This window comes from Streptomyces sp. SID486, assembly GCF_009865385.1.
GTDB lineage: Bacteria > Actinomycetota > Actinomycetes > Streptomycetales > Streptomycetaceae > Streptomyces.
Genome location: NZ_WWJT01000809.1, coordinates 1 through 57,671, shown reverse-complemented (window position 1 = coordinate 57,671; position 57,671 = coordinate 1). Strand labels below are relative to the sequence as shown.

The window sequence follows — 57,671 nt, the reverse complement described above, 5'->3', positions numbered from 1 at the left end:
CTCGCTCTCACTGCGACCGATCCCTTGACCTGCACGTTTCCGATCCACCGGCTGTGCAGAAGAAAAACTTTCCCAGTCGGGCCAAGATCGCTTCGAACGGTACCCGAAAGGACACGACCCAAGACGAGAAGTAAGGATCAATCAGCGGTTGCATCGCTTACCTGTGGACGATTAGATTGATGCTCATGACACAGGCACCCGAGATACCCGAGGCCACCCGCCGACGGCACGACCGAGAGATCGTTGCGCTGGCCGTCCCGGCCTTCGGTGCGCTGGTCGCCGAGCCTCTCTTCGTCATGGCCGACAGTGCGATCGTCGGCCATCTCGGCACAGCCCAGCTCGCCGGCCTCGGTGTCGCGTCGGCCCTCCTCACCACCGCCGTGAGCGTCTTCGTCTTCCTCGCCTATGCCACCACGGCCGCCGTGGCCCGCCGCGTCGGCGCCGGCGACCTTCGAGCGGCGATCCGCCAGGGTATGGACGGGATCTGGCTGGCGCTCCTGCTCGGCATCGCGGTCATCGCCGCCTTCCTCCCGCTCGCCCCCGCCATCGTGGACCTCTTCGGCGCCTCCACGACCGCGGCCCCCTACGCCACCACCTATCTGCGCATCTCAGCCCTGGGCATCCCGGCCATGCTCATCGTCCTGGCCGCGACCGGGGTGCTGCGCGGCCTGCAGGACACCAGGACCCCGCTCTTCGTCGCCGTCGGCGGTTTCGTCGCCAACGCGGGACTCAACGCGGGGCTCGTCTACGGCGCCGGACTCGGGATCGCCGGTTCGGCCTGGGGAACGGTCATCGCGCAGTGGGGCATGGCCGCCGTCTACCTCGTGGTGGTCGTGGGCGGGGCTCGTCGGCACGGCGCTTCGCTCCGGCCGGACGCCGCCGGTATCCGGGCCTCTGCCCAGGCCGGCGTTCCCCTCCTGGTCCGCACCCTGTCCCTGCGGGCCATTCTCATGATCGCGACGGCGGTCGCGGCACGTCTGGGTGACGCCGACATCGCCGCGCACCAGATCATCCTGTCCCTGTGGAGCCTGCTGGCCTTCGCGCTCGACGCGATCGCGATCGCAGGACAGGCCATCATCGGGCGCTACCTCGGCGCCGGCGATGTCCGCGGAGCACGGGATGCCTGCCGCCGGATGATCCAGTGGGGCATCGCGTCCGGTGTCGTGCTGGGCCTCCTCGTGGTGGTCGCACGACCACTCTTCCTGCCCCTCTTCACCGGCGACTCCACGGTCAAGGACACCGCACTGCCGGCCTTGCTGCTGGTGGCGCTCGCCCAACCCGTCTGCGGCATCGTGTATGTCCTGGACGGGGTCCTGATGGGCGCGGGCGACGGCCCGTACCTGGCCGGGGCCATGGTCGTCACCCTGGCGGTGTTCACCCCGGCGGCCCTGCTCGTCCCCGCGTTGGGAGGTGGCCTGACAGCGCTCTGGGCGGCGATGACGCTGATGATGGCGGTACGCATGCTGACGCTGTGGCTGCGCAGTCGCTCGGGCCGCTGGATCGTGACGGGCGCTACCCGCTGACCGCGCACTGCGCCTCACCGGCCGTGCGCACCCGCTCTTCCACCGGCCGTTTCACGTGAAACAGGCCGCACCGAACCATCCGGTCATGTGAAAGGGGCCGCACCCGTGAGGGTGCGGCCCCTTTCACCGGCTCAAGCGAGCACGGCGATCACGCGGCGATCAGCCCGCGACGACCTCGATGTTGACCTTGGCGGCAACCTCGGGGTGCAGACGCACGGACGTCTCGTGGGCGCCCAGGGTCTTGATCGGAGCGGCCAGCTCGATGCGGCGCTTGTCGACCTCGGGGCCACCGGAGGCCTTGATCGCGGAAGCGATGTCGGCCGGGGTCACGGAACCGAAGAGACGACCGGCGTCGCCGGAGCGAACGGCCAGACGGACCTTCACGCCCTCGAGCTGGGCCTTCACGACGTTGGCCTGCTCGATGGTCTGGATCTCGTGGATCTTGCGAGCACGACGGATCTGCTCGACGTCCTTCTCGCCACCCTTGGTCCAGCGGATAGCGAACTTCCGCGGGATCAGGTAGTTGCGAGCGTAACCGTCCTTGACGTCGACGACGTCGCCCGCGGCACCGAGGCCGGAGACCTCGTGGGTGAGGATGATCTTCATGTGTCGGTCACCCTTCCCTTATCGCGCGGTGGAGGTGTAGGGCAGCAGCGCCATCTCACGGCTGTTCTTGACGGCCGTGGCGACGTCACGCTGGTGCTGCGTGCAGTTGCCGGTCACGCGGCGGGCACGGATCTTGCCGCGGTCGGAAATGAACTTCCGCAGCATGTTCGTGTCCTTGTAGTCCACGTACGTGACCTTGTCCTTGCAGAAAGCGCAGACCTTCTTCTTAGGCTTGCGCACAGGCGGCTTCGCCATGGTGTTTCTCCTGTGTGATCAAGAAGTTGGGGTACGGCCCACCTTCGGCCCGAGGACCTAGAAGGGGGGCTCGTCCGAGTAGCCGCCGCCGCTGCTGCCGCCGGAGCCTCCGCCCCAGCCGCCGCCACCGCCCTGGTTGCCACCGGCGGGAGCACCGCCGGTCGCCCACGGGTCGTCGGCGGGAGCGCCGCCGCCCTGCTGACCGCCGCCGGGGCCACCGCCCCAGCCGCCGCCACCCTGGCCGCCACCGCCGCCGTAACCACCCTGGCCACCACGGCCGCCACCGGCGGTCTTGGTGACCTTCGCCGTGGCGTTGCGCAGGCTGGGGCCGACTTCGTCGACGTCCAGCTCGTAGACCGTGCGCTTGACGCCCTCACGGTCCTCGTAGGACCGCTGCTTCAGCCGGCCCTGCACGATGACGCGCATGCCTCGCTGGAGCGACTCGGCGACGTTCTCCGCCGCCTGACGCCAGACCGAGCAGGTCAGGAACAGGCTCTCGCCGTCCTTCCACTCGTTCGTCTGGCGGTCGAAGGTGCGGGGAGTGGACGCGACGCGGAACTTCGCGACCGCCGCACCGGACGGGGTGAAGCGCAGCTCGGGGTCGTCGACAAGATTGCCGATGACCGTGATGACGGTCTCGCCTGCCATGGGGGAACCTCTCGGCGGGTTTGCTGCTGGCTGCTTGGTGCTGCTACTCGGATCCCGAGATCAGCTGAGCGGAAGAGCTCAGTGGGTCTCGGGGCGGAGGACCTTGGTCCGGAGGACCGACTCGTTCAGGTTCATCTGGCGGTCGAGCTCCTTGACGACCGCAGGCTCGGCCTGCAGGTCGATGACCGAGTAGATGCCCTCGGGCTTCTTCTTGATCTCGTAGGCGAGACGACGACGGCCCCAGGTGTCGACCTTCTCAACCTTGCCGCCGCCGTCACGGACGACGGTCATGAAGTTCTCGATCAGCGGGGAGACAGCGCGCTCCTCGAGATCGGGGTCGAGGATGACCATCACTTCGTAGTGACGCATGTGGAACCCACCTCCTTTGGACTCAGCGGCCACGGTCGTTCCGTGGCAGGAGGGTCGTGATGCGTACGCAACGGTATCGGCCGCCACTGACAATCGGGGCCTCGAAGAGGCCCCGCAGTGTTACCTGGGCAGGCGTGGGCAGACACCAGTGCAGACGGTACAGACTACCCGCACACCCGCTTCCGGTTGAAATCCGGGCGGGGGGACCGTCACTCTGTATACGTCGGGTGTGTACGGCGCTACTATCCGCCGCCTTCCGCAGGAGGTGCCCATGGCACAGGCAATGCATCCCACCATCGCCGGTTCCCTCTTCGCCACGGACGGCAAGTCCCGTCCGCTTCAGGACGCCCTGATGGCGATCACGCTGGTTCTCGGCGTCCTGTCCTTCATCACGTCCTTCTTCCACAGCCTCCACCTGCTGACGTCGTGGACAGGTCTGGTCGGGCTGGCCGTCGGCGTCTACGGCCAGTGGATCTCGGTGACCACACGGGAGCGGTTCGGCCTGATCCTGGGCCTCGGTGCCGCCGGGGTCGGTTTCCTGATCGGCATGGCCCACGGCGGACTGTTCGGCGGCCTCGTCGGCTGACTCCGCCGGGCCCGACGCCCATACGCCCAGTCGGGGCGCCCGCCAGGCGCAGTAGGCTTCGCGCGAGAGCCGGAGCCCCTGTACCCATGGGGACACACCAGCCCGAGGAGCGCCCCGAATGAGCCTGACCCTGAGGACCATCAGTCGCGAGCAGCATCTGGCATACATCCAGAGCCTGCCGTCGGCGAGCCACATGCAGGTCCCGGCCTGGGCAGATGTGAAGGCGGAGTGGCGCTCGGAGAGCCTGGGCTGGTTCGACGACCGCACCGGCGAGCTCGTCGGCGCGGGCATGGTTCTCTACCGCCAGCTGCCCAAGATCAAGCGTTACCTCGCCTACCTGCCCGAAGGGCCGGTCATCAACTGGTACGCGCCGAACCTGGACGACTGGATCCAGCCGATGCTGGCGCACCTGAAGCAGCAGGGCGCCTTCTCCGTGAAGATGGGCCCCCCGGTCATCATCCGCCGCTGGAACGCGGACACGATCAAGAGAGGCATCCAGGACCCGGACGTCAAGCGGCTGCGTGACCTGGAGGCCGACTTCATCGAGCCCCGCGCCTTCGAGGTGGCCGACAAGCTGCGCCGCATGGGCTGGCAGCAGGGCGAGGACGGCGGCGCCGGCTTCGGCGACGTGCAGCCCCGCTACGTCTACCAGGTGCCGCTGGCGAACCGTTCCCTGGAAGAGGTCCACAAGAACTTCAACCAGCTGTGGCGGCGCAACATCAAGAAGGCCGAGAAGGCCGGCGTCGAGGTCGTCCAGGGCGGCTACCAGGACCTGGCCGAGTGGCAGCGGCTGTACGAGATCACGGCCGTGCGTGACCACTTCCGGCCCCGCCCGCTGTCGTACTTCCAGCGCATGTGGACGGCCCTCAACACCGAGGACCCCAACCGCATGCGGCTGTACTTCGCCCGGCACAACGGTGTGAACCTCTCCGCGGCGACGATGCTGATCGTCGGCGGCCACGTCTGGTACTCCTACGGCGCCTCCGACAACATCGGTCGCGAGGTCCGGCCGTCGAACGCGATGCAGTGGCGCATGCTGCGCGACGCCTACGCACTCGGCGCCACCGTCTACGACCTGCGCGGCATCTCCGACTCGCTGGACGAGACCGACCACCTCTTCGGCCTGATCCAGTTCAAGGTCGGCACCGGCGGCCAGGCCGCCGAGTACCTCGGCGAATGGGACTTCCCGCTGAACAAGCTGCTCCACAAGGCGCTCGACATCTACATGTCGCGCCGCTGAGCCGCGCGGACGTTTGATTCCATAGCCTTCACAGCTCACCCACCTCTGATCCACCGCAGCCAGGAGAAAGGTTCCAGGTCCGGCCATGGCGCTCACGCTCTACGTCGACACCGCGCGCTGGCGGGCGCACCACAAGCACGTGCAGGAGCAGTTCCCGGGACTCGTCCCTGTCTGCAAGGGCAACGGCTACGGCTTCGGACACGAACGGCTGTCGGACGAGGCCACGCGGCTCGGGTCCGACCTGCTCGCCGTCGGCACCACCTACGAAGCCGCGCGGATCAAGGACTGGTTCAGCGGTGACCTGCTGGTGCTGACCCCGTACCGGCGCGGCGAGGAGCCCGTCCCGCTGCCCGACCGGGTGGTGCGCTCGGTGTCGTCCATCGACGGCGTCTACGGCCTCGTGGGCGCCCGTGTCGTCATCGAGGTGATGTCCTCGATGAAGCGGCACGGCATCAGCGAGCAGGAACTGCCGCAGCTGCACCAGGCCATAGAGAACGTCCGGCTGGAGGGCTTCGCCATCCATCTGCCGCTGGACCGCACCGACGGTTCGGACGCCGTCGAGGAGGTCATCGGCTGGATGGAGCGGCTCCGCATGAACCGGCTGCCGCTGCACACCATGTTCGTCAGCCACCTCAAGGCCGACGAGCTCGCCCGGCTCCAGCAGCAGTTCCCGCAGACCCGCTTCCGTGCGCGCATCGGCACGCGGCTGTGGCTGGGGGACCACGACGCCACCGAGTACCGCGGTGCCGTCCTGGACGTCACGCGCGTGGCGAAGGGCGACCGGTTCGGCTACCGGCAGCAGAAGGCGGCCTCGGACGGCTTCCTGGTGGTCGTGGCGGGCGGTACGTCGCACGGGGTGGGCCTGGAGGCCCCCAAGGCCCTGCACGGCGTCATGCCGCGCGCCAAGGGCGTCGCACGGGCCGGTCTCGCCACCGTCAACCGGAACCTTTCTCCGTTCGTCTGGGGCGGCAAGCAGCGCTGGTTCGCCGAGCCGCCGCACATGCAGGTGTCGATCCTGTTCGTGCCCTCGGACGCCCCCGAGCCGAAGGTCGGTGACGAACTGGTGGCCCATCTGCGGCACACCACGACCCAGTTCGACCGCCTCGTGGACCGCTGAGCCCTTCCAGGACAGCGAGAAGGCCGTGCCCGGTGCTCCGGGCACGGCCTTCTGCGTGTCGGCCGGCCCCCCGGACCGACGAGCCGTACGGTCTGTTCGCTCAGACGGCCCGACGAGCCGTACGGCCTGTTCGCTCAGACGGCCCGAAAAGCCGTACGGCCTGTTCGCTCAGAGAGAACGCTGCTGGTGGGCCAGCGTTTCCGCGCGGCCCCACTCCACCTGCGGTCCCTCGAAGTGGGCCGCGTGCCGTGGCGGATGGGCCGTCGCACCGAGGACGAACGCGTCCGGGGCGCCGTCGAGCACACCGCCGGAGGGGTCGTCGTCACCGGAACGGCGCACCACGTCCCGGTCGGGCATGAGGATGTCCCGCACGACCACGGCACACAGGTACAGCGTGCCCACCAGGTGCACCACGATCGCCCACTGGTAGCCGTGCGTCGGCAGACCCTTGTGGGCGTCTCCGCTGGTCGTGTAGGCGAGGTACATCCAGATCCCCAGGAAGTACGCCACCTCGCACGCCTGCCAGATCAAGAAGTCCCGCCACTTGGGCCGGGCGAGGACCGCCAGCGGCACCAGCCACAGGACGTACTGCGGGGAGTAGACCTTGTTGGTGAGGACGAAGGCGGCCACCACCAGGAACGCCAGCTGGGCGAAGCGGGGCCGGCGCGGTGCGGTGAACGTCAGCGCGGCGATGCCGAGGAAGCACAGCACCACCAGGACGGTGGCGGCGTTGTTGACGAAGCCGGTGGTGGGCGGGTTGCTGGAGTTCTGCGCCCAGATCAGCCAGAAGGAACCGAAGTCGACCCCTCGCTCCTTGCTGAAGGTGTAGAACTTCGCCCAGCCCTCGCGGATGTGGAAGCCCGTCGCGTCGTGCGTGATCATCACCGGCAGGTTCACCACGAGCCAGGCACCCACCGCGCCGCCCAGGGCCTGGAAGAACTCGCGCCACTTGCCGGCCCGCCAGCACAGGACCAGCAGCGGTCCGAGCAGCAGGAACGGGTAGAGCTTGGCAGCCGTGGCGAGCCCCAGGAGGACACCGAAGGCGAGGGCCCGGCCCCGGGACCACATCAGCATCGCGGCGGCCGTCAGCGCCACGGCGAGCAGGTCCCAGTTGACGGTCGCGGTCAGCGCGAAGGCGGGGGCCAAAGCGACCAGCAGACCGTCCCAGGGGCGGCGGCGCTGGGTGCGCGCCACGCACACGGCGATGACGGCGGCGCACACCATCAGCAGCCCGGCATTGACGAACCAGTACCACTGCTCCTGATGCTGGATGGAGCCGCTGTGCGGCGTCAGCCAGGAGGCCACCTCCATGAACACTCCGGTGAGCACCGGGTATTCGAGGTAGTCCATGTCACCGGGCAGCTTGTCGAAGTAGGGCACGAGGTGATCGGCGAACCCGCGCCCCTGGTAGAGGTGCGGGATGTCCGAGTAGCAGGCGTGCGTGTACTGGCTGCTCGCACCGAAGAACCACGCGCCGTCGTAGCAGGGTGCCTTCTGGACCAGGCCGAGGGCGAACATGCCGATCGCCACGAGTGCCACGACCCGGACAGGGGTCCACCAGGAGGTCCCGGGCAGGGCGCGCCGCCCCAGGGGTCCGCCGATCAGCTCACTGCCGGCGGCGGCGACCTCGTCCTCCCTGGTCGGCTGCACCGGTTCTGCCGCGACGGGCCGCACGGGCTCGGGCTCGTGCCTACTCGCGGGCGTCATCTCTGCACTGGGCATGGGGCACATCCTGCCGTACCTGTCCCGGAAAACGCCGAGGGCCGCCGCACCTGGTCGGTGCGGCGGCCCATGTTTCACGTGAAACAGCTCTCGCGGACGAGAGGGGCGCCAGGCGGTCTGATCGCCGGGCTATCCGTTCTGGCCTGCGAAGAAGCCTCCATCAGTGCCGTTTCCGGTGCCAGTGCTGTTGCCGTTGCCGTTGCCTCGGCTGTTCCCGGTACCGGTCGTCTCCGTGCCCGTGGGCGTCGGAACCGTTCCTCCGTCGGTACCACCCGTGTCCGTGCCTCCGATGCCGCCACCGGTGTCGTTGCAGTCGTTGCCCCACCCGAAGGTGCAGGACTCGCTGACCGACGGAGACGGTGAGGGGCTCGTCTTGCTCGGTGTCGGGCTCGGCGTGTCACTCGGCGACGGGCTCGGCGTGAAGGTCACGCTCGGGGTCGGGGAGGGGGCACCGGCCTCGTGCTGGACCGTGCCGATATCGGTGGCCTTCGGGAAACCGAGATCGTTCTGGCCCTTGAGCGCGGCCAGCATGTACTCGGTCCACACCTGCGTCGGGATGTCACCACCGTGGATGGAGTCCGCGCCCGCCGTGCCGTTCATGGACAGCAGCTTGTGGTTCTTGGGGTTCTCGCGGAACATCGCCACCGAGGTGGACAGCTGCTGGGTGTAGCCGACGAACCAGGCCGACTTGTTCTCGTCGGTGGTACCGGTCTTGCCCGCCGCCGCACGGCCGAGGGCCCGGGCCTTCTTGCCCGTACCGTTCTGGATGACGTTCTCCAGGACGTCCGTGACGTTGTTGGCGATGTTCGGGTCCATCGCCTCCTTGGGCGTCGGCTTCGGCTTGACGAAGCTGGGCGCGTCGGCACCGTTGACCTTGACCGCGGTCACGGAGTACGGCTCCGTCTGCTGGCCGGAGGCGGCGAAGGTCGCGTAGGCGTCAGCCATGCGGATCGCGCTCGGCGTGGACGTACCGATGGCGAAGGACGGGTTGAGGTCCTGGGACATGCTCTGCTCGAGGATGCCGGCCTGCCGGGCCACGTCCCGGACGTGCGTCATGCCCACATCGACACCGAGCTGCACGAACGGCGTGTTGACGGACTGCTCCATCGCCTTGCGCAGGGAGATGTAGCCCCAGGGGTAGTCGCTCTCGTTCTCCTGGAAGAAGGTCGAGTTGTCCTTGTTGAGGTAGTACGTCCCGTCCGGCTTCTGGACCTTGAGGTGGTCGTTGCCGTTGTACTTGCTCAGCGGGGAGACGCCCTCGCCGTGGGAGTTGTACTTGCCGTACTCCATGGCGGCGGCGAGCACGAACGGCTTCCAGGTCGAACCCACGGGGACACCGGAGGTGTCGGCGTTGTTGGTGAAGTGCCCGTTCTCATAGCCGTCGCCACCGTAGAGAGCGACGATCGCACCGTCCCTGGGCTTGACCGACGCCGCTCCGAACTGGACGTACTTGTCCAGCTCGCGGTGCTTCGGGTCGAGCTTCTCCTTCTGGACGTTCTTCACGGCCTTGGCCAGGGCGTCGACGTCCTTCTTCTTGAAGGTCGTGTAGATCTGGTAGCCGCCGCGGTCGAACTGCGCTTCGGTGATGTCGGAGTGGGCGAGCACGTACTTCTTCGCCGTGTCGGCCAGGTAGCTGATCTGGCCGGTCATGCCCTTGGTCGCCTTGCGGTCGTCGGGCTTGGGGTACTTGGCGATGGCCTCCTGGTACTGGCCGTCGGAGAGGTGCTTGTCCTTGTGCATCTCGCCGAGGATCCAGGACCAGCGGTCCTTGGAGCGCTTCTCGTTGGCCTGCGGGCTCGCCGACTTGTCGAGGTCCTGGTTGCCCGCGGGGTCGTAGTACGTCGGACCCTTGAGCAGCGCCGCGAGGACGGCGCACTCGCTCGGCTTGAGATCGACCGCGTTCTTGCCGTAGTAGGTCTGCGCCGCGGCCTGGATGCCGTACGCGCCCCGGCCGAAGTACGAGGTGTTCAGGTAGCCCTGCATGATCTGGTCTTTGTCGAGCTTGGCACCCACCTTGATGGAGATGAACATCTCCTTGAACTTCCGGGTGACCGACTGCTCCTGGCTGAGGTACGTGTTCTTCACGTACTGCTGGGTGATCGTCGAGCCACCCTGCGTCTGGCCGCCGCGCGCCATGTTGACCATCGCGCGCGCGATGCCCATGGGGTCGACGCCCGAGTCCTTGTAGAAGGACTTGTTCTCGGCGGAGATCACCGCGAACTGCATCGCCTCGGGGATCTGGTCGATGCTGACGTTCTGCCGGTTGATGCCGGTGCCGGTGGCCACCATCTGCTTGCCGTCGGCCCAGTAGTAAACGTTGTTCTGGGACTTGGCCGCGTCGTTCTCGTTCGGGATCGCCACCATCGCGTAGCCGACGCCGACCATCACCACCAGGCTGCCGACGAAGCCGAGGAACAGCCCGCTGACCAGCTTCCAGGACGGCACCCAGCGCCGCCAGCCGTGCTTGCCGACCCGGGGGTAGTCGATGAACCTCTTCTTGCCCGGTGCCGTGGTCGCACGGCCCCTGCCGCGCCCCGGACCGGTCTGCTCGGTCGGTCCACCGCGCCGGCCGCCAGGACCTGTGTTGTCGGCCGTTCTGCGACGGCCGCCCTTCTGCGCTGCACGGCGGGCCTCGGCACGGCCGCCGTAGGGTCGCTCCTCACCTGCCGAGCCGGCAGGCTCCCCCCCGGGGGAAGGGGCCCCGTAGGAGTCGGCAGGAGACCCGGTGGCGCCTCGCGGTGCCGCACGGCGGCCGGAGGACGGGCCGGACTGGCCGCGTCGGGCCGCGGCACGTCCGCCTCCCTGCGGCTGCGGCGGTTTGCGACGGTGCTCGCTCATCGAACGATTACTCCTCGGGCAGGCGCACCCGTGCGCGCCTGGAACGGCGGCTGGTTTCCGGTCCCCCCGAAGTACGGATGTGGTCGGTTCCGCATTCACCCGTACTGCACCGGGGACGAGGACGCTCCCCAGGCGTCACGCGGTTCCCGGTGGTGTCCATGCCGCACAGACTACGCACCACCAAAACCCGCCGAGCCCCGAAGTTCACCCCAAAACAGGCAACTTGCCTCCTACGAATCGGTGATGTGATCCCGTTCACCACCGTCCCCCTTGTCGCTCGGGGTGGGTCGTTCTATCGTCGTGATGTATCGAACCGATACATCAGCGCGAGATAAAGTCGCTGACAGGCACTGCGAGACCTGCGGGACCGACCTGCGGGGCCGAGAGGAGGCGACGATGAGCCGGCGCTCCGGCATCCTCGAGTTCGCCGTACTCGGCCTGCTGCGGGAGTCCCCGATGCACGGCTATGAGCTGCGCAAGCGGCTGAACACGTCACTGGGTGTGTTCCGCGCGTTCAGCTACGGGACGCTGTACCCCTGCCTCAAGACGCTGGTCACCAACGGCTGGCTGATCGAGGAACCCGGACACACGCACGACGACGCAGTCGCCGCCCCACTCGCCGGACGCCGCGCCAAGATCGTTTACCGGCTGACGGCGGAAGGCAAGGAACACTTCGAGGAACTGCTCTCGCAGACCGGCCCCGACGCCTACGAGGACGAGCACTTCGCCGCACGGTTCGCCTTCTTCGGGCAGACCTCGCGCGATGTCCGCATGCGCGTCCTGGAGGGCCGGCGCAGCCGCCTGGAAGAGCGCCTGGAGAAGATGCGCGCCTCGCTGGGGCGCACCCGGGAACGCCTCGACGACTACACGCTCGAGCTCCAGCGCCACGGGATGGAGTCCGTGGAGCGCGAAGTGCGCTGGCTGAACGAGCTCATCGAGAGCGAGCGGGCCGGACGGGACCTGCGGGGTTCCGTGTCCGGAGAGTCCGCTCAGCAGGACACCACCACTGGATCGACGGGCGGCCTGCCCCGTCCCGGGGACACCCCCCGGACGGATACGTCCGACGACACCGCCACGTGAGACCCAATCAGGGCCTCACTCGTACACACAGGGAGCAACCGGAATGGGTTCGGTTCGCGTAGCCATCGTCGGCGTGGGCAACTGCGCGGCGTCGCTGGTGCAGGGAGTCGAGTACTACAAGGACGCCGACCCGGCGTCCAAGGTGCCCGGCCTGATGCACGTGCAGTTCGGTGACTACCACGTGCGCGACGTCGAGTTCGTCGCCGCGTTCGACGTCGACGCCAAGAAGGTCGGCCTCGACCTCGCGGACGCGATCGGCGCCTCCGAGAACAACACCATCAAGATCTGCGACGTGCCCAACACCGGTGTCACCGTCCAGCGCGGCCACACCCTCGACGGTCTCGGCAAGTACTACCGCCAGACCATCGAGGAGTCCGACGCCGAGCCGGTCGACATCGTCCAGATCCTGAAGGACAAGCAGGTCGACGTCCTGGTCTGCTACCTCCCCGTGGGCTCCGAGGACGCGGCGAAGTTCTACGCCCAGTGCGCCATCGACGCCAAGGTCGCCTTCGTCAACGCCCTCCCGGTCTTCATCGCCGGCACCAAGGAGTGGGCGGACAAGTTCACCGAGGCGGGCGTCCCGATCGTCGGTGACGACATCAAGTCCCAGGTCGGCGCCACCATCACGCACCGCGTCATGGCGAAGCTGTTCGAGGACCGTGGTGTGATCCTGGACCGCACGATGCAGCTGAACGTCGGCGGCAACATGGACTTCAAGAACATGCTCGAGCGCGAGCGCCTGGAGTCCAAGAAGATCTCCAAGACGCAGGCCGTCACCTCCCAGATCCCCGACCGGGACCTCGGCGAGAAGAACGTCCACATCGGCCCGTCCGACTACGTCGCCTGGCTGGACGACCGCAAGTGGGCCTACGTCCGCCTCGAGGGCCGTGCCTTCGGTGACGTCCCGCTGAACCTGGAGTACAAGCTCGAGGTCTGGGACTCCCCGAACTCCGCGGGTGTCATCATCGACGCCCTGCGCGCCGCGAAGATCGCCAAGGACCGCGGTATCGGCGGCCCGATCCTGTCGGCGTCCTCGTACTTCATGAAGTCCCCGCCGGTCCAGTACTTCGACGACGAGGCCCGCGAGAACGTCGAGAAGTTCATCAGCGGTGAGGTCGAGCGCTGAGGCGCTGAGCACGCTCGCACGAGAACGCTCCTGCCAGGGCTGTGAAGGTCCCCGGGTCCACCGACCCGGGGACCTTCCGCATATGTGAGGCTGTCGCCCATGCCCGTCGTACGTGACCTGCGCCTGCTGGTGCGCCTGCGGTACTTCCGGCGCCTGCTGTACGTCCGCCTCCTGTCCCAGGGCGCCGACGGCGTCTACCAGGTCGCGCTCGCCGCGTACGTCGTCTTCTCGCCGGAGAAGCAGACCTCGGCCACCGCGATCGCCTCGGCGATGGCGGTCCTGCTGCTCCCCTATTCGCTGGTCGGCCCCTTCGCCGGCGTCCTGCTCGACCGCTGGCGGCGCCGTCAGGTCTTCGTCTACGGCAACCTGCTGCGGGCCCTGCTGGCCGCGGCCACCGCGGCCCTGATGATCGGCCACGCCCCCGACTGGCTCTTCTACGCCTCCGCGCTGTGCGTCACGGCCGTCAACCGCTTCGTTCTCGCGGGGCTGTCGGCGGCCCTTCCCCGGGTCGTCGACACCGAGCGCCTGGTGGTGGCCAACTCGCTGTCGCCGACGGCCGGCACACTCGCCGCGACCGCCGGCGGCGGCCTGGCCTTCGGCGTACGGATCGTGGTGTCGGACTCCGACGCGGTCGTGGTGCTGCTCGGCGCCTTCCTCTACCTGTGCGCCGGACTCGGTTCCCTCCGCCTGCCTTCCGCCCTCCTCGGGCCCGACCGGCACCCGGACCGGCCCCGCCTCGGCACCACGCTCGCCGAGACGGCACGCGAGCTGCTCGCGGCCGTCCGGCATCTGGCGGCCCCCCGACGCCGGGAGGTGGCCCGGGCTCTGGCCGCGATGACGCTGATGCGCTTCTGCTACGGCGCCCTCCTCGTCCTGCTGCTCATGCTCTGCCGTTACACCCTGTCCGACACCCCGGACGGAGGAATGCGGCTGCTCGGCACGGCGCTGGCCCTGTCCGGGGCAGGATTCTTCGCGGCGGCCGCGGTGACGCCCTGGGCGGTCGGGCGGCTCGGGCCGGTTCGCTGGATCACGGCGTGCGCCGGCACCGCCACGGTGCTGGAACCCGCTCTGGGTCTTCCCTTCACCACCGGCCCCCTGATGGTGGCGGCCTTCGTGCTCGGCCTGATCACCCAGGGAGCGAAGATCGCCACGGACACGGTCGTCCAGACCTGCGTCGAGGACGCCTTCCGCGGCCGGATCTTCTCCGTGTACGACGTGCTGTTCAACGTCGCCTTCGTGGGAGCGGCAGGCGTGGCGGCGCTGATGCTTCCGCCCGATGGCCGCTCCACGATGCTGGTGGTCCTCGTCGCCGCCGTCTACGGGGCGATCACCCTGGCCTTGGTCCGCTCCGAACGCCGGTCAGCCGACGAGCACCTGTCAGACATCGCCGAAACGGAGTGAGGGGCGACGTTTCACGTGAAACATCGCCCCTCGGTGCCACTGGTCCCCGAGTGATGTTTCACGTGAAACATCGACCGGACGGGATCAGCCCTGCGCGGCCCACCACTCCTTGAGAGCGGCCACCGCCGCGCCGTGCTCCATCGGGCCGTTCTCCAGGCGTAGCTCCAGCATGTGCTTGTACGCCTTGCCGACGGCCGGCCCCGGGCCGACTCCCAGGATCTCCATGATCTGGTTGCCGTCGAGGTCGGGCCGGATGGCGTCCAGCTCCTCCTGGTCCTTCAGCTGGGCGATGCGCTCCTCCAGGCCGTCGTACGCCCGGGACAGCGCCACCGCCTTCCGCTTGTTGCGCGTCGTGCAGTCCGAGCGGGTCAGCTTGTGCAGGCGCTCCAGCAGCGGGCCAGCGTCACGGACGTACCGGCGGACCGCCGAGTCCGTCCACTCGCCGGTGCCGTAGCCGTGGAAGCGCAGGTGCAGCTCGACCAGCCGCGAGACGTCCTTCACCAGCTCGTTGGAGTACTTCAGGGCGGTCATGCGCTTCTTGGTCATCTTGGCGCCCACCACCTCGTGGTGATGGAAGGAGACCCGGCCGTCCGTCTCGAAGCGGCGCGTGCGCGGCTTGCCGATGTCGTGCAGCAGGGCGGCCAGCCGCAGGGTGAGGTCGGGACCGTCCTGCTCCAGCTCGATCGCCTGCTCCAGGACGATCAGCGTGTGCTCGTAGACGTCCTTGTGCCGGTGGTGCTCGTCACTCTCCAGACGCAGCGCCGGCAGCTCGGGCAGGACATGGCCGGCCAGCCCGGTGTCGACCAGCAGCGCCAGTCCCTTGCGGGGGTGCGCCGACAGGATCAGCTTGTTCAGCTCGTCACGGACCCGTTCCGCCGAGACGATCTCGATACGCGCGGCCATCTCGGTCATGGCGGTGACGACCTCGGGGGCGACCTCGAAGTCGAGCTGGGCGGCGAACCGGGCGGCTCGCATCATGCGCAGCGGATCGTCCGAGAAGGACTCCTCGGGAGTGCCCGGCGTCCGCAGGACACGCGCCGCGAGATCCTCCAGACCACCGTGCGGGTCGATGAACTCCTTCTCCGGCAGCGCCACGGCCATCGCGTTGACGGTGAAGTCGCGGCGGACCAGATCCTCCTCGATGGAGTCGCCGTACGACACCTCCGGCTTGCGCGAGGTGCGGTCGTACGCCTCCGACCGGTAGGTGGTGATCTCGATCTGGAAGTTCCAGTCCGCGCCTTCGACACGGGCGGACTTCTGCGCGCCGACCGTCCCGAAGGCGATGCCCACCTCCCAGACGGCGTCCGCCCACGGCCGGACGATCTTCAGTACGTCCTCGGGGCGGGCGTCGGTGGTGAAGTCCAGGTCGTTGCCGAGCCGGCCGAGCAGCGCGTCACGGACCGAACCGCCGACCAGGGCGAGCGAGAAGCCGGCTTCCTGGAATCGGCGGGCGAGGTCGTCGGCGACGGGGGCCACCCGCAGCAGCTCGGCGACCGCGCGCTGCTGCGCCTGGCTCAGGGCAGAGGGAGTGTCTTCGTTCGGGTTCGGCACAACAGAAGAGGGTACGTGCCCCGCGCGAGCTGGGGCGCCTGCGTCGTGGTCCGGACGCGGCCGCCACGCATGCGGCGCGGACAGCTGCCCGCATACTCCCGCAAGCACTGCTCTTGCGGCGTACGCCCGCGCTCCCCTCGATACTGGATATAGGGGACGGTCCGGCGGCTGCCCTTCGATCTTGTGAAGGAGACCGCGGCACTTCCGTTCAGCGCGCATCGTTACCATGCGTGGACGCACATTCCGACGACCACTGACGACGAGGGACGGGCGAGCGCGTGGCCGAGGCGGCTGACTTCCAGGGGACCAGTGCCTCACCTGCCCGCCGCTGGTTGCGGCGGGCCGGAGCACTTCTCGCGGGTACGCCCCTGCTGGCCGGTGTGCTTCAGCTGCCTGCCGCCGGCCCCGCGCAGGCCGCCGGGTCCGACACGGTCTCCGTCTCCGTCGACTCGCTCAGCCCCAGTGCCCCGACGGACGGCGACACTCTGACCGTGTCGGGCACCGTGACCAACAACGGCAGGCAGACCGTCACCGACGCCCACGTGGGCCTGCGCGTGGGCCCCTCACTGACCACCCGCTCGGCCATCGACTCCGTGACCCGGCACTCCGACGAGGCGCAGGGCGGCTCCGGCACCGAGGTCGGCGGGAAGTACGAAGAGGACTTCGACAAGCTGGCCCCGGGCGTCGCCGAGCACTTCAGCATCTCCGTCCCCACGGACAAGCTCGACCTGGGCGAGGACGGCGTCTACGAGCTGGATGTGGCCCTGTCCGGCCAGACCTCGGCCCAGCAGTGGGACCAGCTCCTGGGGATCCGGCGGACGCTCCTGCCCTGGCAGCCCTCGGACGCCGACACCAAGACGAAGACGACGTTCCTGTGGCCGCTGCTCTCCGCCGTCCACATGTCGGCCAAGACGGGCGCCGGCGACCTGCAGACGCCGGAGTTCCTCGACGACGGTCTGGCCAAGGAACTGGCACCCGGCGGCCGGCTGGCGCAGATGGTGGACCTGGGCAAGGACCTCGACATCACGTGGGTGATCGACCCGGACCTGCTGGCCTCGGTCGACGCGATGGCGGTCGGCAACTACCGGATCCAGGGTCCCGGCGGCACCAGCACGCCCGGCTCCCGGGAGAACCAGGCGATCGCCAAGCAGTGGCTGGCGTCCCTGCAGAAGGCGGTGGCCGGCAAGGAGGTCGTCGCCCTGCCCTTCGCCGACCCCGACCTGGCTTCCCTGGCACACAACGGCACCCGCGTCACCGGCTCGCTCAGCCATCTCAAGGACGCCACCGATGTCGCCGCGACCACCGTCAAGACCGTGCTCCACGTCACCCCGAGCACCGACTTCGCCTGGCCGGTCAACGGCGCCGTGGATCCCTCGATCATGAAGGTCGCGACCTCCGCCGGAGCCGACCGGGTGATCGCCCGCAGCGACAGCCTCCGGGAGACCGCCGGTCTGTCGTACACGCCGTCCGCCGCCCGCCCGGTCGGCGGAGGCACCACCGCGGTGGTCGCCGACAGCCGGCTGTCGACGGCGTTCGAAGGCGACCTGACGAAGGCGGGTGCGGCCACGCTCGCCGTGCAGCGGTTCCTCGCGCAGAGCCTCCAGCTGAACACGCAGACGGACAAGCAGCGCAGTATCGTCGTCGCCCCGCAGCGCATGCCCACGGCGAGCCAGGCCCAGGCCATGGCGGCAGCACTGACGGCCCTCCAGGGCGGCACCTGGACCCAGGCCCAGGACCTCACCGCGACGTCCAAGGACAAGCCCGACCCGGACGCCACCACGCGCATCCCCTCGGCGTCCGAGTACCCCTCCTCGCTGCGCCGGCAGGAGCTGCCGAGGACGGCCTTCGAACAGATCGCCCGCACCCAGAGCAAGCTCGACGGCTTCCGCGTGGTCCTCACCGACCAGTCCCGCGTGGTGACCCCCTTCGGCCGGGCGATAAACCGGGAGATGTCCGTCTCCTGGCGCGGCCGCGGCGGTGAGGCGGACCGCTACCGCGGTGCCGTGGAGGCATGGCTCGACGAGCTGGCCGACCAGGTCAAGCTGATCGACAAGTCCGAGACCAAGCTCTCGGGCCGCAGCGCCACGATCCCGGTGACGGTCCAGAACAACCTCGTCCAGCCCGTCGGCCACCTGGTGCTGCGCCTGGAGTCGACCATGCCGACCCGCCTGAAGATCGGTGGCAAGGCCTACGACGAACAGCCCGTGGAGATCTCCGGCGGCCACAGCCAGTCGGTGAAGTTCACCACCTCGGCCAACGCCAACGGCCGGGTCGCGGTCATCGCCCAGCTCTACACCGAGGACGGCGTACGGTACGGCGAACCCGTCACCTTCGACGTGAAGGTCACCGAGGTCACGCCCACGGTGATGCTGGTCATCGGCGGTGGCGTCCTGCTCCTCGTCCTCGCCGGTTTCCGGATGTACACCCAGCGCAAGCGCGCCGCCGCCCGGCAGGCCGGGGACGACGGCCCCGGCACCGCGGGCGAAGAACCGGACGAGCCCGGGAACCCCGAGGCGCCCGGGGGCCGTCTCCCGGAGGAGTCCGACTCCGCCACCGGGGCAGGCGACCCGGTGCAGCCGAGTGACCCTGCGCCGGACACCGCACCGGAAAGCGCCGACCCGTCCGGGACGGGTGAGAGAGTGGACCGTTGAGCGAAGTCGTGGCCGGTGGGCCCGGGACGATGAGGTGGGGTAAGCATGAACGCGCCGTATGACGGTGACAGCGGCCAGGGCGCGGCCGGCTCGGGCTACCCCGAGCCGCCGCCCGAGCCCGGCCAGGTGCCGCCACAGCACGCGGCGGACATGTATCTCCAGGACGCCTACGAACAGGACCCCTACCGGGCCCACGACCTGGCGGCCCAGGACCCGGTCGCCGAGGCGCTGTACGACCGCGCCGCGCACCCGCCGCCGCCCCCGGGGACGTACGACCCGCAGCAGCCGCCGTACGCGCCGCCCGCCCAGTCGCCCTATGCCCCCGACCCCCGTGTCTGGGCGCAGACCCCCGCGCCGGAGCCGGGCGGCGCCACCCAGTACCTGCCGTACGGCGAGGACCCGCGCGGGACCCAGTTCGTGGGCGTGGACGACCTGGTCACGCACTCCGGTGAGGAGTACCACGAGCCGGACGCCTTCGCGCATCTCTTCAAGGACCAGCAGCACAGCGGCGGCCATGCGCCCATGGACCCCCAGGGCGGTGCGCCCGGTGGGGTGCACGACGTCGCCGGTCAGTACCCCCGGCCGTACGGTCAGAGCCCGCAGCAGGGCCACCCCCATGCCGGCGGCTACCCCGGCGCGCCGTCCGCCGCCTACCCGTCCGGTCCGGCCGTCGCGGGCTACCAGGCGCAGTCCCCCGTGGCCGCCACGGACGCCCTCGGGGCCGTCGGGACCGTCGAGCCGGAGGTGACCGCGGGCGGCGACGCGCCCGCGAAGAAGGGCGGCCGGGCAGCCGGACTTCTGAAGTCCAGCGCCGTCATGGCGGCGGGCACGATGGTCTCCCGTCTCACCGGCTTCGTCCGCTCCGCACTGATCGCCGCCGCGCTGGGCCTCGGCTTCCTGGCCGACTCCTTCCAGGTGGCCTACCAGCTGCCGACGATGATCTACATCCTCACCGTCGGCGGCGGACTGAACTCCGTGTTCGTCCCGCAGCTCGTGCGCTCCATGAAGGAGGACGAGGACGGCGGAGAGGCCTTCGCGAACCGGTTGCTGACCCTCGTGATGGTCGCCCTCGCCGCGCTGACCGGGCTCGCGATGTTCGCCGCGCCGCTGCTTGTACGGCTGCTGGCCAACCCCGTCGCCAGCAACCCGGCGGCGAACGACGTCGCGGTCACCTTCACCCGCTACTTCCTGCCCTCCATCTTCTTCATGGGCATCCACGTGGTGATGGGTCAGATCCTCAACGCGCGCGGCAAGTTCGGCGCGATGATGTGGACGCCGGTCCTGAACAACATCGTCATCATCGTGACCCTCGGCATGTTCATCTGGGTCTACGGCACCTCCGCCAACTCCCACCTGGACGTCACCAACATCCCGCCGCAGGGCCAGCGGCTGCTCGGCGTCGGTGTGCTGCTCGGCCTGGTCGTCCAGGCGCTGGCGATGATCCCCTACCTGCGGGAGACCGGCTTCCGGATCCGGCTGCGCTTCGACTGGAGGGGCCACGGCCTGGGCAAGGCCGCGATGCTCGCCAAGTGGACGGTCCTGTTCGTCCTCGCCAACCAGGCGGGTGCCATGGTGGTGACTCAGCTGTCGACCGCCGCCGGCAAGGACTCCGGCGTCAAGGGGACCGGCTTCGCCGCCTACGCGAACGCCCAGCTGATCTGGGGCCTGCCCCAGGCCATCATCACCGTGTCCCTGATGGCCGCCCTGCTGCCGCGCATCTCGCGCTCGGCCGCCGAGGGCGACAGGGGCGCCATCCGCGACGACATCTCCCAGGGACTGCGCACCACCGCGGTGGCCATCGTGCCCATCGCGTTCGGGTTCGTGGCGCTCGGCATCCCGATGTGCACCCTGATCTTCGGCTCCGCCGGCACCGACGCGGCCACCAACATGGGATACATGCTGATGGCCTTCGGCCTCGGCCTGATCCCGTACTCCGTGCAGTACGTCGTCCTGCGCGCCTTCTACGCCTACGAGGACACCCGCACTCCCTTCTACAACACGGTCATCGTGGCCGCGGTCAACGCCGGCGCCGCGGCACTGTGCTACTTCCTGCTGCCGGCGCGCTGGGCGGTCGCCGGCATGGCCGCCGCCTACGGCCTCGCCTACGCCATCGGTGTGGGTGTCGCCTGGCGCCGGCTGCGCAAGCGGCTGGGCGGGGATCTGGACGGGGCGCGGGTGCTGCGTACGTACGCGCGTCTGGGCATCGCCTCCGTGCCGGCCGTCCTGCTCAGCGGTGCGGCCTGCTACGGCGTCGGGCACACGCTCGGCCAGGGCGTCGTCGGCTCCTTCGCCGCGCTGCTGGTGGGCGGTGCCCTCCTGTTCGGCGTCTTCTTCGTCGCCGCCCGCCGGATGCGCATCGAGGAACTGAACTCGCTCGTGGGAATGGTGCGCGGGCGTCTGGGCCGATGAGGCGGGGGTAGGCGCACAACCATCGTCCGCTGCCGTGTGTCGTGCATAGCGGCAGACTGTGGGCACAATTGGTTTCGGCGTCGGACAGCGTGCAACGGATGGGGAGGCAGGGACGACGGTGGCGGAACGGAGCACGGCTGCCGTCGACGTGGCAGACAACAGCGGTGAAGAGCCGCTGACCGCCAAGGCGGACCAGTCCACGGCCGACGGGGTGGCCAAGAACCCGGAGCGGGACACGGACAGCGACGAGGCACAGGGGAGCGGCGGAGCCGAAGGTCCCGGACGGAAGACCTCGCCACCGGAACTGCACAGCGGTCACAAGCTCGCCAGACGCTACCGGCTGGAGGAGTGCGTCACCCGTCTGGACGGATTCAGCAGCTGGCGTGCGGTCGACGAGAAACTCCGTCGCGCCGTCGGCGTCCATGTACTGCCCGCGGACCACGCCCGGGCCCGCTCCGTCCTCGCCGCCGCCCGTTCCTCCGCGCTGCTCGGCGATCCGCGCTTCGTCCAGGTCCTCGACGCCGTCGAGGAGAACGACCTCGTCTACGTCGTCCACGAGTGGCTGCCCGACGCGACCGAACTGTCCACGCTCCTGGCCGGCGGCCCCCTGGAGCCGCACGACGCCTACCAGATGGTCAGTCAGATCGCCTCGGCCATGGCTGCCGCGCACCGGGAGGGCCTCGCCCATCTGCGGCTGAACCCGAACGCCGTGCTGCGCGCCTCCACCGGTCAGTGGCGCATCCGCGGCCTCGCCGTGAACGCGGCGCTGCGGGGCATCGGCTCCGAGACCCCGCAGCGTGCCGACACCGAGGCCATCGGCGCCCTGCTGTACGCGTCGCTGACCCAGCGCTGGCCGTACGAGAACGACGCGTACGGCCTGTCCGGCCTGCCCAAGGACATCGGCCTCATCCCGCCGGACCAGGTGCGGGCCGGAGTGCACCGGGGCCTGTCCGAGCTGACCATGCGCGCCCTCGTCAACGACGGGGCCACGGCCTCCCGGCACGAGGCTCCGTGCACCACGCCGGAGGAGCTGGTGAAGGCGATCGGTGAGATGCCGCGCATCCGCCCGCCCGAGCCTTCCTTCACGGCGCCGCCCGAGTACCAGCGCACGACCTACCAGCAGGGCACCTACGGTCGCCAGGTACCCCACCCCGGGGCCACGCAGCCGATCACGGCTCCGCCGGCACCACTGCAGAGCCGCACCGGCAAGGCGCTGAAGTGGGCGGTCTCCGCGCTGCTCATCGCCGCGCTGGGGCTGGGCAGCTGGCAGTTGGCGGATGCCCTGATGGACCGAGGCGGGAAGTCCGACGACACGCACAAGAGCCGGACGACGGACGACGGGGACAAGGGCTCGAAGAAGCCGGCGTCGGGCAAGGCCGTCCCGATCAAGGGCGCCCGCGACTTCGACCCGTTCGGCCCGGACCAGTCGGAGAAGCCCGACGACATAGGAAAGGCCATCGACACGGATGCGGCCTCCTACTGGCAGACGGACTTCTACCTGAGCCCCGAGTTGGGCAACCTGAAGCCGGGTGTCGGCATGATCCTCGATCTGGGCAAGGTCCAGCAGGTCGGCAAGGTGACCGTCAGCTTCGTGGGCGAGACCTCGGTCGAGCTGCGTGCCGCCGACGCTGACGCGGCAGCGGAGCCGACCTCGTTCGAGGACTACGCCAAGGCCGCCGACGGTTCGGGTACGACGGTGGTACTCACCCCAGGAAAGCCCCTCAAGTCCCGGTATCTCCTGGTGTGGCTGACCAAGCTTCCCTCGGACGGCGGGGGCCACTGGCGAGGCCGAGTGGCCGACATCAAGGTGACCAGCTGAGGCCTCCGCTCGGGAGGGGCAGATGGCAGAGGGCGCCGGATTCGACGGAACGAGCGACAAGGAACTCCTCGACCGTCATGTGAAGGGCGATCCGGACGCCTTCGGTGAGATCGTGCGGCGGCATCGGGACCGGCTCTGGGCGGTCGCCCTGCGGACACTGGGGGAGCGCGAGGAGGCCGCAGACGCCGTCCAGGACGCCTTGGTGTCGGCCTACCGGGCTGCCCATACCTTCCGGGGCCAGTCGGCTGTCACGACCTGGCTGCACCGGATCACGGTGAACGCCTGCCTGGACCGTGCTCGCAAGGCCGCCTCCCGGAAGACGTCCCCCGTCGACGACACCGAGCGGCTGGAGCAGCTGCTGGAGCCGCACGAGTCGGCCTCGGCGCCGGCCGAGCGGAACGATGTGCACCGACAGCTCCTCGAAGCACTCGGCACCCTCCCACACGACCAACGAGCCGCCCTGGTCCTCGTGGACATGCAGGGATACCCGGTGGCGGAAGCGGCTCGCATCCTCGACGTGCCGACGGGCACGGTGAAGAGCCGGTGCGCCAGGGGCAGAGCCCGCCTGCTGCCCCTCCTCACGCATCTACGCCCCGAAGGCTCCGGAAGCGGAAAAGAACCCGGCGCACGACGGAACCGGGTGGCGGGGACATCCGTCCCACCTGCAACGGGGTCTTCGAGCCGCGGCCCCGAGAGCACAGGCCCCAGTGATTCAGCCGTAGTGAAGGGCGGAGGTGGGCGAGCGTGACCTCGACGACAGACACGGCCGGACACCCGGACGTCACGGAGATCTCCGACCTCACCGAGGGCCTCCTCCCCCCAGCCCGCAGCGCGGACGTACGACGTCACCTTCAGACGTGTGAGCTGTGCGCCGATGTCCATGTCTCACTGGAGGAGATCCGGGGCCTGCTGGGATCCGTATCGGAGGCGGAGCGCATGCCGGCCGATGTGGCCGGTCGGATCGATGCCGCCCTCGCCGCCGAGGCACTACTGAGCGCCACCGCTCCCGAACCGCAGGACATCGCGTTCGCCGGGGTGACGGGGTCAGCCCCGGAGGAGCGAGAGGTTCATGTTTCACGTGAAACACACGCCACCCCGGAGCGGCCGGGCGGGCGCCCTCGCGCGACGACCGGCCCCGGACGCAAGGGGGCCGCGCCGGGGCGTCGGCGTCGCCGTATGGTGTTGGGCGCCTTCCTGACCGCAGCCGTCCTCGGAGCCGGAACGCTGGCGCTGCAGTCGCTCGGCGATCGTTCCTCCGGGACGACTACCGCCCAGGGCGAGCCCACACCCTCCGCTCTGCCCTTCTCCGGCGCGAGTGTCGAGACCCAGGTGAAGGATCTGCTCGGCGGCCGGCAATCCCGGCAGGGGTCCGATGGCCGGCAGCCCCGGTCGGGCCACGACCCCGAGCAGAACACGCCCGACTCGCCCCGCGGTGCGAACACCCTGATCAAGGCCGAGGTCGCCGTCCCCGGCTGCGTCAGGGCGGCACTCCACCGCAGTGACGATGTCCTGGGCGCCAAGACGGGAACGTACGACGGGAAGCCCGCCTACCTGGTCGTGATGCCCAATGCCGGCGACAGCTCACACGTCACGGCCTACATCGTCGGTGCGGCGTGTATCCAGCAGGAACCCGACGCCGTCGGCAAGGTGCTTCTGAAGCGTTCCCTCACCCGCTCCTGAGTCTGCTGGAAACGCTCCGTCGGTCGCCCCGACGCACGCGTGTGCCCTGACACACCGGGAATGCTCGCCCCGTAGGATCCGTTGGGTGGGGTGAGAGTCCCGAAAGGGGCTCCTGCCGGTCACTGACGTAGACCAGAGACGAGGAATCAAGCCGTGAGCGACGTCCGTAACGTGATCATCATCGGCTCCGGGCCCGCAGGTTACACGGCGGCGCTGTACACCGCCCGTGCCTCGCTGAAGCCCTTGGTATTCGAGGGCGCCGTCACCGCGGGTGGCGCGCTGATGAACACCACCGAGGTGGAGAACTTCCCGGGCTTCCGCGACGGCATCATGGGGCCCGACCTCATGGACAACATGCGCGCGCAGGCCGAGCGCTTCGGTGCCGAGCTGGTTCCGGACGACGTCGTCTCCGTCGACCTGACCGGTGAGATCAAGACCGTCACCGACACCGCGGGCACGGTCCACCGGGCGAAGGCTGTCATCGTCACGACCGGCTCGCAGCACCGCAAGCTGGGTCTGCCGAACGAGGACGCCTTCTCGGGTCGCGGTGTCTCCTGGTGCGCCACCTGTGACGGCTTCTTCTTCAAGGACCACGACATCGCCGTGATCGGCGGTGGCGACACCGCGATGGAGGAGGCCACCTTCCTGTCGCGGTTCGCCAAGTCGGTGACGATCGTCCACCGCCGGGACACCCTGCGTGCCTCCAAGGCGATGCAGGAGCGTGCCTTCGCCGACCCGAAGATCAAGTTCGTCTGGGACAGCGAGGTCGCCGAGATCCAGGGTGACCAGAAGCTCTCCAGCCTGAAGTTGCGCAACCTCAAGACCGGCGAGGTGTCCGACCTGGCCGTGACCGGTCTGTTCATCGCGATCGGCCACGACCCGCGTACCGAACTGTTCAAGGGTCAACTGGACCTGGACGAGGAGGGCTACCTGAAGGTCGCCTCTCCGTCCACCCACACCAATGTGACCGGGGTCTTCGCCGCCGGTGACGTGGTCGACCACACCTACCGCCAGGCGATCACCGCAGCAGGTACCGGCTGCTCCGCGGCTCTGGACGCCGAACGCTTCCTCGCCGCCCTCGCGGACGAGGAGCAGGCGGAACCCGAGAAGACCGCCGTCTGATCTTCCCCTTCCCCCGCCCCACCGCACGACAAGCTAAGGAGCCCCCTGTGGCCGGCAACCTGAAGACTGTGACCGACGACTCCTTCGACGAGGACGTCCTTAAGAACGACAAGCCCGTTCTGGTGGACTTCTGGGCGGCCTGGTGCGGCCCGTGCCGCCAGATCGCCCCGTCCCTCGAGGCGATCGCCGCCGAGTACGGCGACAAGATCGAGATCGTCAAGCTGAACATCGACGAGAACCCCGGCACCGCCGCCAAGTACGGCGTCATGTCCATCCCGACCCTGAACGTCTACCAGGGCGGGGAGGTTGCCAAGACCATCGTCGGCGCCAAGCCCAAGGCCGCGCTCATCCGCGACCTCGAGGACTTCATCAGCTAGTCGTGTTTCACGTGAAACACCAACGGGCCAACCCCCTCGGGTTGGCCCGTTCGCTATAGCGGCCTGAGCGCAGGCTCCTTCTGCACAGCGCCCAGGAGACGGTCGAGCGCCATCTCCACGTCTTCCTTCCAGGACAGCGTGGACCGCAGCTCCAGCCGGAGCCGAGGGTGCGTGGGGTGCTGCCGGACCGTCTTGAAGCCCACCGCCAGCAGATGATCGGCGGGCAGCAGACAGGCGGGCTGCTCCCAGCGAACGTCACCGAACGCCTCGATCGCTTTGAACCCCCGGCGCAGCAGATCCTTGGCGACCGTCTGCACCAGCACCCGGCCCAGCCCTTGTCCCTGGTAGCCGGGCATGACGAACGCCGTCATCAGCTGGACGGCATCCGGCGAGACCGGGCTCGTGGGGAAGGCCGTGGATCGTGGCACATAGGCCGGCGGGGCGTAGAGGACGAACCCCGCCGGGACGTCATCGACGTACACCACCCGGCCGCACGATCCCCAGTCCAGCAGGACGGCGGAGATCCAGCCTTCCTTCTCCAGCGCGGCAGTACCAGCCTTCAGTGCGGCTTCACCACTGACGGGGTCCAGCTCCCAGAAGACACAGGAGCGGCAACGGTGGGGAAGGTCCTGAAGGTTGTCCAGAGTGAGCGGCACGAGCCGACGCCCCATGAAGGCTGATCCTCGCTTCCTTCGTCGGCCGCATCGCGAACGGCTCTCAGCACGCTCCGTTCCCTGAGCAGACTGCCGACGAATCCGCCGACCATTCCGAGGCCCAGGCCCGCGCTCACCAGTCCGGTGCGGCTCATCGATCGCATGGCCCCCGACTCCCCACTCACAGATCAGATTGCTGTCCGGTGGATGTGCCATACCTGATCGCATCGTATCCACGATGGGATTCACTCGATACCGCCTCAAAGCAAAGAGCGGGCCGTGTTCCGGTACACACCGGACACGGCCCGCTCCTCTGCACCCTCGGGCGGCACCGACCAGGGATCAGTCCAGCGTCTCCTCGCCGTCGCTCTCCTGGAGACTCTTCTGGAGCGCCAGCCTCTCGCCCGGGGCGAGCGTGCTGAGGATCCTTTCGAGGTCGTCCGCGGAGGCGAACTCGACAGTGATCTTGCCCTTCTTCTGGCCCAGCTCGACCTTCACCCGCGTTTCGAAGCGGTCCGACAGGCGGGTGGCCAGTTCGTTCAGCGCCGGTGAGGGCACCGAGCCGGCCCGGGGGCCGCGGGCCCGTGAAGCCTTCTGGGGCCGCGAGCCCATCAGCGTCACGATCTCTTCCACGGACCGCACCGACAGTCCCTCGGCCACGATCCGGTGGGCCAGCCGGTCCTGTTCCTCAGAGTCCTCGACGGCCAGCAGCGCCCGGGCGTGGCCGGCCGAGAGGACCCCGGCCGCCACCCTCTTCTGCACGGTCGGGGACAGCTTCAGCAGGCGCAAGGTGTTGGAGACCTGCGGGCGGGAGCGCCCGATACGGTCGGCCAGCTGATCGTGCGTGCAGTTGAAGTCCTTCAGCAGCTGGTCGTAGGCAGCCGCCTCTTCGATCGGGTTCAGCTGGGCACGGTGGAGGTTCTCCAGCAGGGCGTCCAGCAGAAGCTTCTCGTCATCCGTGGCCCGCACGATCGCCGGGATGGCCTCGAGACCGGCCTCACGGCACGCACGCCAGCGGCGCTCGCCCATGATCAGCTCGTAGCGGGCGGGTCCCAGCTGCCGCACCACGACGGGCTGCAGAAGGCCGACCTCCTGGATGGAGGTGACCAGCTCCTGGAGCGCGTCCTCGTCGAAGATCTCGCGCGGCTGGCGCGGGTTCGGCGTGATGGCGTCAAGAGGAATCTCGGCGAAGTGGGCACCCATCGGAGGTGCGGGCACCTCGGCGGGGGATGGGCTTGCCGGAGCCGTCTCGATGTCCTGGGTCACCGGCGGCAGCGTGGCCACTTTGGCCGCAGCCACTCCCCGGTCGGTCGTCAGCACCGGCACCGAGACCGGGGAGGTGGAGGCTCCGCCCCCCATCGCCGCCGGTGTCGGGGTCTTCTCGGTCGGGGCAGCGGGGATAAGTGCGCCGAGACCGCGGCCCAGACCCCTCCGTCGCTCGCTCACTGCATCCCCTCCACCATGTTCGGGTTGTTCTGGGCGCCGATGTGGGCCTGGCTGCCGTCGTAGCTGATGCCGACGCCCTTCAGCGCGATTTCTCGGGCCGCCTCAAGATACGAGAGGGCACCGCTTGATCCTGGATCGTAGGTCAGCACCGTCTGCCCGTAGCTCGGAGCCTCGGAGATGCGGACGGAGCGGGGAATGCTCGTCCGGAGCACCTCGTCCCCGAAGTGGGTGCGCACCTCCTCCGCAACCTGCGAGGCAAGGCGCGTGCGGCCGTCGTACATGGTGAGCAGGATGGTCGACACATGCAGGGTGGGATTGAGGTGCCCCCGCACCAGGTCGACGTTACGCAGAAGCTGACCGAGGCCCTCCAGGGCGTAGTACTCGCACTGGATCGGGATGAGCACCTCGGCGCCCGCGACGAGCGCGTTGACCGTGAGGAGTCCGAGCGAGGGAGGGCAGTCGATGAGGATGTAGTCCAACGGCTGCTCGTAGGCCTGGATGGCTCGCTGGAGCCGGCTCTCCCGGGCCACCAGGGACACCAACTCGATCTCCGCGCCGGCCAGATCGATGGTGGCGGGGGCGCAGAAGAGGCCCTCGACGTCAGGTACGGGTTGGACGACCTCGGCCAGAGGCCGGCTTTCCACCAGAACGTCGTAGATGGAGGGGACTTCGGCGTGATGGTCGATCCCGAGAGCCGTGGACGCGTTGCCCTGTGGGTCAAGGTCGATCACCAGAACGCGGCCACCGTGCAGGGCCAGCGAAGCGGCAAGGTTGACGGTCGTCGTCGTCTTGCCCACACCGCCCTTCTGGTTGGCGACCACGATGACTCGGGTCTGCTCCGGTCGCGGCAGACCTTCGCCGGCGCGGCCGAGAGCCTCCACCGCCAGTTGGGCCGCACGACCGATGGGAGTGTCGTCCATCGGAGGCGGTGTTTCACGTGAAACATCCGCCCCCATCGACTCGGTTCGGGGACCGGGGACCGGATCGGTCATCGGTCCCGCGATGTTGGCGTCGGACCGCAAGGATTCACTCTCCTCGACTTCAGGCTCGCAATGAACAGAGCCTCCCATGTCTTCGGGGTCGTGAACCAGTGAGGCCGGGTGTTCTGTGGAGAAATCCACCTCTGTGGACAACTCCGTGCCCTTGGAGAGGGACGGGGACGCCGGGGAAGGGGAATCCTCTGCGAGTGAACCGAGAGGTTTCCGGTCGCGGGGTTCGGCCGCAGCGCGGCCACGACTGATGATGCCGTGCAGCAGTGAGCGACGTTTCACGTGAAACACGATGCACAGCGTCCGCGACCGGATCCTCGCGACACTCCGCTTGCGTAGGTTTGGCAGCTTGTGTGGAGTACGTCTCGTCGTCAGGACGGATCAGTGACGCTCACTCTGCGACTGCCCACCGCTCGGCTCACCGACGGCGGCGGACGCGGCCCGTACGAGCCGCCTTGGCGCGCTTCGCGGCGAACCGCACACCGCCCGGGCTCTCCCCGACCTCGACCCGCACCACGGTGGACAGCGGATCGACCACGCCTTCACCCACATGCAGGATGGACGTCTCCACCGCACCGAGCTTGCTGAGGGCCGTGGCTGCGGCCTTCAGCTCCTCCTCGGCGGTGTCGCCCTTGAGCGCCAGCATCTCGCCGTAGGGACGCAGCAGGGGAATGCCCCAGGTGGCCAGGCGGTCCAGCGGAGCCACGGCACGAGCGGTCACCACATGGACCGGTGGCAGTTTGCCCATGACTTCCTCGGCGCGGCCGCGCACCACGGTGACGTGGTCCAGGCCGAGCAGTTCGACGACCTCGGTGAGGAAGTTGGTGCGCCGCAGCAGAGGCTCCAGCAGGGTGATGTTCAGGTCCTCGCGGACGAGAGCCAGCGGGATACCGGGCAGCCCGGCGCCGGAGCCGACATCACAGACCGTCACCCCCTCCGGGACGGCCTCCGAGAGCACCGCGCAGTTGAGCAGGTGCCGCTCCCACAGGCGGGGCACTTCCCGCGGGCCGATCAGCCCGCGCTGCACGCCCGCCTCGGCGAGCAGTTCCGCATAGCGGACCGCATCCGCGAAGCGATCACCAAACACTTCCCGCGCCTGTTCGGGCGCGGGGGGAAGCTCCGCTGCCTCCGTCACGGGGACCGTCCTTCCGTACAGCGCCGGTGCTTCGCGCACCGGCCACCAGAACTACCAGGCTGACAAAGTTCGGCCCCGCCTGCGCAACAGACGGGGCCGGTGGAACGTGGGACCGATCAGGCGGGCAGCACGACGACGAAGCGCTGGGGCTCCTCGCCCTCGGACTCGCTGCGCAGCCCCGCGGCCTTGATCGCGTCGTGCACGACCTTCCGCTCGAACGGAGTCATCGGCTTCATCTTCACGGGCTCGCCGGTGTTCTTCACCTCGGCGGCGGCCTTGGCACCCAGCTCGGACAGCTCGGATCGCTTCTGGGCCCGGTATCCCGCGATGTCCAGCATCAGCCGGCTGCGGTCTCCGGTCTCCCGGTGCACCGCCAGGCGCGTCAGCTCCTGCAGCGCCTCCAGCACCTCGCCGTCGCGACCGACCAGCTTGTTCAGGTCACGGCTGCTGGTGTCGCTGATGATCGACACGGAGGCGCGGTCGGCCTCGACGTCCATGTCGATGTCGCCGTCGAGGTCGGCGATGTCCAGCAGACCCTCCAGGTAGTCCGCCGCGATCTCGCCCTCCTGCTCCAGGCGGGTGAGGGTGTCTGCACCCTCGGCAGCAGCGGAGGTGGTGCCTTCCGTCACGGGATGGACTCCTTCTTACTTCTTGGACGGGGACTTGGGCCGCTGCGGGCCACCCTTGCGCTGGCCGGACTGGGCCTTGCTGCGGGTGCCGGCGCCGGGCTTCTGGGGCTGCTTGGCAGCGGTGGGCTCGGCGCCCTGCGGCTCGTCGGACTTCTCCAGCGACGGGGAGTCACCCGCGGACCTGGGCGCGGTCTGGCGCTGGGACTTGGACTGGCGCTTGGGCTGCTGGCGCCGCACGGCGGTCGCCGTGGAGGTGGCGGTGGTCGTCGCCCCGTCCACGGACTGGGCGACGGCCTGAGCCGCGCTCTTCGCCACGGTGCCGTCGGGCTGCGCGACGAGACCGGCCTTGTTGAGCGAGTTGATGAACTTGCGCTCGAACTCGTTGCGGTCGCGGCCCTTGGCGACGATCGCCTTGACGATGACCTTCTCGCTGCGCCGGCGGATCTTGCCGTGGTGCGTGACGTGCTTGGTCAGACGCTCCAGGTAGGCGGCCTGCGCCTTGGAACCCGGGGTCGGGTTGTTGCGGATGACGTACATCTGCTGGCCCATGGTCCACACGTTGGTGGTCAGCCAGTAGACCAGGACACCGACCGGGAAGTTGATACCGAAGACGGCGAACATGACGGGGAAGACGTACATCAGCATCTTCTGCTGCTGCATGAACGGCGTCTTCACCGTGGTGTCGACGTTCTTCGTCATCAGCTGGCGCTGCGTGTAGAACTGCGACGCCGACATCAGCACGATCATGACGGCGGTGACGACCCGCACATCGGTGACCGTGGCGCCCAGGGCCTGGACGGTGGCGGAACCGTCCTTGAACTTCGCGGCGAGCGGGGCACCGAAGATGTGTGCCTTACGGGCGCTGGCCAGCAGCGACTCGTTGATGACACCGATGGTCGTGCCCGACGCGATGCCGTTGAGCACGTGGTACAGGGCGAAGAAGAACGGGGACTGCGCCAGGATGGGAAGGCACGAGGAGAGCGGGTTGGTACCCGACTCCTTGTACAGCTTCATCATCTCTTCGGACTGGCGCTGCTTGTCGTTCTTGTAGCGCTCCTGGATCTTCTTCATCTCGGGCTGCAGCGTCTGCATGGCCCGGGTCGCCTTGATCTGCTTCACGAAGAGCGGGATCAGGCAGATACGGATCAGGATCACGAGGGACACGATGGACAGGCCCCAGGCCCACCCGGTGTTCGGGCCGAAAATGGCTCCGTACACCGTGTGGAACTGGACGATGACCCATGAAACGGGTGTCGTGATGAAGCTGAAGAAGCTGGCAATCGTGTCCACTAATCATGCTCCTTGGGCATGGGACGAGGTCTCTGCGGCCGGGCTTGGAGGAAGCTCGGAAGAGAGCTTCTCTTCGGTGGCCGGTTCGGCGGCGGAGGGCCCGCCCGTGCGTGCGCGCCAAGCGTTGCGCAGCATTTCGTGCCACCGCGGGCGCTTGCGCGGCGGGACATGGTCCACGCCGCCGAGCGACCACGGATTGCACCGGAGGATGCGCCAGGCGGTGAGTGCCGTTCCCTTGAGCGCACCGTGCCGGTCGATGGCCGTGTAGCCGTAGTGGGAGCACGACGGGTAGTACTTGCACACCGGCCCCAGCAGCGGACTGATCGTCCACTGGTACAGCTTGATCAGAGCCAGTAGCGGGTACTTCATCGCGCGCCCCCTCCCAGTAGCCGCTGAACGGCGGCATCCAGGTCTTGGGCCAGCTGTGCATGGTCTGCGTCACCCGCTCCGGGCAGCGCTCGTACGACTACCAGGCTACCGGGGGGGAACAGGGCGACTCGGTCACGCATCAGATGGCGCAGTCTGCGCTTCACCGTGTTGCGCACGACCGCACCGCCCACAGCCTTGCTCACGACGAAACCCGCACGCGTCGGGGGAGCGCTCTCCCCAGGCGCGTGCGGGTCCGTTGCACCGCTACGAAGGTGGACGACGAGGGTCGGACGTCCGGCCCGACGCCCCCGTCGTACCGCGGTCGCGAAGTCCTCGCGCCGCCTCAGCCGGTTCTCGGTGGGCAGCACGACGTCATGACCTGATCGGGATCAGGCGGACAGGCTGGCGCGACCCTTGCTGCGGCGGGACGCGAGAATCGCGCGGCCGGCACGGGTGCGCATCCGCAGGCGGAAGCCGTGGGTCTTGGCGCGACGACGGTTGTTCGGCTGGAAGGTGCGCTTGCTCACTCGGGGGCTCCAGAAAGAATCGGTAGTGGCGGGGTGCCGTCCTGGCTGTCACCGTGCGCCCACGAGTAGCTCGCTTCACGCCCGAGTGCACCGCTTCCCGATCACCTGACGTGATCTGTGCCCATCGGAGGCAGGCGGCAGCAGCCATCGACAACTCGACCTGGTTACGGTACGCGGGGCTACGCCATCCGGTCAAACCAGGGGTCACCGGGAGACACTGTCCACAGGCTGGGGACAACAACTTGAACCCTACCGGCCGCGCTGACTACCGTGGCTGAACTCCGATTCGTTTTCCCTTGTCCCCGCCCGAGCGGGTTCGCCCCGCCCGTCCACCCCGGATTTGATCCCGACCCGTCCCTGGACCACACGTTCGTGGGACCTGTGAGAGAGCGTGCCCTGTGGCTGACGTACCTGCCGATCTTGCCGCAGTGTGGCCGCGAGTACTGGAGCAGCTCCTCGGGGAGGGCCGCGGTCAGGGTGTGGAGGGCAAGGACGAGCACTGGATCCGGCGCTGCCAGCCGCTCGCGCTGGTCGCGGACACCGCTCTGCTCGCCGTACCGAACGAATTCGCGAAGAACGTACTGGAGGGCCGTCTCGCGCCGATCGTCAGCGAGAGCCTGAGCCGCGAGTGCGGCCGCCCCATCCGGATCGCGATCACCGTGGACGACTCCGCGGGCGAACCGCCGGCGCCCGCCGCGCCGCCCGCGCAGCAGCAGCCGAAGCCGCGCTACGAGGAGCCGGAGCTGCCCTCCGGCCCGTACGAGGGGTACGGTCGCCACCGCGGCGGCGACCAGCTCCCGGGCGCCGAGCCGCGCTCCGAGCAGCATCCGCCGTCCCGCCCGGACCAGCTCCCCACCGCCCGGCCGGCTTACCCGTCCGAGTACCACCGCCCCGAGCCCGGCGCCTGGCCGCGCCCCGGGCAGGACGAGTACAGCTGGCAGCAGCCCCGGCTCGGCTTCCCCGAGCGCGACCCGTACGCCTCCCCGTCCTCCCAGGACGGCTACGGCTCCGGCGCGGACGCGTACGGCTCGTCCTCCCAGGACTACCGCCCGCAGAACCTGGACCGGCCGCCGTACGAGCAGCAGCGCGGCGACTACGACGCCCCGCGCGCGGACTACGACAAGGGACGGCAGGACTACGACAAGGGACGCCAGGAGTACGAACCCGGGCGGCAGGAGTACGACAAGGGGCGCCAGAACTACGACAAGGGACGGCAGGAGTACGAGAAGGGACGGGCGGACTACGAGTCCTCGCGTCCCGAGTACGACCCGCCCCGCGCCGAGTACGACCAGCGCGACCCGGTCCGCCGTGAACTGCCCGAGCCGCCCGCGCACCGGGCCGCGCACGGCCGGCCGGACGCGTCCTCGGCGGGTGCTCCCGGTCCGCCGTCCGCACAGCCCGCACCGGCGAGCGGCCCCGGCGAGCCGACGGCGCGGCTGAACCCCAAGTACCTGTTCGACACCTTCGTCATCGGCGCGTCCAACCGGTTCGCGCACGCCGCGGCCGTCGCGGTCGCCGAGGCGCCGGCGAAGGCGTACAACCCCCTGTTCATCTACGGGGAGTCGGGGCTCGGCAAGACCCATCTGCTGCACGCGATCGGGCACTACGCGCGCAGCCTCTACCCGGGCACGCGCGTGCGGTACGTGAGCTCCGAGGAGTTCACCAACGAGTTCATCAACTCCATCCGCGACGGCAAGGGCGACAGCTTCCGCAAGCGCTACCGCGAGATGGACATCCTGCTCGTCGACGACATCCAGTTCCTGGCGGACAAGGAGTCGACGCAGGAGGAGTTCTTCCACACGTTCAACACGCTCCACAACGCGAACAAGCAGATCGTGCTCTCCAGCGACCGTCCGCCCAAGCAGCTGGTGACGCTGGAGGACCGGCTGCGGAACCGTTTCGAGTGGGGTCTGATCACCGATGTCCAGCCGCCGGAGCTGGAGACGCGGATCGCGATCCTGCGCAAGAAGGCGGTGCAGGAGCAGCTGAACGCCCCGCCGGAGGTGCTGGAGTTCATCGCCTCGCGGATCTCGCGGAACATCCGTGAGCTGGAGGGCGCGCTGATCCGGGTGACGGCTTTCGCCTCGCTCAACCGGCAGCCGGTGGACCTGGGCCTGACGGAGATCGTTCTGAAGGACCTGATCCCCGGCGGCGAGGACAGCGCACCGGAGATCACGGCCACGGCGATCATGGGTGCCACCGCGGACTACTTCGGGCTGACGGTGGAGGACCTGTGCGGTACCTCGCGCGGGCGCGCGCTGGTCACCGCCCGGCAGATCGCGATGTACCTGTGCCGTGAGCTGACGGACCTGTCACTGCCGAAGATCGGTGCGCAGTTCGGCGGCCGCGACCACACGACCGTCATGCACGCCGACCGCAAGATCCGCGCGCTCATGGCCGAGCGGCGCTCGATCTACAACCAGGTCACCGAGCTGACCAACCGCATCAAGAACGGCTGAGGGCAGCCGCAGGACGGCGCCGGAGGGCACCGCGGGGACCATGCGTCCCCCGCAGGTGCCCTCCGGCGTTTCCGTGCCCCGCACGCCGACCGCCGCCGCCCCGCACGCCAACCGCCATCGCCCCGAGCGCCGCCCCGGAGGCCGCCCGCCACCGCCCAGCGCGTAAGGCGCGAGCCCCCCGAAGCGCGCCGCGTGGCTCCCGGAGTTCCACACCCGCAGGCGCCCAGAAGCGCACCCCCGGCTCCCCGAAGCGTCCCGAGCGAGCCCCCGAAGCACACACGCCGCCGCCCCGAAGCGCCCCGCGCAAGCCCCCCGAACCACACACGCCGACGCCCCGAAGCGCCCCGCGCAAGCCCCCCGAAGCACACACGCCGACGCCCCGAAGCGTCCCGCGCAAGCCCCCCGAAGCACGTCCGACGGCGTCCAGTACCGCGCGCGGCGGTGTCCGGCCACCGCGCGGCGGGCCGTGGACCGTTCCTCCCCGGTCATCCGGTGTTCGAATACTTGCCGGGTTACGGCCACTCTCCACAGATTCGGTGACTTTCTTCCTTCCACATCCTGGGGACTGCGGAGTTGTCCCGAACTGCGTCCACAGGGAAGCTGGCCACGTGACGTCCGCCCAGCTCAGGTGCCTGTGGAATCGTGGACGAACGATCTCCACAGGTTGTGGAAAACCCCCCGCCCCACAGGCGGTCCGACGAGTTGTCCACCGGCACCCCACAGGTTGAGGGCGGTTGTCCCCAGCGAACCCCGGCTTCTCCACATGGCTGTCCACTGTTCGGCAACCCGACGCACCGGATCACCACGTCGAGTGAAAGGCGTCACAGGAAGCTGCCGGGTTGGGGTGTGGGAAACGTGGGTATTCCTGGGGACACAGCTGGGGAGAACTGCCCTCTCCCTGTGGGCGCTGTGTGCAGAACTTTCTGTTCTCCACAGACAGGCCCGGTTGTCCACTGCCTCCACCCACAGGGCCAGTGGATAAAAAACCTGCGCTGAGCTGCGCAAACGTGGTTATCCACGGTATCCACAGGCCCTACTACTACTCCCGACTAGAGAGAGAACGGGAATCGGTTTGAAGCGGGGCCTGTGCACAACTCGCCGTCTCGCGTCCGGCTGCCCCTCGGACCGACTTGACCCCGACGGGCACCTACTGTCAGTGCCGTGCGTCAGACTGGTCCCCGGTGTCCTTCCCGTCCCAGTGGGCGGTGACACCGAGTCGGAGGACTCAGTAGCAACAGCAGGAGGCGGCTTACGGTGAAGATCCGGGTGGAACGCGACGTACTCGCGGAGGCAGTGGCGTGGGCAGCACGCAGCCTCCCGGCCCGTCCGCCGGCGCCTGTCCTCGCCGGCCTGCTGCTCAAGGCCGAGGACGGCCAGCTGAGCCTGTCGAGCTTCGACTACGAGGTCTCCGCGCGGGTCAACGTCGAGGCCGAGGTCGAGGAGGAGGGCACCGTCCTCGTCTCGGGCCGGCTGCTCGCCGACATCTCCCGCGCCCTACCCAACCGGCCGGTGGAGATCTCCACAGACGGTGTACGGGCGACCGTGGTCTGCGGCTCCTCCCGCTTCACCCTCCACACCCTCCCTGTGGAGGAGTACCCGGCGCTGCCGCAGATGCCGAACGCGACCGGCACCGTCCCCGGCGAGGTCTTCGCCGCCGCCGTCTCCCAGGTGGCCATCGCCGCCGGCCGTGACGACACGCTCCCGGTGCTCACCGGTGTGCGCATCGAGATCGAGGGCGACACGGTCACCCTGGCCTCCACCGACCGTTACCGCTTCGCCGTCCGTGAGTTCCTCTGGAAGCCGGAGAACCCGGACGTCTCCGCGGTCGCCCTGGTGCCCGCCAAGACGCTCCAGGACACCGCCAAGGCCCTGACGAGCGGTGACAGCGTCATCCTGGCGCTCTCCGGCTCGGGCGCTGGAGAGGGCCTGATCGGTTTCGAGGGCGCGGGCCGGCGTACGACCACGCGTCTGCTCGAGGGCGACCTGCCGAAGTACCGGACGCTGTTCCCGACCGAGTTCAACTCCGTCGCCGTGATCGAGACCGCGCCCTTCGTGGAGGCGGTCAAGCGCGTGGCCCTGGTTGCCGAGCGCAACACCCCGGTCCGGCTGAGCTTCGAGCAGGGTGTCCTGATCCTGGAGGCGGGCTCCAGCGACGACGCACAGGCTGTGGAAAGGGTCGACGCGCAGCTGGAGGGCGACGACATCTCGATCGCCTTCAACCCGACGTTCCTGCTGGACGGGCTGAGCGCGATCGACTCGCCGGTGGCGCAGCTGTCGTTCACCACGTCCACCAAGCCCGCGCTGCTCAGCGGCAAGCCGGCGCTGGACGCCGAGGCCGACGACGCGTACAAGTACCTGATCATGCCCGTGCGGCTGAGCGGCTGACGTCGTCCACAGCTGTGCACAGAGCCGGGCGTCTTTGTGGGCGCCCGGCGCGACGGTGGGGCCGGGGCCGCGACACGGTGTGAAGCCGTAGGTCAGCGGGGTAACGCATGAGCGCGTATGCCCACAGCTGTGCATGAGCGTCCGGGTTTAGGCTCGGCTCGGCACCTCAGGTGCCTCTCACGCCACACAGCGACCTAAGGAACACAACTGATGGAGCTCGGTCTCGTCGGCCTCGGCAAGATGGGCGGCAACATGCGCGAGCGGATCCGCCGCGCGGGCCACACCGTCATCGGATACGACCGCACCGCGGACCTCGCGGATGTCCACAGCCTGGAAGAACTTGTGGGCAAGCTCAGCGGCCCGCGCGTGGTCTGGGTGATGGTCCCGGCCGGCGAGCCCACCCAGTCGACCGTCGACCGGCTCGCCGAGCTGCTGGAGCCCGGTGACGTGGTCGTGGACGGCGGCAACTCCCGCTGGACGGACGACGAGAAGCACGCCGAGCAGCTGGCCGCCAAGGGCATAGGTTTCGTCGACTGCGGTGTCTCCGGCGGCGTCTGGGGCCTGGAGAACGGGTACGCGCTGATGTACGGCGGCGACGCCGCCGACATCGCCAAGGTGCAGCCCGTCTTCGACGCGCTGAAGCCGGCGGGCGACTTCGGCGCGGTGCACGCGGGCAAGGCCGGCGCGGGCCACTTCGCGAAGATGGTCCACAACGGCATCGAGTACGCCATGATGCAGGCCTACGCCGAGGGCTGGGAGCTGCTGGAGAAGGTCGACTCCGTGGAGAACGTCCGCGAGGTCTTCCGCTCCTGGCAGGAGGGCACCGTCATCCGGTCCTGGCTGCTGGACCTCGCGGTCAACGCCCTCGACGAGGACGAGCACCTGGGCGGCCTGCGCGGCTACGCACAGGACTCCGGTGAGGGACGCTGGACGGTGGAGGCCGCGATCGACAACGCGGTGCCGCTGCCGGCGATCACCGCGTCGCTGTTCGCGCGGTTCGCCTCCCGGCAGGAGGACTCGCCGCAGATGAAGATGATCGCCGCGCTGCGCAACCAGTTCGGCGGCCACGCCGTAGAGAAGAAGTAGGCCCCTCGGCGGGCCGGAGACAAGCAGGGAGGTCGGCGGGACGACCATGCACGTCACGCATCTTTCGCTGGCCGACTTCCGCTCGTACGCCCGGGCCGAGGTTCCGCTCGACCCGGGCGTCACCGCCTTCGTCGGCCCCAACGGGCAGGGCAAGACCAATCTGGTGGAGGCGGTCGGGTACCTGGCCACGCTCGGCAGCCACCGGGTGGCCTCCGACGCCCCCCTGATCCGCATGGGCGCCGAGCGCGCCGTCGTGCGGGCGCAGGTCCGGCAGGGCGAACGGCAGCAGCTGATCGAGCTGGAGCTGAACCCGGGCAAGGCCAACCGCGCCCGCGTCAACCGGTCCTCGCAGGTCAGGCCGCGGGACGTGCTGGGGATCGTACGGACCGTGCTGTTCGCGCCCGAGGACCTCGCCTTGGTGAAGGGGGACCCCGGGGAGCGGCGGCGGTTCCTGGACGAGCTGGTCACGGCCCGGTCCCCGCGGATGGCGGGCGTGCGCTCCGACTACGAGCGGGTCCTCAAGCAGCGCAACACCCTGCTGAAGACGGCCGCGCTGGCACGCCGGCACGGGGGGCGCTCCATGGACCTGTCCACCCTGGACGTCTGGGACCAGCACCTCGCGCGCGCGGGCGCGGAGCTGCTCGCCCAGCGGATGGACCTGATCGCCGCGCTGCGGCCGCTGGCCGACAAGGCGTACGAGCAGCTGGCCCCCGGCGGCGGTCCGGTCGGGCTGGAGTACAAGCCGTCCGCGCCCGGTGAGGCCCACACGCGTGAGGACCTCTGCGCCCAGCTCATGGCGGCGCTGGCGGAGGCGCGCAAACAGGAGATCGACCGGGGCGTCACCCTTGTCGGCCCTCACCGTGACGATCTGGTTCTCCGACTCGGTCAGCTGCCCGCGAAGGGGTACGCCTCGCACGGCGAGTCCTGGTCCTACGCCCTGGCTCTGCGGCTGGCCTCGTACGACCTGCTGCGCGCCGAGGGCAACGAGCCGGTGCTGATCCTCGACGACGTGTTCGCGGAGCTGGACGCCCGCCGCCGGGAACGGCTCGCGGAGCTGGTCGCGCCCGGCGAACAGGTCCTGGTGACCGCCGCCGTGGACGACGACGTCCCCGGGGTGCTGGCCGGAGTCCGGTACGCGGTCGCCGACGGGACGGTGGAGCGCGTATGAGCGGCGAGGAACCCGGCGCGGGCGCCCGCCGGAGCGAGCCGTACACGGCCCGGGGCGCCGCCCCGGAGACCGGCAGGGGAGCCGGCCCCGAGACCGGCAGGGGCGCGAACCCGGAGACGGGCCGGGGGGCGAAGGAGTCCTCCGGTGTGGACCTCGCGCGCGTGGCGTTGCGCGCTGCGAAGGAGCAGGCACGCGCGCGTGGGGACGCGGCGCGGCAGAAGAAGCAGGCGCGGCGCGGCGGCGGCCTGCGCTCCGGCGCACGGGCCGACGGACGCGATCCGATGGCGCTGGGCGCGGCGATCAACCGGCTGATCAACGAGCGCGGCTGGGAGACGCCCGCGGCGGTGGGCGGCGTGATGGGCCGCTGGCCGGAGATCGTCGGCGACGACCTGGCGAAGCACTGTGTGCCGCAGCGCTACGACGAGGACGAGCGGGTGCTCACCGTCCAGTGCGACTCGACGGCCTGGGCGACCCAGCTGCGGGTGCTCGCGCCGGCGCTGGTGGCCCGGCTCAACGAGGATCTCGGGCACGGCAGCGTACGGATGATCAAGGTGCTCAACCCGGGCGGCCAGTCCCGCCGGTACGGCCCGCTGCGGGCTCCGGGCAGCACCGGACCCGGCGATACGTACGGGTGACGTACCTCACGTCGCGGGGTCGCCGCGGTGGGCCGTCGTACCTGCGTACGCCGGTGTGGATCACCCCTCGGACGTGCTCGGACGGCCTTCGGACCGCCCGGTAGCCAAGGATTGACGGCTCGAAGCGCTGAGTGCCGCTGTGAGCCCCTTGGAGCCCCCATCCGTATATCGGGACCCGGCCGAGACCGGTTGAGGGCGGCACATGGGGGCTCAGGTGCCCGCAAACCCCCATCGATGTCAGTGCTACCGGTAGACTGGAAGACAATCCCGCCCCATCGTGGGGACCGCCCGGGAAAAGCTGAGCAACGCTGATCAAGGCTTACCAACGCAACATGCCGCAGCCGCTCCGGCAACCTGCCGACGAGCCCGGCTCGTGCTGTGCCAGAAAGGGCGCTTCGTGGCCGATTCCGGCAACCCCAACGAGAACATCCCGTCCACCGACGCAGGCGCGAACGCCGAGGCCGCGGCCTCCGCGTCCTACGACGCCAGCGCCATCACCGTGCTCGAAGGGCTGGACGCGGTCCGCAAGCGGCCCGGCATGTACATCGGCTCCACGGGCGAGCGCGGTCTGCACCACCTGGTGTACGAGGTCGTCGACAACTCGGTCGACGAGGCGCTGGCGGGCTACGCGGACACCATCGACGTGACGATCCTCGCCGACGGCGGCGTGCGCGTCGTCGACAACGGCCGGGGCATCCCGGTGGGCATCGTGCCCTCCGAGGGCAAGCCGGCCCTCGAGGTCGTGCTGACCGTGCTGCACGCGGGCGGCAAGTTCGGCGGCGGCGGGTACGCCGTCTCCGGCGGTCTGCACGGTGTCGGCGTCTCCGTCGTGAACGCCCTGTCCTCCAAGGTGTCCGTCGAGGTCAGGACCGACGGCCACCGCTGGACGCAGGACTACAAGATGGGCGTCCCCACCGCGCCGCTGGCCAAGCACGAGGCGACGGAGGAGACCGGCACCTCGGTCACCTTCTGGGCCGACCCGGAGATCTTCGAGACCACCGAGTACTCCTTCGAGACGCTCTCCCGGCGCTTCCAGGAGATGGCGTTCCTCAACAAGGGCCTGACGATCAAGCTCACCGACGAGCGCGAGTCGGCGAAGGCGGTCGCCGGCGCGGACGAGGCGGGCGCGGACGAGAAGGCCGAGGTCAAGACCGTCACGTACCACTACGAAGGCGGCATCGTCGACTTCGTGAAGTACCTCAACTCCCGCAAGGGGGAGGCGGTCCACCCCACCGTCGTGGCGCTGGAGGCCGAGGACAAGGACAAGAGCCTGTCCCTCGAGGTCGCCATGCAGTGGAACAGCGGCTACAGCGAGGGCGTGTACTCCTTCGCGAACATCATCCACACGCACGAGGGCGGTACGCACGAGGAGGGCTTCCGCGCGGCCCTCACCAGCCTGATCAACAAGTACGCGCGCGACAAGAAGCTGCTGCGCGAGAAGGACGACAACCTCACCGGCGACGACATCCGCGAGGGTCTGACCGCGATCATCTCGGTCAAGCTGAGCGAGCCGCAGTTCGAGGGCCAGACCAAGACCAAGCTGGGCAACACGGAGGCCAAGACCTTCGTGCAGCGCGCGGTCTACGAGCACCTGAACGACTGGCTGGACCGCAACCCGGTCGAGGCCGCGGACATCATCCGCAAGGGCATCCAGGCGGCCACCGCGCGCGTGGCGGCCCGCAAGGCCCGCGACCTCACCCGCCGCAAGGGCCTGCTGGAGTCGGCGTCCCTGCCGGGCAAGCTGTCCGACTGCCAGTCGAACGACCCCACCAAGTGCGAGATCTTCATCGTCGAGGGTGACTCCGCCGGCGGCTCGGCCAAGTCCGGCCGCAACCCGCAGTACCAGGCGATCCTCCCGATCCGCGGCAAGATCCTCAACGTCGAGAAGGCCAGGATCGACAAGATCCTGCAGAACCAGGAGATTCAGGCGCTGATCTCCGCCTTCGGCACCGGCGTGCACGAGGACTTCGACATCGAGAAGCTCCGCTATCACAAGATCATCCTGATGGCGGACGCCGACGTCGACGGCCAGCACATCAGCACCCTGCTGCTGACCTTCCTGTTCCGCTTCATGCGGCCGCTGGTCGAGGCCGGGCACGTGTACCTGTCCCGCCCGCCGCTGTACAAGCTCAAGTGGGGCCGGGACGACATCGAGTACGCGTACTCCGACCGTGAGCGCGACGCGCTGATCGAGATGGGCCGCCAGCGCGGCAAGCGCGTCCGCGAGGACTCGATCCAGCGCTTCAAGGGTCTCGGCGAGATGAACGCGGAGGAGCTGCGCGTGACCACCATGGACCAGGAGCACCGGGTCCTCGGCCAGGTCACCCTCGACGACGCCGCCCAGGCCGACGACCTGTTCTCGGTCCTGATGGGCGAGGACGTCGAGGCCCGCCGCGCGTTCATCCAGCGCAACGCCAAGGACGTCCGCTTCCTCGACATCTGAGTCGGTCTCAGCTGACCGCACCAGGAAGGATCTTCACCAGCAATGGCCGACGAGAACACTCCCGCCACCCCGGAAGAGGGCGGCGAACTCGCGATGCGTGTCGAGCCCGTCGGGCTCGAGACGGAGATGCAGCGCTCGTACCTGGACTACGCGATGTCCGTCATCGTGTCCCGTGCGCTGCCCGACGTCCGTGACGGTCTCAAGCCCGTCCACCGCCGCGTGCTGTACGCCATGTACGACGGCGGCTACCGCCCGGAGCGCGGCTTCTACAAGTGCGCCCGCGTCGTCGGCGACGTCATGGGCAACTACCACCCGCACGGCGACTCCTCGATCTACGACGCCCTGGTGCGCCTCGCCCAGCCGTGGTCGATGCGGATGCCGCTGGTGGACTCCAACGGCAACTTCGGCTCCCCGGGCAACGACCCGGCGGCGGCCATGCGGTACACCGAGTGCAAGCTCGCGCCGCTGTCGATGGAGATGGTCCGGGACATCGACGAGGAGACCGTCGACTTCACGGACAACTACGACGGCCGCTCCCAGGAGCCGACCGTCCTGCCGGCCCGGTTCCCGAACCTGCTGATCAACGGCTCGGCCGGCATCGCGGTCGGCATGGCGACCAACATCCCGCCGCACAACCTGCGCGAGGTCGCGGCCGGCGCCCAGTGGTACCTGGAGAACCCCGAGGCCTCGCACGAGGAGCTGCTGGACGCGCTCATGGAGCGCATCAAGGGCCCCGACTTCCCGACCGGCGCGCTCGTCGTCGGCCGCAAGGGCATCGAGGAGGCGTACCGCACCGGCCGCGGCTCCATCACGATGCGCGCGGTGGTGGAGGTCGAGGAGATCCAGGGCCGCCAGTGCCTGGTCGTCACCGAGCTGCCGTACCAGGTGAACCCCGACAACCTGGCGCAGAAGATCGCCGACCTGGTGAAGGACGGGAAGATCGGCGGTATCGCGGACGTCCGCGACGAGACGTCCTCGCGCACGGGCCAGCGCCTGGTGATCGTCCTCAAGCGGGACGCGGTCGCCAAGGTCGTCCTGAACAACCTGTACAAGCACACCGACCTGCAGACGAACTTCGGCGCCAACATGCTGGCGCTCGTCGACGGCGTGCCGCGCACCCTGTCCCTCGACGCGTTCATCCGCCACTGGGTGACGCACCAGATCGAGGTCATCGTCCGCCGGACGAAGTTCCGGCTGCGCAAGGCAGAGGAGCGGGCGCACATCCTGCGCGGCCTGCTGAAGGCCCTGGACGCCATCGACGAGGTCATCGCGCTGATCCGGCGCAGCGAGACGGTCGAGATCGCGCGCAACGGCCTGATGGGCCTCCTGGAGATCGACGAGATCCAGGCCAACGCGATCCTGGAGATGCAGCTGCGCCGCCTGGCGGCCCTGGAGCGGCAGAAGATCGTCCAGGAGCACGACGAGCTCCAGGCGAAGATCAACGAGTACAACCAGATCCTGGCCTCCCCGGTCCGCCAGCGCGGGATCGTCAGCGAGGAGCTGGCCGCGATCGTCGAGAAGTACGGCGACGACCGCAAGACCAAGCTGATCCCGTACGAGGGCGACATGTCCATCGAGGACCTGATCGCCGAGGAGGACATCGTCGTCACCGTCTCGCGCGGCGGTTACGTCAAGCGGACGAAGACGGACGACTACCGGGCGCAGAAGCGCGGCGGCAAGGGCGTGCGCGGTACGAAGCTGAAGGAAGACGACATCGTCGACCACTTCTTCGTCTCCACCACCCACCACTGGCTGCTGTTCTTCACGAACAAGGGCCGGGTGTACCGGGCGAAGGCGTACGAGCTGCCCGAGGCCGGGCGGGAGGCCCGCGGCCAGCACGTCGCGAACCTGCTGGCCTTCCAGCCGGACGAGGCGATCGCCGAGATCCTCGCGATCCGCGACTACGAGGCGGCGCCGTACCTGGTCCTCGCGACCAAGTCCGGTCTGGTCAAGAAGACGCCTCTGAAGGATTACGATTCGCCCCGCTCCGGCGGTGTCATCGCCATCAATCTGCGCGAGCGCGAGGACGGCACGGACGACGAGCTGATCGGCGCCGAGCTGGTCTCGGCCGACGACGACCTGCTGCTGATCAGCAGGAAGGCGCAGTCGATCCGGTTCACCGCCTCGGACGAGTCCCTTCGCCCGATGGGCCGAGCCACCTCCGGCGTCAAGGGGATGAGTTTCCGGGAGAGCGACGAGCTCCTGTCGATGAATGTCGTTCGACCCGGTACGTTCGTGTTCACTGCCACCGACGGTGGGTACGCGAAGCGGACCGCCGTCGACGAGTACCGCGTCCAGGGCCGCGGCGGCCTCGGCATCAAGGCCGCCAAGATCGTGGAGGACCGCGGGTCGCTCGTCGGCGCGCTGATTGTCGAGGAGAACGACGAGATCCTCGCGATCACCCTCTCCGGCGGTGTGATTCGTACGCGAGTCAGCGGGGTCAGGGAGACGGGCCGTGACACCATGGGCGTCCAACTGATCAACCTGGGCAAGCGCGATGCCGTGGTCGGTATCGCACGTAACGCCGAGGCCGGGCGCGAGGCGGAGGAAGTCGACGGCGATGTGGTCGTGGACGAATCCGCCGAGGGTGCCGGGGCCACCGGCACGGACGAGGGCGAGGCGCCCTCGGCCGAGTAGCACGAGGAGAGAGTCATCGTGAGCGGAGCCACGGGCGCCGGATCGGCCGGTACCTCCACAGGTACGGAAACGGACGGCGGCGGCCGTGGCTCCGCCGCGCGTGCGGCACGTGCGAACGACCCGCACGACCCGCACACGACCAATCTGAAGCCGGTGAAGGCTTCCGTGACGGACCCTTCCGGCACGCAGGAATCCCAGCAGGCATCCCAGGGGGGAACTGTGACGGACACCCGAGGTCCGGCCCAGGCCGGCGAGGCACGGCCGGCGTCTCCGCTTCCCGGTGAGCGGCGGCCGGAGCGGCCCGACGGGCCGTACCACCCGCCGCAGGCCTATCCGGCGGCCCCCGCCGGGGCGGTCCGCAAGCCGCGGACCGGCGTGCGGACCGCGCCGCGGACCCGCAAGGCGCGGCTGCGGGTGGCCAAGGCCGACCCGTGGTCGGTGATGAAGGTCAGCTTCCTGCTCTCCATCGCGCTCGGCATCTGCACGATCGTCGCCTCGGCGGTGCTGTGGATGGTCATGGACGCGATGGGTGTGTTCTCCACGGTCGGCGGCACGATCTCGGAGGCGACCGGCTCGAACGAGGCGAACGGCTTCGACCTCCAGGCGTTCCTCTCGCTCCCCCACGTGCTGATGTTCACGACGATCATCGCGGTCATCGACGTCGTGCTGGCCACGGCGCTGGCGACACTGGGGGCGTTCATCTACAACCTCTCCGCGGGCTTCGTGGGCGGCATCGAGCTGACCCTGGCGGAGGACGAGTGACGGCCGGGCGACCGCCTGCGGGTTCCTGACCTGACGGTCCACCGCCAACCGATTTTGGGACTGGCGCGGTCGTGCGCTAATCTTCAGGAGTCAGCGCGCGGGACACATACCGCAGAGCGCGGCGGGGCTATAGCTCAGTTGGTTAGAGCGCATCCCTGATAAGGATGAGGCCACAGGTTCAAATCCTGTTAGCCCCACCAGCGAGAAGACCCCCGGTCCACAGGGCCGGGGGTCTTTTGGTGTGGGCGGTTGACACCAGCCGTCCGTCTCGGTGGGCGTGCGGGGTGTGCCGGTGGGTGGGCCGGCCGGGGGGTCGCGCGCTCGCCGCGGCGGCTGTGAAAATCGCTGTCCTGTCGCCGGAACGCGGTGATAGGGAGTCCGTGTGACAACGACACTCGCGTTCCCCGATCTGTTGCGACTGATAGACGAACGGTCGAGCGCCTTCCGTGCCGCGGTAGCCTCCGCGCCCAGCCTCGACGTGCAGGTGCCGACCTGCCCGGAGTGGACGCTGTTCGATCTGGCGCAGCACATCGGTGAGGGGCGCCGTGACTGGGCCGCCACCGTCGCCGCCGGTCCCGCACCGGCCAAGTCCGCGGCGGAGGGCGCCCCGGCCGCGCCTCGGGAGCGCCAGGCCCTGCTCGACTGGTTGGCGGAGTCCACGCGGCAGCTGGGGGACGCACTGCGGGAGGCCGGCCCGGATCGCGGTTGCTGGACGTGGTGGGGTGCGTCGCAGTCGCCGCCGACCTGTGGCGCCGTCGCCCGGCACCAGCTCCAGCAGATCGCGGTGCACACCTACGACGCCCAGGTCACGGTGGGTGCCCCGCAGCCGTTGCCGGAGGAGGTGGCACTCGACGGGGTCGAGGAGTTCCTGTTCACCTGCGTCGCCACGCCGAGTCCGTGGCCGCACAAGCCCACTGCCTTCGACTTCCACGCCACCGGGGGCCACTCATGGCGCCTGACGGTCGACGGCGACGGCGCACGCTCCACCCGTATCCCCGCGCCCGGCACGACGTCTGCCGCCGCTGCCGGCGAGAGCCTGGCCGCGGCCGGCGTCTCCGTTCACGGCACGGCCGGTGAGCTGGTCCTCTTCGTGTACGACCGGATTCCGGCGGACTCCCTGCGAATCGAGGGAGACGCGGGTCTGCTGGACCTGCTCCGCGCGTGGGAGCCGGAGGAGTAGTCGAGGACGGGTGAGGGAGAGCGGCGCGGCGGAGCAGGCCGGGGCCGTCGTCTCTCCGGCTCCACCGGGCCGTAGCAGGCCGGGGCGGTCGTCTCTTCGGTTCCCCCGGCCGTACCAGGCCGGGGCGGTTGTCTCTCCGGCTCCGCCGGGCCGTAGCAGGCCGGGCGGTCGTCTCTTCGGTTCCCCCGGCCGTAGCAGGCTGGGGCGGTCGTCTCTCCGGCACCACCGGGGGGTGCGCTGTCCGTGTTGCGCATGCGCGCCTCCGGTTCCGGGCGCACGCTGGTGGTATGGCCTTGTGAAGCCGGTCGGACCGCGTCCGCGACGCGGTGACGTGGTGAGATTCGAGTGACGGGTCGGCGGTCCCGCGGGTGTGGGGTGAGCACCGTGTCCCATCGTTCCGAGTGGCCCGGCAGGGCGCCGGGCGTGCCGGGTGTACCGGCGCCGGTCACACGCCACCCCGCGCACCTCACGGGGGCGCGCCGGTGGGTGGCCGTCTGCCTCGCGGGGTTCGCCGTCTGTCTGCTCACGCTCGTGATCGGGTACGTGACCGGCGCTCTTCCTGGCTTGGGTGCCACCGAGCAGGGGGTACCGCCCCCCGGTTCGGGGGGCGGAGCGCCCGGTTCGGGTGGCGGGGCGCCCGGCGGTCCGGCGCCCGTCGCCGTGTGGCCGCTGGTGATCTCGGGGGTCTCGGGGCTCGGCGGGCTGTTGAGCGGTACGGCGGCGATGATCAGTCTGAGGCGGGACGCCCGCCGCTCCCCCGCGCAGGCGCCGGCCCAGCGCGCGGGGAACCGTCCGGCATGCCAGCGCCTTCACCGGGCGCGCGGACAGTCGCGGTAGGCCGTCGGGCCGCAGTTCCCCCGCAGCCGACGCCGGCAGGGCCCCGCCGGACACCGCTCGTCGACGGCCGGGTACGAGAACGCCCGACCGCTGGCGACGGGGGATGCACCAGCGATCGGGCTATGGCCAAGGGTAACAAGGTTGTCGGTCGTGTGGGACCAAGTCCGGGTTTATTCAGGCAGGTTGGCTGATCATCGCCCGCACGGCGGGTCGTAGGACAGGCGGGACAGGTACTCGTGCCACCGCCCGGGGGTCAGTACGCCCCGGGTGACCGAGCAGATGTGCCGGATCGCGGTGTCGGCGTCCAGACTCCACAGACGGACCGTGTCGGTGCCGCTGGAGACGCCGAGGACACGGCTGTTGGGGCTGAAGGAGAGGAAGTTCCCCGCCTTGGCGTTCGGGCTCATCGACTGGCCGATCGCGGTCGCCGCGGCGGGGTCGGTGACGTTCCACAGCCGGACCGTGTTGTCGTTGCCGCCGCTGGCCAGGATGTGACCGTCCGCGCCGAGGGTCAGGGACGTCACCGCCTCGGTGTGGCCGGTGAGCGGGGCGCCCAGCGCGGTCGCCGCGGCGGGGTCGGTGACGTTCCACAGCCGGACCGTGTCGTCGTCGCTCCCGCTGGCCAGGGTGCGCCCGTCCGCGCTGTAGACGAGGGCGTTGACGGGACCCGTGTGCTCGGTGAGGGGCTTGCCGAGCGGTACGGCGTGCGCGGGGTCGGTGACGTTCCACAGCCGGATCGTGCTGTCCGCGCTGCCGCTGGCCAGGGTGCGCCCGTCCGGGCTGAAGGCGAGGGCGTTGATGTAGCCGCGGTGGCCCGTGATCGGCTTGCCGACCGGTACGGCGTGCGCGGGGTCGGTGACGTTCCACAGCTGGATCGTGCGGTCGTCGTGGGCGGTGGCGACGGTGCGCCCGTCCGGGCTGTAGGCCAGCGCGTTGGGCCCCATGAAGCGGGTCCGCAGCGCCAGTGAGGGGCCGGCGGGGACCGGGTGGGCGGGGTCGGCGACGTTCCACAGGCGCACCGTGCGGTCACCGGCGAGAACGGCGAGGGTGCGGCCGTCGGGGGAGAACACCAGCGTGTGCTGGTCGCCGTCGGCGGGCATGAACGGGGTGCCGAGCGGTACGGGCCGGCCGGTGCGCGTCACGTTCCACAACCGCACCCTGCCGTCCCGGGCGGCGGTGGCCAGCACCCGGCCGTCCGGGCGGAACGCTCCGCTCCGGCCGATCATGTCCGAGGTCGGGACCGACCACAGGCGCACCTTGCCGTCCCCGCTGCCGGTGGCGAGGGTGCGGCCGTCCGGGCTGAACCCCAGGGCGTACATCTCACCGCTGCTGCCCGCGAGCGGCTCGCCGACCTGGGACGGGGACGCCGGATCGCTGATGTTCCACAGGCTGGCCGTGCTGTCCGCGCTCGCGGCGGCCAGCCGGCCGCCGTCGGGACTGAAGGCCACCGACCAGATGGGTCCGGTGTGGCCGGTCAGCGGGGCGCCGAGGGGCGTCGCACGGCGTGGGGCGCGTACGTCCCACAGCCGGATGGTGTCGTCCGCGCTGCCGCTGGCCAGTGTGTGCCCGTCGGGGCTGAAGGCCACCGAGTGCACCAGGTCCGTGTGTCCGCGCAGCGTCGAGAGCGGCTCGGGCCGGTGCCTGGCCGAGACGTCCCACAGCCGGATCGTGTCGTCGTCGCCGGCCGTGGCGAGCGTGTGCCCGTCCGGGCCGAACGCCACCGCGCGTACCGCGGCGGTGTGGCCGCGCAGCGTGGCCGGCGCGCCGGGCCGGCGCGGATCGGTCACGTCCCACAGCCGTACGGTGCGGTCCTCGCCGGCCGTGGCGAGCGTGTGCCCGTCCGGGCTGAAGGCGACCAGGTAGATCGTGCCGCGGTGCCCGGTGAGGGGCTTGCCGAGCGGTACGGCGTGCGCGGGGTCGGTGACGTCCCACAGCCGGACCGTGCCGTCGTCGCCGGCGCTGGCCAGGGTGTGCCCGTCCGGGCTGAAGACGGCGCTGCTCACCCAGCTGGCGTGCCCGGTGAGCGGTTTGCCGAGGGGGGCCGGGCGGTGGGGGTCGCTCACGTCCCACAGCCGGACCGTGCGGTCGTAGCTGGCCGTGGCCAGGGTCCTGCCGTCCGGGCTGAACGAGGTGAGGTAGACGGCGCCGGTGTGGCCCGACAGCGGGGTGGCGAGCGGGGCGTTGACTATCGAGATCAGGCGGCTGTAGGTGCCCTCGTCGCCCGGGCGCAGCCGGTGGGCGACCAGGTCGAGCTGGGCGGCCAGGGACGGGTCCGTGTGCTGGACGCGGTCGGCCTCGGCGAGCACCTGTTCGAACACGGCGTCGTCGCGCTGCTTCCAGGCGACCACCGCGGAACCGCCGGCGAGGAGGGCCAGCACGACCAGCGCCGCCACCGCGGCCCTGCTCAGCCACACCGTGCGCCTGCGCAGCCGCACCGAGGCGGCCAGGAACTCCACGGCACTGCGGGTCAGATAGGTGTCCCCGGCGGACCGGGCCCAGGTGCGCGCGTGCTCCAGCCGGGACCCCCGGTACAACAGCGAACTGTCCCGGTCCGAGTCCTCCCAGGACCGGCCGTCCTCCTCCAGCCGCTGGCGCAGCAGGTGGTCGCCCCGGTCCTCGTCGATCCAGTGCCGCAGCCGTGGCCAGGCGTGCAGCAGCGCCTCGTGGGTGATCTCCACGGTGTCCGCGTCCAGTGTCACCAGCCGGGCCCGCACCAGGGCCTCCAGCGACTCCTCCGTCTTGCCGGGGTCCGCCGACTCCGCCGCCAGCTGCCGCCGGGTGCCGCGCCGGCGCGTGGCCTGGGTGTCCTCGCCCAGCCGGACCAGGCGCAGCAGGAGCAGCCGGGCGGCGGTACGGGCCGCGGGGTCCAGGCCGGACCAGGCGCGCTCGGCGGTCGCCGCCACCGCGCCCTGGATGCCGCCCGCCGCCCGGTACCCGGCCAGGGTCAGCTTCCCGGCCTTCCGGCGCTGCCAGGTGGCCAGCAGGGCGTGGGAGAGCAGCGGGAGCACGCCCGCGTCGTGCGCGCCGCGCGGCCCGTCGGCGCTCACCTCACGCACGATCAGCTCGGCGAGCCCCGGCTCCAGTTCGAGTCCCACCGCCTTGGCCGGGCCGGTCACCGCGTCGCGCAGCTCGGCGTTGGTCAGCGGGCCGAGCACCATGTGGCGGTGCTGGAGCGCGTCGGACAGCTCCGGGTAGCCGAGACACTGCTCGTAGAAGTCGGCGCGGATACCGAGGACGACCCGGACGGGCGCGGGCACGCCGGAGCCTGCGGGCGGGGTGCAGGCGCAGTGCAGGAAATGGATGAAGGTACGCCGCTCCGCCTCGTCGGAGCAGAGGGTGAACGCCTCCTCGAACTGGTCCACGATGACGACCGGCCGCCCGCCCGGGGCGTGCGCGCGGTCCGCCCAGGCCGCGATCGCCTCTCGTACGGCCCGGGTGACGCGCGGGGCGTCGCAGCCGGGCAGCGCCGGGTTCTCCGAGGCCGCCCGTTCGGCGGCGAGCGCTTCGACGGCGACGGCGGCCAGCTCGGGCACCCGGTGGACCAGCTCACCCAGCGGATCGGCACCGGGGACGAACTGCAGGACCGGACCGAGGGGTTCGGCGGGGTCGTGGGGGGAGGCCGGCACGGCCCGGCCGGCGGGGGCCGCGGCGGGTTCCCGCTCCGGGCCAGGTACCTGTTCCGGTGCCAGTCCGTGTTCCGGCCCCGGCGCCGGCACCGGTTCGGGTGCCCGTCCCGGCTCGTGTTCCGGGCCCTGGCTCTGCCGGGACCGAGGGGCGTGCTCCTGTCCCCGCGGGGGATGGACCGGCCCGTCGGCCGGCGGGCCTTCGCGTCCGCTGTCGGAGCCGCTGTTCAGGGCGCCGCCCCGGACGGCGGGGACCAGGCCGGCGTTCAGCAGGGACGACTTCCCGGCTCCCGAGGCGCCGACCAGCATGACCAGTCCGCCGGACCGCTCGGCCGCGCGGAGCTGGGCGACGAGGCTGTGCGTGCTGCGCTCCCGTCCGAAGAACCACCGGGCGTCCTCGTGCCGGTAGGGGGCCAGCCCCCGGTACGGGCACACGCCGCCGCTGACGGGGGGTGCCTGGGCCGGTGGCCGCCGGTTCTCCTCGGCGGGTGACGCGGGCCGGTCGCCCACCGGACCGGCCAGGGCCAGCTCCCACAGCCGCTGCCAGTGGGCGAGGTCGTACAGGCCGGCGGAGACCGGAAGGGGACGCAGGCGTCGCGCCTCCGGGATCAGGATCTGCAGGACCGCCGCGAGGGCGGCGAACTGGGCGGGCACGTTCCTGGCCCGGCGCCAGTCACTGATCCGCTGCGCGGAGACCCGTACGGGCCTGCCGCGCTCGTCGATCCGCTGCAGCCGTACGACCGATTCGGCGACGCTCTTGAGGGGAGGATTTCCGGCCTCCTTGTACAGCAACGCGAGCCGCTCGGCGAAGGCTGTGCGTGCCCCTGAGTCGGAACTCAAGGTTCCACCCCTCACTTTTCCCCGCGTGTGGACGTCCGGACCGGAAAACTCACCCTATACGCCTGACCTGCGAGAAAGGGGGGGACCGGAGATCGGAACCTCCTCCGGACCGGCTGTAGATGGCAGGATCCGAACCCGGTAGTCGACCCGTCACATACCGTCCGGACAGGCCACCGGCACAGTGCTCGGAGAGGCAGCACCATGGCGCCGAACGTTATCGGTCAGATTCGGTCGACTCACGCCACGCCCGGCGGATGAGCCGACGCCGGCCCCGCCAGCCGGCCCCCTGCTTCGATCCGTGCCGCACGCCGAACCGGCACGGGTCGACGGCCTCGCACCGTTCGGCACCGGTCCCCACGAGGGGAGGGACCGGTGCCGGACGGTCGGGACACGGAGTGCGTTTCCTTCGTCAACGGAGTGCGTTTCCGTCATCAGATGAGCCACCCGGCCTCCGGGGACAGTCGGGGACACGTCAGGGACACGTCAGGGACGCGGAGTGCGTCCGCTTCAGACGAGCCACCCGGCCGCCCGGGCCGCGGTGACGGCTCGCCGCTCGGCTTCGTCGGCTTCGGCGTTCAGGGCCGTGTCCCGCCCCCGTGCGGTTCCCCCGGCAGCCACCGCCGCTGCCTGGGACGCCGCGAGTGCCGCGCGCAGGGCGGCCGCGGCGGGACCATCGTCCGGGGCAGGGACGTCATGCTCGGCGGAGTCGTGGTGCGGGGCTCGGCCGCCGTCCCCGGTCGCGCCCCCGGTCACGGTCGCGGTGGCGCCTCCCGTCACGGTCGCGGCCGTGGTGGCATCCCCGGTCACGGTCGCGGTGGCATCCCCGGTCACGTCGTGGGGCACGGCCGCGGCCAGTTGTGCCGCCAGGGCGGCGGTGGCGGCGGTGTTGCGGGCGCAGCGGGCGTCGGCCGCCGGGTCGGGCGCGCTCACCGCCAGGGCGTCGAGGGACCGCGCCGCCAGCCGCAGGGCGCCCGCGGCCCGCCCGGCGGTGTCCTTCGGCACGATCTCCGCCGCGTCCGGTCCGACCCCGGCGTACCGGCACGCGGCGACCGCGCGGTCGTAGGCGCTCCGGGCGCGGGCGCAGTGGGTCCGGCGCAGCTCCTCGGCCCGCGCGTCCGGTCCGGCCGCCGCCGCTTCCCGTCCGCTCACACTCATCCTCCGGCCTCCTCTCCCGGGGCGGTGTCCCGGGACGGTCGCCCAGGACCGCCTCCCGGGACGACACCGCACACCCCGCCGCCACGGGCCGGGCGCGCGGGCAGGGTGCCACGCGGACCGCGAAGAGACCACACTCCCGGCCTGGATATCTGACGTACCGTCAGCTACGTTCGTCGCGCCGGCCGTTCCCGAAGGGGTGAGTGCCATGGAGAAGCAGCGTTCCCGGTGCCCGCGACCGCCCGGCGCGCCGCGCTGGGTCGCGATGTTCCACGAGGACGCCCAGGACACCTGGACGGTGGGCGCCGAGTCCCCGTACCGGGAGCCTGTGCTGTACGCCGTCGGCGACATGGCCCAGACCGTACGGGCGCGCGGGGAGGCGGTGACGGTCGCGGTGTGGGGACCCGAGGACGGCGCCTGGCGGCTCTTCGACAGCCCGTCCGCCGCAGTATCGGCTCCCGCCGCCGCAGCGGAAGGCCCGGCACCGGAACGCGCCGCACCGGAACGCGCTGTTCCGGAACATGCTGCTCCGGAAGGTCCCGGGCCGGAACGCCCCGAGCCCGGCCCGTCCGGACCGGACCGGCTCGCCGCACGCATGACGGGCCGTCGGCACCAGGTGCTCCTGGCCGGTCTGAGCAGGGCGGGTCTGTACGACCTGACCGACGAGGACGGCGAGGCGGTCAGGACCCTCGCCGAACAGCTGGACGAGCCCACCGTCCGCCGGGTGGCCCACTGGCTGTCCGTCGCGGGAGGCGGTGGCTGAACCGGGGCATGCCGGGCGGGCCTTGCCACGGCTCGTCCGAGCGCACGCACCGGGCACCGGCCGGGTCCGGGCTCGATGACGGGCGCGACATCGTCCTCCCCGGCACCGCTCGCAGCACCGACGACCCGCAGGTGCGGGAGGACGACCCGCAGGTGCGGGTGGACGATCGGTAGGTGCGGGTGGACGTCCGGCAGGTGCGGGAGGCGGTGGAGAAGTGCCGCGCACCGGCCGTCGTGCTCACGGAGCGGGGGGAGTGACGGGAGCGGCCGGGGACGCGGGGGCGGGCGGCGCGGGGGTGGAGGCGGCCGGGGGGTAGGTCCAGCCGAGGCCGGCGAGCGCGCGGGCCCGGGCCTCCGTGACCGTCCTGCGGGCCGTGAGTTCGTCGGGGTCCACGTGCGCCGACTGGCCCGTGACCTGTCCCTCCCACTTGCGGTACAGCAGACCGGCCTGTGCCGAGAACCAGCCGCGGCTCACGGCGTCCAGCGCCAGCAGCAGACCGGTGTCCTCCGAGGCCGGCAGTGCCATCCAGCCGCCCAGGGCGACCAGCAGCTCCCGCCGCACGCACAGGCTCGCCGGGTGGACCGGTGCGCGAAAGCCGTGGCGTTTCCAGTGGTCGAGGACGGCACCGCGTGCGATCGGCCCCTCGTCGGGGTCGCCGGGGAAACCGGCCGTGGAGCCGTCGGGCAGCAGGTCAAGGACACGGCAGGTGGTCCAGCCGATGCCGGGATCCGCCTCCAGCACGGCCAGGTCGCGGGCGAGTGCGCCCGGCGTGAGCTGGTCGTCGGCGTCCAGCACCTTGACGTACGTGCCCTCCGCGCGCGCCAGCGCGATCGTCCGGGCGACGCCGGGACCGCCCGGCCGGCCCTGGCGGAAGCTCACGCGCGCGTCGTCCGGAATGTGGGGGCGGACCTCGTCCGCGGTGCCGTCCTGCTGGACGACCCAGTCCCATTCCCAGCCGGCGGGCAGCCGCTGTGCGCACAGGGACGCGTACGCGTCCGGCAGGAACCGGGCGGACGGGCCGTGGACAGCGGTGACTACGGTGACGCGCCGGCTCACGGCAGCGCTCACCACCTTTCCGTTGGGTGCGGATCGTGTGGGTGCGGATCGTTGCCGTACGAGGATGACGTACGAGGGCGACGTACGACGACGTGTGACGACGTACGACGACGTACGACGACGGTGCCGTGGCGTTCTGGTGGTGGGGTGGGGTTGGGGGAAAGCGCGAGACCCCCGGCCGAACCCGGCCGGGGGTCTTTCCGTGTCGACTGGTGCGTACGCAAGTCGCCGTCGTGTCGAGACGTTGCGGTACTGCGGCTGGTGGACGGCTCAGCAGTCCAGGGAGTCCGAGAGGTGGTCGGTGGACGACGTCTCCGACGGTGACTGCGCATCGGTCTCGGCGAGGGGGCGGTGGCGGCAGCTGGGGGACTTCCCGTGGGCCTCGGCCCGGATCCGCTGCTTCATCGTGGGGGGCAGGGCCCTGGCATGGGACCAGGCCCAGTGGTGCATCGCCGGGATCGTCGGGAGCGTGTGCTGCGCGGTGCCGGTGCGGGGGCTCTCGGTCCGGGGGCCGGCCGGGGCGGCGGTGGCCGTACCGGCGGTGACGAGTCCGAGCGCCGTGCACAGCGCGAGGAAGGCGGTGACGATGGCGGTCCACAGCTTCATGACCTTGTTCTTGGTCATGGCCCCTCACTTTCGGGTTGGGCGATTTGCGTACTTTGCTCATCATGTGTATGTGGGCTTCGAAGTGGTGGACCGACGCCCGTGGCGCGTGGATGTTCCGATGAACACCACTCGTATGGACGCAAAAGGGCTGAAAACTCGAAAAACCGAGTGAGCGCCGACGAAGAGGGAGCAAAGTAACCGTCCGTACGGGCGCGGTCACCCTCCGGCCCGATCGACGTCCGACCTGGCCTATTGCGCGGTCGGGGGCGGGAGTTGGGCCCCGACGCAGGTCACCGATCGATATCGGTCGGTGTGTATAGTCGGGCGCCAGAGGTCCCCTACGTCAAGGAAAGACGAGGTCGCGCGGTGAAGAAGCTGCTCCTGGTCGCACTGGCCGCCATCGGCGGGCTCCTCGTGTACCGCCAGATTCAGGCGGATCGCGCCGAGCAGGACCTGTGGACGGAGGCGACTGACTCCGTGCCCACGGGTTCGTGAGTCCGGATACCGAATCCGACACCCCAAGCTGAACAGACCCCGGCCGCCCAGCGGTCGGGGTTTTGTGTTGCCCGGGGGCGGTGCGGGGTCGGCGCGGACGCTGCGGGGGCGCTGCGGGGCGGCGCCGCACCGGTGACCGGTGACGTGGCCTTCGTGTTGCGGGGGTCCCCGGGGTGAGGTAGCCGTGGGGCGGGCGGGGCCGGAGGCCGCCGGGCGTTTCGGACGGGCGTGCGCATTGCCCGGATGGCGCAGGGACGGTCAGGGCAGGATGGGGCCTGCGGTCCGGTACGGCTTGTCCGACGACTGGGGGTGGTGGCGCGTGCGGGGGCGAGGGCGTGCGGCAGGGGCGTACACAGGGGTGTACGCGCGGGCGCGGTGGCGGGCCG

Annotated in this window: 45 protein-coding genes and 1 tRNA gene; 26 read left to right on the top strand and 20 right to left on the bottom strand. The window is 70.1% G+C overall.

Annotated elements, in window-relative coordinates; all coding sequences use genetic code 11:
• Positions 1–185: 185 nt before the first annotated feature.
• A complete protein-coding gene (locus GT045_RS38410) occupies positions 186–1,523 on the top strand; it encodes an MATE family efflux transporter (RefSeq protein WP_161337030.1) in 1,338 nt (445 codons plus the stop codon).
• Between the two features lie 159 nt (positions 1,524–1,682).
• Here GT045_RS38410 and rplI read toward each other — a convergent pair whose 3' ends face one another.
• From rplI to rpsF, 4 genes are all read right to left on the bottom strand, one after another.
• Positions 1,683–2,129 (bottom strand): 50S ribosomal protein L9, encoded by a 447-nt coding sequence (gene rplI, locus GT045_RS38405; protein WP_161295257.1) that lies wholly within the window; start codon positions 2,127–2,129, stop codon positions 1,683–1,685.
• Between the two features lie 18 nt (positions 2,130–2,147).
• Positions 2,148–2,384 (bottom strand): 30S ribosomal protein S18, encoded by a 237-nt coding sequence (gene rpsR / locus GT045_RS38400; protein ID WP_003949403.1) that lies wholly within the window; start codon positions 2,382–2,384, stop codon positions 2,148–2,150.
• A gap of 57 nt (positions 2,385–2,441) precedes the next feature.
• Positions 2,442–3,032, bottom strand: a complete 591-nt coding sequence (locus GT045_RS38395; protein ID WP_161295259.1) for a single-stranded DNA-binding protein — start codon at positions 3,030–3,032, stop codon at positions 2,442–2,444.
• A 78-nt stretch (positions 3,033–3,110) separates the two neighbouring features.
• Positions 3,111–3,401 (bottom strand): 30S ribosomal protein S6, encoded by a 291-nt coding sequence (gene rpsF, locus GT045_RS38390; RefSeq protein ID WP_161295261.1) that lies wholly within the window; start codon positions 3,399–3,401, stop codon positions 3,111–3,113.
• A gap of 271 nt (positions 3,402–3,672) precedes the next feature.
• Between rpsF and GT045_RS38385 the strand changes: the two genes are divergently transcribed.
• The 3 genes from GT045_RS38385 (at position 3,673) to GT045_RS38375 (ending at position 6,344) form a co-directional block, all read left to right on the top strand.
• Complete coding sequence (locus GT045_RS38385; RefSeq protein ID WP_161295263.1) at positions 3,673–3,987, top strand: hypothetical protein; 315 nt, start codon at positions 3,673–3,675, stop codon at positions 3,985–3,987.
• A 118-nt stretch (positions 3,988–4,105) separates the two neighbouring features.
• The gene (gene femX, locus GT045_RS38380; protein WP_161295265.1) at positions 4,106–5,227 is read left to right on the top strand and encodes a peptidoglycan bridge formation glycyltransferase FemX; all 1,122 of its coding nucleotides are present in this window, start codon (positions 4,106–4,108) and stop codon (positions 5,225–5,227) included.
• Positions 5,228–5,312: 85 nt separating this feature from the next.
• The gene (locus tag GT045_RS38375; RefSeq protein ID WP_161295267.1) at positions 5,313–6,344 is read left to right on the top strand and encodes an alanine racemase; all 1,032 of its coding nucleotides are present in this window, start codon (positions 5,313–5,315) and stop codon (positions 6,342–6,344) included.
• A 168-nt stretch (positions 6,345–6,512) separates the two neighbouring features.
• Here the strand turns inward: GT045_RS38375 and GT045_RS38370 are convergent, their stop codons facing one another.
• Together GT045_RS38370 and GT045_RS38365 are read right to left on the bottom strand one after the other, a co-directional pair.
• Positions 6,513–8,066 (bottom strand): glycosyltransferase 87 family protein, encoded by a 1,554-nt coding sequence (locus GT045_RS38370; RefSeq protein ID WP_202529499.1) that lies wholly within the window; start codon positions 8,064–8,066, stop codon positions 6,513–6,515.
• Positions 8,067–8,195: 129 nt separating this feature from the next.
• Positions 8,196–10,511, bottom strand: a complete 2,316-nt coding sequence (locus tag GT045_RS38365; RefSeq protein WP_161337028.1) for a transglycosylase domain-containing protein — start codon at positions 10,509–10,511, stop codon at positions 8,196–8,198.
• 789 nt (positions 10,512–11,300) lie between these two features.
• Between GT045_RS38365 and GT045_RS38360 the strand changes: the two genes are divergently transcribed.
• The 3 genes from GT045_RS38360 to GT045_RS38350 all read left to right on the top strand — a co-directional run bounded on the left by GT045_RS38360 (position 11,301) and on the right by GT045_RS38350 (position 14,511).
• Positions 11,301–11,984 carry a PadR family transcriptional regulator gene (locus tag GT045_RS38360; RefSeq protein WP_161291868.1) on the top strand — a complete coding sequence of 228 codons (684 nt, stop codon included), beginning with the start codon at positions 11,301–11,303 and terminating at the stop codon, positions 11,982–11,984.
• A gap of 43 nt (positions 11,985–12,027) precedes the next feature.
• Positions 12,028–13,110, top strand: a complete 1,083-nt coding sequence (locus GT045_RS38355; protein WP_161291866.1) for an inositol-3-phosphate synthase — start codon at positions 12,028–12,030, stop codon at positions 13,108–13,110.
• A 99-nt stretch (positions 13,111–13,209) separates the two neighbouring features.
• A complete protein-coding gene (locus GT045_RS38350; RefSeq protein WP_161337027.1) occupies positions 13,210–14,511 on the top strand; it encodes an MFS transporter in 1,302 nt (433 codons plus the stop codon).
• Between the two features lie 84 nt (positions 14,512–14,595).
• On the opposite strand, the gene GT045_RS38345 is transcribed toward GT045_RS38350, so the two are convergent.
• Positions 14,596–16,062, bottom strand: coding sequence for a CCA tRNA nucleotidyltransferase (locus GT045_RS38345; protein WP_161337026.1), 1,467 nt, complete (start codon positions 16,060–16,062; stop codon positions 14,596–14,598).
• Positions 16,063–16,340: 278 nt separating this feature from the next.
• Between GT045_RS38345 and GT045_RS38340 the strand changes: the two genes are divergently transcribed.
• From GT045_RS38340 to trxA, 7 genes are all read left to right on the top strand, one after another.
• Complete coding sequence (locus GT045_RS38340) at positions 16,341–18,713, top strand: DUF6049 family protein (RefSeq protein WP_161291860.1); 2,373 nt, start codon at positions 16,341–16,343, stop codon at positions 18,711–18,713.
• Between the two features lie 45 nt (positions 18,714–18,758).
• The gene (gene murJ, locus GT045_RS38335) at positions 18,759–21,122 is read left to right on the top strand and encodes a murein biosynthesis integral membrane protein MurJ (protein ID WP_161291858.1); all 2,364 of its coding nucleotides are present in this window, start codon (positions 18,759–18,761) and stop codon (positions 21,120–21,122) included.
• 118 nt (positions 21,123–21,240) lie between these two features.
• A complete protein-coding gene (locus GT045_RS38330) occupies positions 21,241–22,941 on the top strand; it encodes a protein kinase family protein (protein WP_161337025.1) in 1,701 nt (566 codons plus the stop codon).
• A 22-nt stretch (positions 22,942–22,963) separates the two neighbouring features.
• Positions 22,964–23,689, top strand: a complete 726-nt coding sequence (gene sigM, locus GT045_RS38325) for an RNA polymerase sigma factor SigM (RefSeq protein ID WP_161291853.1) — start codon at positions 22,964–22,966, stop codon at positions 23,687–23,689.
• A complete protein-coding gene (locus tag GT045_RS38320; RefSeq protein ID WP_161337024.1) occupies positions 23,686–24,621 on the top strand; it encodes a hypothetical protein in 936 nt (311 codons plus the stop codon). Before sigM ends, GT045_RS38320 begins: the two co-directional genes overlap by 4 nt.
• A 153-nt stretch (positions 24,622–24,774) precedes the next feature.
• On the top strand, positions 24,775–25,743 hold the full coding sequence (gene trxB, locus GT045_RS38315; protein ID WP_161291849.1) for a thioredoxin-disulfide reductase: 969 nt from the start codon (positions 24,775–24,777) through the stop codon (positions 25,741–25,743).
• Positions 25,744–25,790: 47 nt separating this feature from the next.
• On the top strand, positions 25,791–26,120 hold the full coding sequence (gene trxA, locus GT045_RS38310) for a thioredoxin (protein ID WP_161291848.1): 330 nt from the start codon (positions 25,791–25,793) through the stop codon (positions 26,118–26,120).
• Between the two features lie 53 nt (positions 26,121–26,173).
• Here trxA and GT045_RS38305 read toward each other — a convergent pair whose 3' ends face one another.
• The 9 genes from GT045_RS38305 to rpmH all read right to left on the bottom strand — a co-directional run bounded on the left by GT045_RS38305 (position 26,174) and on the right by rpmH (position 33,158).
• Positions 26,174–26,791 (bottom strand): GNAT family N-acetyltransferase, encoded by a 618-nt coding sequence (locus GT045_RS38305; RefSeq protein ID WP_161291846.1) that lies wholly within the window; start codon positions 26,789–26,791, stop codon positions 26,174–26,176.
• Between the two features lie 324 nt (positions 26,792–27,115).
• On the bottom strand, positions 27,116–28,219 hold the full coding sequence (locus GT045_RS38300) for a ParB/RepB/Spo0J family partition protein (RefSeq protein ID WP_161337023.1): 1,104 nt from the start codon (positions 28,217–28,219) through the stop codon (positions 27,116–27,118).
• Positions 28,216–29,289 (bottom strand): ParA family protein, encoded by a 1,074-nt coding sequence (locus tag GT045_RS38295; RefSeq protein ID WP_161291872.1) that lies wholly within the window; start codon positions 29,287–29,289, stop codon positions 28,216–28,218. The genes GT045_RS38300 and GT045_RS38295 overlap by 4 nt, the downstream gene beginning before the upstream one ends.
• Before the next feature lie 337 nt (positions 29,290–29,626).
• Entirely contained in the window at positions 29,627–30,343 is a 717-nt protein-coding gene (gene rsmG / locus GT045_RS38290) for a 16S rRNA (guanine(527)-N(7))-methyltransferase RsmG (protein ID WP_161291842.1), read from the bottom strand.
• A gap of 116 nt (positions 30,344–30,459) precedes the next feature.
• Positions 30,460–30,972 (bottom strand): R3H domain-containing nucleic acid-binding protein, encoded by a 513-nt coding sequence (locus tag GT045_RS38285; RefSeq protein ID WP_161291840.1) that lies wholly within the window; start codon positions 30,970–30,972, stop codon positions 30,460–30,462.
• A 15-nt stretch (positions 30,973–30,987) separates the two neighbouring features.
• Positions 30,988–32,262: a membrane protein insertase YidC gene (gene yidC, locus GT045_RS38280; protein ID WP_161337022.1), complete on the bottom strand. Its 1,275-nt coding sequence runs from the start codon at positions 32,260–32,262 to the stop codon at positions 30,988–30,990.
• 3 nt (positions 32,263–32,265) lie between these two features.
• A complete protein-coding gene (gene yidD, locus GT045_RS38275; RefSeq protein WP_161291836.1) occupies positions 32,266–32,631 on the bottom strand; it encodes a membrane protein insertion efficiency factor YidD in 366 nt (121 codons plus the stop codon).
• Positions 32,628–32,999 (bottom strand): ribonuclease P protein component, encoded by a 372-nt coding sequence (gene rnpA / locus GT045_RS38270; protein WP_161291834.1) that lies wholly within the window; start codon positions 32,997–32,999, stop codon positions 32,628–32,630. The genes yidD and rnpA overlap by 4 nt, the downstream gene beginning before the upstream one ends.
• A gap of 21 nt (positions 33,000–33,020) precedes the next feature.
• The gene (gene rpmH, locus GT045_RS38265) at positions 33,021–33,158 is read right to left on the bottom strand and encodes a 50S ribosomal protein L34 (protein ID WP_006348049.1); all 138 of its coding nucleotides are present in this window, start codon (positions 33,156–33,158) and stop codon (positions 33,021–33,023) included.
• 398 nt (positions 33,159–33,556) lie between these two features.
• On the opposite strand from rpmH, the gene dnaA reads away from it, so the two are divergent.
• The 10 genes from dnaA to GT045_RS38215 all read left to right on the top strand — a co-directional run bounded on the left by dnaA (position 33,557) and on the right by GT045_RS38215 (position 47,913).
• A complete protein-coding gene (gene dnaA / locus GT045_RS38260) occupies positions 33,557–35,617 on the top strand; it encodes a chromosomal replication initiator protein DnaA (protein WP_161337021.1) in 2,061 nt (686 codons plus the stop codon).
• Between the two features lie 1,254 nt (positions 35,618–36,871).
• Positions 36,872–38,002, top strand: coding sequence for a DNA polymerase III subunit beta (gene dnaN, locus GT045_RS38255; protein ID WP_161291830.1), 1,131 nt, complete (start codon positions 36,872–36,874; stop codon positions 38,000–38,002).
• A 210-nt stretch (positions 38,003–38,212) separates the two neighbouring features.
• Positions 38,213–39,088 (top strand): phosphogluconate dehydrogenase (NAD(+)-dependent, decarboxylating), encoded by an 876-nt coding sequence (gene gnd / locus GT045_RS38250; RefSeq protein ID WP_161337020.1) that lies wholly within the window; start codon positions 38,213–38,215, stop codon positions 39,086–39,088.
• Between the two features lie 46 nt (positions 39,089–39,134).
• On the top strand, positions 39,135–40,256 hold the full coding sequence (recF, locus tag GT045_RS38245; RefSeq protein ID WP_161337019.1) for a DNA replication/repair protein RecF: 1,122 nt from the start codon (positions 39,135–39,137) through the stop codon (positions 40,254–40,256).
• On the top strand, positions 40,253–40,891 hold the full coding sequence (locus GT045_RS38240) for a DciA family protein (RefSeq protein ID WP_237539213.1): 639 nt from the start codon (positions 40,253–40,255) through the stop codon (positions 40,889–40,891). The genes recF and GT045_RS38240 overlap by 4 nt, the downstream gene beginning before the upstream one ends.
• A 373-nt stretch (positions 40,892–41,264) precedes the next feature.
• Positions 41,265–43,334, top strand: a complete 2,070-nt coding sequence (gene gyrB / locus GT045_RS38235; protein WP_161289606.1) for a DNA topoisomerase (ATP-hydrolyzing) subunit B — start codon at positions 41,265–41,267, stop codon at positions 43,332–43,334.
• 42 nt (positions 43,335–43,376) lie between these two features.
• Entirely contained in the window at positions 43,377–45,971 is a 2,595-nt protein-coding gene (gene gyrA, locus GT045_RS38230) for a DNA gyrase subunit A (RefSeq protein WP_161289609.1), read from the top strand.
• 18 nt (positions 45,972–45,989) lie between these two features.
• On the top strand, positions 45,990–46,733 hold the full coding sequence (locus GT045_RS38225; protein ID WP_161337018.1) for a DUF3566 domain-containing protein: 744 nt from the start codon (positions 45,990–45,992) through the stop codon (positions 46,731–46,733).
• A gap of 123 nt (positions 46,734–46,856) precedes the next feature.
• Positions 46,857–46,933: transfer RNA gene (locus tag GT045_RS38220), tRNA-Ile, on the top strand.
• Positions 46,934–47,115: 182 nt separating this feature from the next.
• Complete coding sequence (locus GT045_RS38215) at positions 47,116–47,913, top strand: maleylpyruvate isomerase family mycothiol-dependent enzyme (RefSeq protein WP_161337017.1); 798 nt, start codon at positions 47,116–47,118, stop codon at positions 47,911–47,913.
• Between the two features lie 1,028 nt (positions 47,914–48,941).
• Here GT045_RS38215 and GT045_RS38210 read toward each other — a convergent pair.
• Both GT045_RS38210 and GT045_RS38205 read right to left on the bottom strand, forming a co-directional pair.
• Positions 48,942–53,213 (bottom strand): hypothetical protein, encoded by a 4,272-nt coding sequence (locus GT045_RS38210; RefSeq protein WP_161337016.1) that lies wholly within the window; start codon positions 53,211–53,213, stop codon positions 48,942–48,944.
• A gap of 507 nt (positions 53,214–53,720) precedes the next feature.
• On the bottom strand, positions 53,721–54,368 hold the full coding sequence (locus tag GT045_RS38205; protein WP_161337015.1) for a hypothetical protein: 648 nt from the start codon (positions 54,366–54,368) through the stop codon (positions 53,721–53,723).
• 205 nt (positions 54,369–54,573) lie between these two features.
• Here GT045_RS38205 and GT045_RS39300 point away from each other — a divergent pair, with 205 nt between their 5' ends.
• Positions 54,574–55,128: a hypothetical protein gene (locus tag GT045_RS39300; RefSeq protein ID WP_202529543.1), complete on the top strand. Its 555-nt coding sequence runs from the start codon at positions 54,574–54,576 to the stop codon at positions 55,126–55,128.
• A 237-nt stretch (positions 55,129–55,365) separates the two neighbouring features.
• Here the strand turns inward: GT045_RS39300 and GT045_RS38200 are convergent, their stop codons facing one another.
• Positions 55,366–56,196: a glycosyltransferase gene (locus tag GT045_RS38200; RefSeq protein WP_345942886.1), complete on the bottom strand. Its 831-nt coding sequence runs from the start codon at positions 56,194–56,196 to the stop codon at positions 55,366–55,368.
• A gap of 258 nt (positions 56,197–56,454) precedes the next feature.
• A complete protein-coding gene (locus GT045_RS38195) occupies positions 56,455–56,808 on the bottom strand; it encodes a DUF6344 domain-containing protein (RefSeq protein ID WP_161295045.1) in 354 nt (117 codons plus the stop codon).
• 348 nt (positions 56,809–57,156) lie between these two features.
• Here GT045_RS38195 and GT045_RS40380 point away from each other — a divergent pair, with 348 nt between their 5' ends.
• On the top strand, positions 57,157–57,285 hold the full coding sequence (locus GT045_RS40380) for a DLW-39 family protein (protein WP_003999697.1): 129 nt from the start codon (positions 57,157–57,159) through the stop codon (positions 57,283–57,285).
• Positions 57,286–57,671 lie beyond the last annotated feature (386 nt).

Coding starts and splice junctions, on each gene's coding strand:
- GT045_RS38370 (WP_202529499.1), bottom strand. CDS start 8,066: ATGCCCAGTGCAGAGATGACGCCCGCGAGTAGGCACGAGCCCGAGCCC.
- rpsR (WP_003949403.1), bottom strand. CDS start 2,384: ATGGCGAAGCCGCCTGTGCGCAAGCCTAAGAAGAAGGTCTGCGCTTTC.
- GT045_RS38240 (WP_237539213.1), top strand. CDS start 40,253: ATGAGCGGCGAGGAACCCGGCGCGGGCGCCCGCCGGAGCGAGCCGTAC.
- GT045_RS39300 (WP_202529543.1), top strand. CDS start 54,574: ATGGAGAAGCAGCGTTCCCGGTGCCCGCGACCGCCCGGCGCGCCGCGC.
- GT045_RS38305 (WP_161291846.1), bottom strand. CDS start 26,791: ATGGGGCGTCGGCTCGTGCCGCTCACTCTGGACAACCTTCAGGACCTT.
- GT045_RS38205 (WP_161337015.1), bottom strand. CDS start 54,368: ATGAGTGTGAGCGGACGGGAAGCGGCGGCGGCCGGACCGGACGCGCGG.
- gnd (WP_161337020.1), top strand. CDS start 38,213: ATGGAGCTCGGTCTCGTCGGCCTCGGCAAGATGGGCGGCAACATGCGC.
- GT045_RS38355 (WP_161291866.1), top strand. CDS start 12,028: ATGGGTTCGGTTCGCGTAGCCATCGTCGGCGTGGGCAACTGCGCGGCG.
- gyrA (WP_161289609.1), top strand. CDS start 43,377: ATGGCCGACGAGAACACTCCCGCCACCCCGGAAGAGGGCGGCGAACTC.
- GT045_RS38375 (WP_161295267.1), top strand. CDS start 5,313: ATGGCGCTCACGCTCTACGTCGACACCGCGCGCTGGCGGGCGCACCAC.
- GT045_RS38395 (WP_161295259.1), bottom strand. CDS start 3,032: ATGGCAGGCGAGACCGTCATCACGGTCATCGGCAATCTTGTCGACGAC.
- murJ (WP_161291858.1), top strand. CDS start 18,759: ATGAACGCGCCGTATGACGGTGACAGCGGCCAGGGCGCGGCCGGCTCG.
- GT045_RS38410 (WP_161337030.1), top strand. CDS start 186: ATGACACAGGCACCCGAGATACCCGAGGCCACCCGCCGACGGCACGAC.
- GT045_RS38360 (WP_161291868.1), top strand. CDS start 11,301: ATGAGCCGGCGCTCCGGCATCCTCGAGTTCGCCGTACTCGGCCTGCTG.
- femX (WP_161295265.1), top strand. CDS start 4,106: ATGAGCCTGACCCTGAGGACCATCAGTCGCGAGCAGCATCTGGCATAC.
- GT045_RS38295 (WP_161291872.1), bottom strand. CDS start 29,289: ATGGGAGGCTCTGTTCATTGCGAGCCTGAAGTCGAGGAGAGTGAATCC.
- rpsF (WP_161295261.1), bottom strand. CDS start 3,401: ATGCGTCACTACGAAGTGATGGTCATCCTCGACCCCGATCTCGAGGAG.
- recF (WP_161337019.1), top strand. CDS start 39,135: ATGCACGTCACGCATCTTTCGCTGGCCGACTTCCGCTCGTACGCCCGG.
- yidD (WP_161291836.1), bottom strand. CDS start 32,631: ATGAAGTACCCGCTACTGGCTCTGATCAAGCTGTACCAGTGGACGATC.
- GT045_RS38195 (WP_161295045.1), bottom strand. CDS start 56,808: ATGACCAAGAACAAGGTCATGAAGCTGTGGACCGCCATCGTCACCGCC.
- sigM (WP_161291853.1), top strand. CDS start 22,964: ATGGCAGAGGGCGCCGGATTCGACGGAACGAGCGACAAGGAACTCCTC.
- GT045_RS38350 (WP_161337027.1), top strand. CDS start 13,210: ATGCCCGTCGTACGTGACCTGCGCCTGCTGGTGCGCCTGCGGTACTTC.
- GT045_RS38385 (WP_161295263.1), top strand. CDS start 3,673: ATGGCACAGGCAATGCATCCCACCATCGCCGGTTCCCTCTTCGCCACG.
- rplI (WP_161295257.1), bottom strand. CDS start 2,129: ATGAAGATCATCCTCACCCACGAGGTCTCCGGCCTCGGTGCCGCGGGC.